The 54,937-nt window shown below is 57.5% G+C and carries 61 protein-coding genes and 1 pseudogene (2 of these 62 running past the window's edge); 24 read left to right on the forward strand and 38 right to left on the reverse strand.

Annotation, left to right across the window (positions count from 1 at the left end):
* The 3 genes in view from C8N45_RS10990 to C8N45_RS11000 are tightly spaced (each overlapping or abutting the next) and all read left to right on the forward strand, a layout consistent with a single transcriptional unit that may run on beyond the window.
* Positions 1 to 238 carry the final stretch of a carbohydrate ABC transporter permease gene (locus C8N45_RS10990; RefSeq protein ID WP_108386287.1) on the forward strand. 602 nt of this gene lie to the left of the window's left edge, so the window shows 238 of its 840 coding nt (coding positions 603-840); its start codon lies off the left edge, out of view; the stop codon is at positions 236 to 238.
* Positions 235 to 1,260 carry a Gfo/Idh/MocA family protein gene (locus C8N45_RS10995; protein WP_108386288.1) on the forward strand — a complete coding sequence of 342 codons (1,026 nt, stop codon included), beginning with the start codon at positions 235 to 237 and terminating at the stop codon, positions 1,258 to 1,260. Before C8N45_RS10990 ends, C8N45_RS10995 begins: the two co-directional genes overlap by 4 nt.
* On the forward strand, positions 1,257 to 2,264 hold the full coding sequence (locus tag C8N45_RS11000; RefSeq protein ID WP_108386289.1) for an ABC transporter ATP-binding protein: 1,008 nt from the start codon (positions 1,257 to 1,259) through the stop codon (positions 2,262 to 2,264). The genes C8N45_RS10995 and C8N45_RS11000 overlap by 4 nt, the downstream gene beginning before the upstream one ends.
* A 38-nt stretch (positions 2,265 to 2,302) precedes the next feature.
* Here C8N45_RS11000 and C8N45_RS11005 read toward each other — a convergent pair whose 3' ends face one another.
* Both C8N45_RS11005 and C8N45_RS11010 read right to left on the reverse strand, forming a co-directional pair.
* Complete coding sequence (locus tag C8N45_RS11005; RefSeq protein ID WP_108386290.1) at positions 2,303 to 3,142, reverse strand: universal stress protein; 840 nt, start codon at positions 3,140 to 3,142, stop codon at positions 2,303 to 2,305.
* 56 nt (positions 3,143 to 3,198) lie between these two features.
* Positions 3,199 to 3,684, reverse strand: a complete 486-nt coding sequence (locus C8N45_RS11010; protein ID WP_108386291.1) for an Hsp20/alpha crystallin family protein — start codon at positions 3,682 to 3,684, stop codon at positions 3,199 to 3,201.
* Positions 3,685 to 3,832: 148 nt separating this feature from the next.
* Between C8N45_RS11010 and C8N45_RS11015 the strand changes: the two genes are divergently transcribed.
* Positions 3,833 to 5,020, forward strand: a complete 1,188-nt coding sequence (locus C8N45_RS11015) for a DUF8173 domain-containing protein (RefSeq protein ID WP_133175970.1) — start codon at positions 3,833 to 3,835, stop codon at positions 5,018 to 5,020.
* Between the two features lie 371 nt (positions 5,021 to 5,391).
* On the opposite strand, the gene C8N45_RS11020 is transcribed toward C8N45_RS11015, so the two are convergent.
* Entirely contained in the window at positions 5,392 to 6,066 is a 675-nt protein-coding gene (locus C8N45_RS11020; RefSeq protein ID WP_108386293.1) for a helix-turn-helix domain-containing protein, read from the reverse strand.
* A 164-nt stretch (positions 6,067 to 6,230) separates the two neighbouring features.
* On the opposite strand from C8N45_RS11020, the gene C8N45_RS11025 reads away from it, so the two are divergent.
* Entirely contained in the window at positions 6,231 to 6,968 is a 738-nt protein-coding gene (locus tag C8N45_RS11025) for a response regulator (protein ID WP_181868928.1), read from the forward strand.
* Here C8N45_RS11025 and C8N45_RS11030 read toward each other — a convergent pair.
* Positions 6,956 to 8,485: a PAS domain S-box protein gene (locus C8N45_RS11030; protein WP_108386294.1), complete on the reverse strand. Its 1,530-nt coding sequence runs from the start codon at positions 8,483 to 8,485 to the stop codon at positions 6,956 to 6,958. The genes C8N45_RS11025 and C8N45_RS11030 overlap by 13 nt on opposite strands.
* A gap of 120 nt (positions 8,486 to 8,605) precedes the next feature.
* Here C8N45_RS11030 and C8N45_RS11035 point away from each other — a divergent pair, with 120 nt between their 5' ends.
* Positions 8,606 to 9,043 carry a host attachment protein gene (locus C8N45_RS11035; protein WP_168769455.1) on the forward strand — a complete coding sequence of 146 codons (438 nt, stop codon included), beginning with the start codon at positions 8,606 to 8,608 and terminating at the stop codon, positions 9,041 to 9,043.
* A 10-nt stretch (positions 9,044 to 9,053) separates the two neighbouring features.
* On the opposite strand, the gene C8N45_RS11040 is transcribed toward C8N45_RS11035, so the two are convergent.
* Positions 9,054 to 9,770 (reverse strand): VIT1/CCC1 transporter family protein, encoded by a 717-nt coding sequence (locus C8N45_RS11040; RefSeq protein ID WP_108386296.1) that lies wholly within the window; start codon positions 9,768 to 9,770, stop codon positions 9,054 to 9,056.
* Positions 9,760 to 12,333, reverse strand: a complete 2,574-nt coding sequence (locus C8N45_RS11045) for a cation-translocating P-type ATPase (protein WP_245882638.1) — start codon at positions 12,331 to 12,333, stop codon at positions 9,760 to 9,762. Before C8N45_RS11045 ends, C8N45_RS11040 begins: the two co-directional genes overlap by 11 nt.
* Before the next feature lie 107 nt (positions 12,334 to 12,440).
* On the opposite strand from C8N45_RS11045, the gene C8N45_RS11050 reads away from it, so the two are divergent.
* On the forward strand, positions 12,441 to 12,788 hold the full coding sequence (locus C8N45_RS11050) for a phasin family protein (protein ID WP_108386298.1): 348 nt from the start codon (positions 12,441 to 12,443) through the stop codon (positions 12,786 to 12,788).
* A gap of 21 nt (positions 12,789 to 12,809) precedes the next feature.
* Here C8N45_RS11050 and C8N45_RS11055 read toward each other — a convergent pair whose 3' ends face one another.
* The 7 genes from C8N45_RS11055 to C8N45_RS11085 all read right to left on the reverse strand — a co-directional run bounded on the left by C8N45_RS11055 (position 12,810) and on the right by C8N45_RS11085 (position 18,783).
* Positions 12,810 to 13,691, reverse strand: a complete 882-nt coding sequence (locus tag C8N45_RS11055; RefSeq protein ID WP_108386299.1) for an MBL fold metallo-hydrolase — start codon at positions 13,689 to 13,691, stop codon at positions 12,810 to 12,812.
* A 75-nt stretch (positions 13,692 to 13,766) separates the two neighbouring features.
* Positions 13,767 to 14,099: a TraR/DksA family transcriptional regulator gene (locus C8N45_RS11060; protein WP_211095465.1), complete on the reverse strand. Its 333-nt coding sequence runs from the start codon at positions 14,097 to 14,099 to the stop codon at positions 13,767 to 13,769.
* 91 nt (positions 14,100 to 14,190) lie between these two features.
* Positions 14,191 to 14,799 (reverse strand): ABC-type transport auxiliary lipoprotein family protein, encoded by a 609-nt coding sequence (locus tag C8N45_RS11065; RefSeq protein ID WP_108386301.1) that lies wholly within the window; start codon positions 14,797 to 14,799, stop codon positions 14,191 to 14,193.
* Between the two features lie 6 nt (positions 14,800 to 14,805).
* A complete protein-coding gene (locus C8N45_RS11070; RefSeq protein ID WP_108386302.1) occupies positions 14,806 to 16,005 on the reverse strand; it encodes an MlaD family protein in 1,200 nt (399 codons plus the stop codon).
* Positions 16,005 to 16,784: an ABC transporter ATP-binding protein gene (locus C8N45_RS11075; protein WP_108386303.1), complete on the reverse strand. Its 780-nt coding sequence runs from the start codon at positions 16,782 to 16,784 to the stop codon at positions 16,005 to 16,007. Before C8N45_RS11075 ends, C8N45_RS11070 begins: the two co-directional genes overlap by 1 nt.
* On the reverse strand, positions 16,781 to 17,899 hold the full coding sequence (locus C8N45_RS11080) for an ABC transporter permease (RefSeq protein ID WP_108386304.1): 1,119 nt from the start codon (positions 17,897 to 17,899) through the stop codon (positions 16,781 to 16,783). Before C8N45_RS11080 ends, C8N45_RS11075 begins: the two co-directional genes overlap by 4 nt.
* Before the next feature lie 194 nt (positions 17,900 to 18,093).
* The gene (locus tag C8N45_RS11085; protein ID WP_108386305.1) at positions 18,094 to 18,783 is read right to left on the reverse strand and encodes a GntR family transcriptional regulator; all 690 of its coding nucleotides are present in this window, start codon (positions 18,781 to 18,783) and stop codon (positions 18,094 to 18,096) included.
* Positions 18,784 to 18,893: 110 nt separating this feature from the next.
* Here C8N45_RS11085 and uxaC point away from each other — a divergent pair, with 110 nt between their 5' ends.
* Genes uxaC through C8N45_RS11105 form a run of 4 tightly spaced genes read left to right on the forward strand, consistent with a single transcriptional unit; the run spans position 18,894 to position 23,297 of the window.
* Positions 18,894 to 20,300 (forward strand): glucuronate isomerase, encoded by a 1,407-nt coding sequence (uxaC, locus tag C8N45_RS11090; RefSeq protein WP_108386306.1) that lies wholly within the window; start codon positions 18,894 to 18,896, stop codon positions 20,298 to 20,300.
* A 15-nt stretch (positions 20,301 to 20,315) separates the two neighbouring features.
* Positions 20,316 to 21,137: a 5-dehydro-4-deoxy-D-glucuronate isomerase gene (gene kduI, locus C8N45_RS11095; protein ID WP_108386307.1), complete on the forward strand. Its 822-nt coding sequence runs from the start codon at positions 20,316 to 20,318 to the stop codon at positions 21,135 to 21,137.
* On the forward strand, positions 21,134 to 21,868 hold the full coding sequence (gene kduD, locus C8N45_RS11100) for a 2-dehydro-3-deoxy-D-gluconate 5-dehydrogenase KduD (protein WP_108386308.1): 735 nt from the start codon (positions 21,134 to 21,136) through the stop codon (positions 21,866 to 21,868). Before kduI ends, kduD begins: the two co-directional genes overlap by 4 nt.
* Positions 21,858 to 23,297 (forward strand): mannitol dehydrogenase family protein, encoded by a 1,440-nt coding sequence (locus C8N45_RS11105; protein ID WP_108386309.1) that lies wholly within the window; start codon positions 21,858 to 21,860, stop codon positions 23,295 to 23,297. Before kduD ends, C8N45_RS11105 begins: the two co-directional genes overlap by 11 nt.
* An 18-nt stretch (positions 23,298 to 23,315) precedes the next feature.
* Here the strand turns inward: C8N45_RS11105 and C8N45_RS11110 are convergent, their stop codons facing one another.
* From C8N45_RS11110 to otnK, 7 genes and pseudogenes are all read right to left on the reverse strand, one after another.
* A complete protein-coding gene (locus C8N45_RS11110; protein WP_108386310.1) occupies positions 23,316 to 23,720 on the reverse strand; it encodes a c-type cytochrome in 405 nt (134 codons plus the stop codon).
* Between the two features lie 102 nt (positions 23,721 to 23,822).
* On the reverse strand, positions 23,823 to 25,037 hold the full coding sequence (locus C8N45_RS11115; protein WP_108386311.1) for an efflux RND transporter periplasmic adaptor subunit: 1,215 nt from the start codon (positions 25,035 to 25,037) through the stop codon (positions 23,823 to 23,825).
* Between the two features lie 3 nt (positions 25,038 to 25,040).
* A complete protein-coding gene (locus tag C8N45_RS11120; protein ID WP_108386312.1) occupies positions 25,041 to 27,404 on the reverse strand; it encodes an ABC transporter permease in 2,364 nt (787 codons plus the stop codon).
* Positions 27,404 to 28,111, reverse strand: a complete 708-nt coding sequence (locus C8N45_RS11125) for an ABC transporter ATP-binding protein (protein ID WP_108386313.1) — start codon at positions 28,109 to 28,111, stop codon at positions 27,404 to 27,406. The genes C8N45_RS11120 and C8N45_RS11125 overlap by 1 nt, the downstream gene beginning before the upstream one ends.
* Positions 28,112 to 28,274: 163 nt before the next feature.
* Positions 28,275 to 30,344 (reverse strand): alpha-galactosidase, encoded by a 2,070-nt coding sequence (locus C8N45_RS11130; RefSeq protein ID WP_181868929.1) that lies wholly within the window; start codon positions 30,342 to 30,344, stop codon positions 28,275 to 28,277.
* A gap of 125 nt (positions 30,345 to 30,469) precedes the next feature.
* A pseudogene (gene otnC, locus C8N45_RS11135) lies at positions 30,470 to 31,120 on the reverse strand (3-oxo-tetronate 4-phosphate decarboxylase).
* On the reverse strand, positions 31,117 to 32,346 hold the full coding sequence (gene otnK, locus C8N45_RS11140; protein ID WP_108386314.1) for a 3-oxo-tetronate kinase: 1,230 nt from the start codon (positions 32,344 to 32,346) through the stop codon (positions 31,117 to 31,119). Before otnK ends, otnC begins: the two are co-directional and overlap by 4 nt.
* A gap of 68 nt (positions 32,347 to 32,414) precedes the next feature.
* Between otnK and C8N45_RS23225 the strand changes: the two genes are divergently transcribed.
* Positions 32,415 to 32,591, forward strand: coding sequence for a hypothetical protein (locus C8N45_RS23225; RefSeq protein WP_168769456.1), 177 nt, complete (start codon positions 32,415 to 32,417; stop codon positions 32,589 to 32,591).
* An 89-nt stretch (positions 32,592 to 32,680) separates the two neighbouring features.
* On the opposite strand, the gene C8N45_RS11150 is transcribed toward C8N45_RS23225, so the two are convergent.
* Positions 32,681 to 33,424 (reverse strand): endonuclease/exonuclease/phosphatase family protein, encoded by a 744-nt coding sequence (locus tag C8N45_RS11150; RefSeq protein WP_245882639.1) that lies wholly within the window; start codon positions 33,422 to 33,424, stop codon positions 32,681 to 32,683.
* Between C8N45_RS11150 and C8N45_RS11155 the strand changes: the two genes are divergently transcribed.
* On the forward strand, positions 33,423 to 34,067 hold the full coding sequence (locus C8N45_RS11155; protein WP_108386316.1) for a DUF2238 domain-containing protein: 645 nt from the start codon (positions 33,423 to 33,425) through the stop codon (positions 34,065 to 34,067). The genes C8N45_RS11150 and C8N45_RS11155 overlap by 2 nt on opposite strands.
* A gap of 192 nt (positions 34,068 to 34,259) precedes the next feature.
* On the opposite strand, the gene C8N45_RS11160 is transcribed toward C8N45_RS11155, so the two are convergent.
* On the reverse strand, positions 34,260 to 34,673 hold the full coding sequence (locus C8N45_RS11160) for an MATE family efflux transporter (protein WP_258793187.1): 414 nt from the start codon (positions 34,671 to 34,673) through the stop codon (positions 34,260 to 34,262).
* Positions 34,674 to 34,941: 268 nt separating this feature from the next.
* Here C8N45_RS11160 and C8N45_RS11170 point away from each other — a divergent pair, with 268 nt between their 5' ends.
* Positions 34,942 to 35,883, forward strand: a complete 942-nt coding sequence (locus C8N45_RS11170; protein WP_108386319.1) for a hypothetical protein — start codon at positions 34,942 to 34,944, stop codon at positions 35,881 to 35,883.
* Here the strand turns inward: C8N45_RS11170 and C8N45_RS11175 are convergent.
* A complete protein-coding gene (locus C8N45_RS11175; protein WP_108386320.1) occupies positions 35,865 to 36,767 on the reverse strand; it encodes a LysR substrate-binding domain-containing protein in 903 nt (300 codons plus the stop codon). The genes C8N45_RS11170 and C8N45_RS11175 overlap by 19 nt on opposite strands.
* Before the next feature lie 116 nt (positions 36,768 to 36,883).
* Here C8N45_RS11175 and C8N45_RS11180 point away from each other — a divergent pair, with 116 nt between their 5' ends.
* Positions 36,884 to 37,906, forward strand: a complete 1,023-nt coding sequence (locus C8N45_RS11180) for an aromatic ring-hydroxylating dioxygenase subunit alpha (protein ID WP_108386376.1) — start codon at positions 36,884 to 36,886, stop codon at positions 37,904 to 37,906.
* Here C8N45_RS11180 and C8N45_RS11185 read toward each other — a convergent pair.
* Positions 37,903 to 38,916: an amidohydrolase family protein gene (locus tag C8N45_RS11185; RefSeq protein WP_108386321.1), complete on the reverse strand. Its 1,014-nt coding sequence runs from the start codon at positions 38,914 to 38,916 to the stop codon at positions 37,903 to 37,905. The two genes, C8N45_RS11180 and C8N45_RS11185, sit on opposite strands and share 4 nt — an antisense overlap.
* A 195-nt stretch (positions 38,917 to 39,111) precedes the next feature.
* On the opposite strand from C8N45_RS11185, the gene C8N45_RS11190 reads away from it, so the two are divergent.
* Positions 39,112 to 39,447: a hypothetical protein gene (locus C8N45_RS11190; protein ID WP_133175971.1), complete on the forward strand. Its 336-nt coding sequence runs from the start codon at positions 39,112 to 39,114 to the stop codon at positions 39,445 to 39,447.
* Between the two features lie 124 nt (positions 39,448 to 39,571).
* On the opposite strand, the gene C8N45_RS11195 is transcribed toward C8N45_RS11190, so the two are convergent.
* On the reverse strand, positions 39,572 to 40,348 hold the full coding sequence (locus C8N45_RS11195) for a transporter substrate-binding domain-containing protein (protein ID WP_181868930.1): 777 nt from the start codon (positions 40,346 to 40,348) through the stop codon (positions 39,572 to 39,574).
* A gap of 124 nt (positions 40,349 to 40,472) precedes the next feature.
* Between C8N45_RS11195 and C8N45_RS11200 the strand changes: the two genes are divergently transcribed.
* Both C8N45_RS11200 and C8N45_RS11205 read left to right on the forward strand, forming a co-directional pair.
* A complete protein-coding gene (locus tag C8N45_RS11200; protein ID WP_108386323.1) occupies positions 40,473 to 41,216 on the forward strand; it encodes an amino acid ABC transporter ATP-binding protein in 744 nt (247 codons plus the stop codon).
* A 10-nt stretch (positions 41,217 to 41,226) separates the two neighbouring features.
* Positions 41,227 to 41,982 (forward strand): amino acid ABC transporter permease, encoded by a 756-nt coding sequence (locus C8N45_RS11205; protein ID WP_108386324.1) that lies wholly within the window; start codon positions 41,227 to 41,229, stop codon positions 41,980 to 41,982.
* 74 nt (positions 41,983 to 42,056) lie between these two features.
* Here C8N45_RS11205 and C8N45_RS11210 read toward each other — a convergent pair whose 3' ends face one another.
* A complete protein-coding gene (locus C8N45_RS11210) occupies positions 42,057 to 42,782 on the reverse strand; it encodes a creatininase family protein (protein ID WP_108386325.1) in 726 nt (241 codons plus the stop codon).
* 43 nt (positions 42,783 to 42,825) lie between these two features.
* On the opposite strand from C8N45_RS11210, the gene C8N45_RS11215 reads away from it, so the two are divergent.
* From C8N45_RS11215 to pncA, 4 genes are all read left to right on the forward strand, one after another.
* Positions 42,826 to 43,164, forward strand: coding sequence for a carboxymuconolactone decarboxylase family protein (locus tag C8N45_RS11215; RefSeq protein ID WP_108386326.1), 339 nt, complete (start codon positions 42,826 to 42,828; stop codon positions 43,162 to 43,164).
* 551 nt (positions 43,165 to 43,715) lie between these two features.
* Entirely contained in the window at positions 43,716 to 44,183 is a 468-nt protein-coding gene (locus C8N45_RS11220) for a zinc metalloprotease (RefSeq protein WP_108386327.1), read from the forward strand.
* A gap of 173 nt (positions 44,184 to 44,356) precedes the next feature.
* A complete protein-coding gene (locus tag C8N45_RS23230) occupies positions 44,357 to 44,500 on the forward strand; it encodes a M10 family metallopeptidase C-terminal domain-containing protein (protein WP_168769457.1) in 144 nt (47 codons plus the stop codon).
* Between the two features lie 164 nt (positions 44,501 to 44,664).
* Positions 44,665 to 45,255 (forward strand): bifunctional nicotinamidase/pyrazinamidase, encoded by a 591-nt coding sequence (gene pncA / locus C8N45_RS11225; RefSeq protein WP_108386328.1) that lies wholly within the window; start codon positions 44,665 to 44,667, stop codon positions 45,253 to 45,255.
* Between the two features lie 10 nt (positions 45,256 to 45,265).
* On the opposite strand, the gene C8N45_RS11230 is transcribed toward pncA, so the two are convergent.
* The 4 genes from C8N45_RS11230 to C8N45_RS11245 form a co-directional block, all read right to left on the reverse strand.
* Positions 45,266 to 46,087, reverse strand: a complete 822-nt coding sequence (locus C8N45_RS11230; RefSeq protein ID WP_108386378.1) for a DMT family transporter — start codon at positions 46,085 to 46,087, stop codon at positions 45,266 to 45,268.
* A gap of 372 nt (positions 46,088 to 46,459) precedes the next feature.
* On the reverse strand, positions 46,460 to 47,569 hold the full coding sequence (locus C8N45_RS11235) for a site-specific DNA-methyltransferase (protein ID WP_108386329.1): 1,110 nt from the start codon (positions 47,567 to 47,569) through the stop codon (positions 46,460 to 46,462).
* Positions 47,570 to 47,660: 91 nt separating this feature from the next.
* On the reverse strand, positions 47,661 to 48,299 hold the full coding sequence (gene rnhB / locus C8N45_RS11240) for a ribonuclease HII (protein WP_108386330.1): 639 nt from the start codon (positions 48,297 to 48,299) through the stop codon (positions 47,661 to 47,663).
* A 181-nt stretch (positions 48,300 to 48,480) separates the two neighbouring features.
* Complete coding sequence (locus tag C8N45_RS11245; RefSeq protein WP_108386331.1) at positions 48,481 to 48,972, reverse strand: hypothetical protein; 492 nt, start codon at positions 48,970 to 48,972, stop codon at positions 48,481 to 48,483.
* A 149-nt stretch (positions 48,973 to 49,121) separates the two neighbouring features.
* Between C8N45_RS11245 and C8N45_RS11250 the strand changes: the two genes are divergently transcribed.
* Both C8N45_RS11250 and C8N45_RS11255 read left to right on the forward strand, forming a co-directional pair.
* Positions 49,122 to 49,403, forward strand: a complete 282-nt coding sequence (locus tag C8N45_RS11250; protein ID WP_108386332.1) for a hypothetical protein — start codon at positions 49,122 to 49,124, stop codon at positions 49,401 to 49,403.
* Positions 49,372 to 50,079: a winged helix-turn-helix domain-containing protein gene (locus C8N45_RS11255; RefSeq protein ID WP_108386333.1), complete on the forward strand. Its 708-nt coding sequence runs from the start codon at positions 49,372 to 49,374 to the stop codon at positions 50,077 to 50,079. The genes C8N45_RS11250 and C8N45_RS11255 overlap by 32 nt, the downstream gene beginning before the upstream one ends.
* A gap of 4 nt (positions 50,080 to 50,083) precedes the next feature.
* Here C8N45_RS11255 and C8N45_RS11260 read toward each other — a convergent pair whose 3' ends face one another.
* From C8N45_RS11260 to rplB, 8 genes are all read right to left on the reverse strand, one after another.
* Positions 50,084 to 50,434 (reverse strand): hypothetical protein, encoded by a 351-nt coding sequence (locus C8N45_RS11260; protein WP_108386334.1) that lies wholly within the window; start codon positions 50,432 to 50,434, stop codon positions 50,084 to 50,086.
* A gap of 126 nt (positions 50,435 to 50,560) precedes the next feature.
* Complete coding sequence (locus C8N45_RS11265) at positions 50,561 to 51,583, reverse strand: LacI family DNA-binding transcriptional regulator (protein WP_108386335.1); 1,023 nt, start codon at positions 51,581 to 51,583, stop codon at positions 50,561 to 50,563.
* A 92-nt stretch (positions 51,584 to 51,675) separates the two neighbouring features.
* Entirely contained in the window at positions 51,676 to 52,110 is a 435-nt protein-coding gene (locus tag C8N45_RS11270) for a universal stress protein (RefSeq protein ID WP_168769458.1), read from the reverse strand.
* A gap of 345 nt (positions 52,111 to 52,455) precedes the next feature.
* Positions 52,456 to 52,869, reverse strand: a complete 414-nt coding sequence (rplP, locus tag C8N45_RS11275; protein ID WP_108386337.1) for a 50S ribosomal protein L16 — start codon at positions 52,867 to 52,869, stop codon at positions 52,456 to 52,458.
* A gap of 11 nt (positions 52,870 to 52,880) precedes the next feature.
* Positions 52,881 to 53,585, reverse strand: coding sequence for a 30S ribosomal protein S3 (gene rpsC / locus C8N45_RS11280; RefSeq protein WP_108386338.1), 705 nt, complete (start codon positions 53,583 to 53,585; stop codon positions 52,881 to 52,883).
* Positions 53,585 to 53,965: a 50S ribosomal protein L22 gene (gene rplV, locus C8N45_RS11285; RefSeq protein WP_108386339.1), complete on the reverse strand. Its 381-nt coding sequence runs from the start codon at positions 53,963 to 53,965 to the stop codon at positions 53,585 to 53,587. Before rplV ends, rpsC begins: the two co-directional genes overlap by 1 nt.
* Before the next feature lie 3 nt (positions 53,966 to 53,968).
* On the reverse strand, positions 53,969 to 54,247 hold the full coding sequence (gene rpsS, locus C8N45_RS11290; protein WP_055295568.1) for a 30S ribosomal protein S19: 279 nt from the start codon (positions 54,245 to 54,247) through the stop codon (positions 53,969 to 53,971).
* Between the two features lie 2 nt (positions 54,248 to 54,249).
* Positions 54,250 to 54,937, reverse strand: partial view of a 50S ribosomal protein L2 gene (gene rplB / locus C8N45_RS11295; protein ID WP_108386340.1) — the 3' portion only. The gene runs 155 nt beyond the window's last position; only the last 688 of its 843 coding nucleotides appear in the window; its start codon lies off the right edge, out of view; the stop codon is at positions 54,250 to 54,252.

A 54,937-nucleotide genomic window follows, 5' to 3' on the forward strand; every position in this document is an offset into this window, starting at 1 on the left:
GGTTGCGGTCTTTAACATGATTCCCATCTGGAACGACCTGTGGTTTCCGCTGATCCTGGCGCCCGCAGAAGAGGTCAAGACGCTGACGCTGGGCAGTCAGGTTTTCATTGGCCAGTTTGTGACCGACTGGAACGCTGTTCTATCCGCCCTTTCCCTTGCCATTCTGCCAGTCATGGTACTTTACGTGATCTTTTCGCGCCAACTGATCAGGGGTATCACTTCGGGGGCAGTGAAATGAGGGTACTTGTCGCAGGCCTTGGCAATATGGGGCGCAGCCATGCGCTTGCCTATCACGCGCATCCAAACGCCGAAATTGTGGGTTTGGTGAACCGTTCTGATGTGGATTTGCCCGCGGAACTTGCGGGCTATCGGCGCTTTCGAACTTTCGAACAGGGTCTTGCGTTGAAACCTGATCTGGTTTGCATCGCGACCTATTCCGACAGTCACGCGGACTATGCCATTGCGGCGATGGAGGCAGGGGCTGACGTTTTTGTCGAAAAGCCGCTGGCTTCGGCGGTTGCAGACGCACAGCGTGTTGTCGCCACTGCCAAACGGCTGAACCGCAAGCTGGTTGTTGGCTATATCCTGCGTCATCACCCCAGTTGGCAAAGGTTGATTGCCGAGGCGCGTGGTTTGGGTGGCCCTTTCGTTTTTCGTATGAACCTGAACCAGCAGTCGACCGGACCCACTTGGGAAACACACAAGGCATTGATGCAAAGCACCAGCCCGCTTGTTGATTGCGGCGTGCATTACGTGGATGTGATGTGCCAGATCACCGACGCCCCACCCGTCAGGGTGAGCGGCATGGGACTGCGCCTTTCGGATGAACTTGCGCCGGATATGTATAACTATGGCCAGTTGCAGGTTTGGTTTTCTGACGGCTCTGTCGGCTGGTACGAGGCAGGTTGGGGCCCGATGATGTCTGAAACAGCCTTTTTCGTGAAAGATGTGGTATCGCCCAACGGGGCGGTTTCCATCACGGATGGCAACAAGGGCGCATCGGACGATGTTGACGGCCATACCAAGGTCGGTGGCATTCTGGTGCATCGCCCAAGCTGCGACCAACTGATCGAGATGCCCGATGAACCCGGCCATCAGGCACTTTGTGATGCTGAGCAGGCGTTCATGATCAATGCAATCTTGCAGGACATAGATCTGACACGACACATGAATGATGCGGTGCAATCCTTGGCCATTTGTCTGGCGGCGGATGAAAGCATCCGCACGGGTCACCCCATAGAACTAGGAGCCGCGCAATGACCGCCCTGACCCTGACCAATGTCTGCAAGTCTTTCGGGGATGTTGAAGTCCTGTCGGATATCAACCTGACCGTTGAAGACGGTGAATTTGTGGTTTTTGTCGGTCCGTCCGGCTGCGGCAAATCTACTTTGCTGCGGGTGATCGCAGGGCTTGAGGATGCCTCGGCGGGAACCGTTGAAATCGGCGGTCAGGTGGTAAACCACATCCCGCCCGCCAAGCGTGGGATCGCAATGGTGTTTCAGTCCTATGCGCTCTACCCTCATCTGAGCGTGCGCGACAATATGGCGTTGGGATTAAAGCAGGAAAAGCAGCCAAAATCGGTGATTGAGGCACGGGTCGACAAGGCGGTGCAGATGCTTGATCTGGGCGCCTATGTTGACCGCCGCCCGTCCGATCTGTCGGGGGGACAGCGCCAGCGGGTTGCCATCGGGCGCGCGATTGTCCGCGAACCAAAGCTGTTCTTGTTCGATGAACCGCTGTCAAATCTGGACGCGGCTTTGCGCATGAATACCCGCATTGAAATTGCGGAACTGCATCGCACGCTGAGTGCGTCCATGATTTATGTGACCCACGACCAGACCGAGGCCATGACGCTTGCGGACAAGATCGTCGTTCTGCGGGATGGCCGCGTTGAACAGGTGGGCACTCCGATGGAATTATACAATAATCCCACCAACAGGTTTGTAGCCGGTTTTCTGGGTTCACCTGCGATGAATTTCCTCACAAAAGCGCCAGTGGATATACCGCCCGGCGGCACCCTCGGGGTCCGTCCAGAGCATCTGCGGCTGGTACAGACCGGGCGCGTCAATGGACGGGTCACGCATGTTGAACGGCTGGGCGGTGACACCAACCTGTTGGTCGTCACGGACCAGGACGAAACCGTCACGGTGCGCCTGTTCGGGCAGGACCCGACTGCCGTGGGCGACATTGTCGGACTGGATTTTGATGACGCCAATGCCTTTGTCTTTGACGTGGATGGTCAACGCGTCCCTTTTGGGCGGTGAATTGCGCAACAGGCACGTTACACCGCCCCCCACCCCTTCTATTTTGAGTAAAGGACCGGGATTTTTGCATCGCTCAACAATGCACGCGACACCGCACCGATGACGAAATCATAGGTACGCGAATGGCCAAAGGCGCCTGTGACAAGAAGGTCTGCGCCGATTTCGAATGCCTCATGGCTTAGAACGTCAGCGACCTTTTCGCCGGCCTGTTCACGGTGGATAACCGACACATCGTGTCCGTAACGCGCCAATGCAGCAGCAAGGTCATTTGTGTCAAAGTCCGACAATTCGTCGCCAGTCGCCTTGTCGATCCGCAATATGCTGACTTTTGCGTCCGGGCTGATCACCTGTTCCATGTCATGCGCGGCGCGGGTTGCTTCGCGTGTGGGGCTCCACCCCAGAACGACGGTGTCGCCCAATGTGTCAGCCTGATAACCGCGCGGGATGACCAGTACCGGGCGGCCGGATTCGCGGATGACGCGCTCTTGCAGGTTGTTCATCATCGTGCGGTCGTGACTGTCGTCTTCCTGCGCCATCACCACCAGATCAACGCTGCGGGCGCTTTCGACGATGCGGTCGGCCACGGTCGCCGTGTCACTGGCCAGATGACGCCATTCGCTGGGAAAACCCTCTGCCCGGGTCTGTGCATCGAATATGTCCTTTAGATCCTGCGTGTGGCCTTTTTGGCTGGTCGCAAAGGTCTGGTAGGTTATGTCGGGGATATGCATTGCAATACTGGGATAAACGATCAGTGACTCCGTGACATGCAACCCGATGACATGCGCATTGTCGCGCCGCGCGAGGATTGCAGCACATTTCATCACGTCGGCGGCAGAAGAAGTGTTGGTCAGGCAAACGAGGATGGTACGCAAGGTCATGATGGATACTCCCTATATTGAAGACACCCGGCCAATGGGCCGGGTGCTGGCTTTTGTCAGGCTGACTTGACCGGAATCTTGCGATGGGTTGTCTTGGCTTCTGCGGGCTTTGCGATGGTCAGCTTGAGAACCCCGTCAGCGAAAGTGACATCGATGGCATCATCGGCAGGCGTGAAGCCCAAAGGCATCTGGCGGCGGAAACTGCCAAAGCTGCGTTCATGCAGGTGGTAGTCCTTTTCGTCTTCGGTGCGTTCTTGCGATTTCTCGCCTTTGATGACGAGGACATCACCGTTCAGGCTGACGTCCAGATCGTCTGACGAAACACCGGGTATTTCGGCGGTAATTTCAAGTGTATCATCAGTTTCGGCCATATCGATGGCGGGCGATAGGGCCGCTCCCATGCCAAGCTGCGACAGTCCTTCATTGATGCGTGGATAGCCGCGAATCCGGTCCAGCATGCGTTCCATTTCCTGCTGAAGCTGTTCAAAGAACGGTTGCGGCGGCGTTGTTTTCGGTTGGACAGAAGGGGTTTTGGTGTCCATATCGCGTCTCCATTTTCTGATCCGACACCCAGTCGTGTCCTACTGTTTCTATGCCAGCAAGCGTGGCACCGGTTTGATATTGCTCAATCACCGGGCATGGCAGGGCGGCTAGATATGGGGCAACCGTCTATTTTCAGGAGAATGCGCCATGCGACAGCTATTAATGTGCGTCATCGTTGGTCTGGCCACCGCACTTGGCCCGGCCTCCGCCCAAGAGATGAGCCGCACCCATGGCGGTGATACATTTATCGCAGCCGAGTCTGTCACCAAGAACCTGTCTGCCCCCGGCGACGTGTTTGCGGCGGGCAGCGCCATTACGACCTCAGGCAGTGCCAGTGGCGATATTCATATTGCTGGATTTGATCTGGATATTTCAACGCAGGTGGGTGGAAATCTGTATGCGGCTGGCAGCAGCATCACGATTGGCGCGCCCGTCGCACAGGATGTGACGGCAGCGGGTTTTAGCCTGCGCAGCACGGCTGATGCAATCACAGACGGCAACTTGCGTTTCTTTGGGCGAAACCTGACGATTGAAGGGCCTGTTGCGGGCGCACTGACGGCCATGGGGGGTAACATCCACCTGAACGCGCCAGTGCAGGGCGAAGCGTGGATCGTGGCTGAAAGCGTGACCTACGGGCCGCAAGCGCGCATTGATGGCAATCTCATCCTGTCGGTTGAGGACGGCAAGCCGGTCCCGGTACGTGTACTGCCGGCAGAACGGATCACTCTTGAGGACTGGGACCGCGATGAGGTCTTTGCAGAGTTGGAACGCAATTGGGACAGGGTCGAGATGCCTGGCTTGCCGATCTGGATGTCGCTGTTTTCGGCATTCCTGATCACGACCATCTTCCTGCTGCTCGTCGCGGCGGTATTCCTGACATTTGCTCCCAAGAGAGTGGAGCGATTGCGTGTACGGGTCACGGCCCAGCCGTTGCAGACTTTTTTGCTGGGGGTCATCGGCCTGTCGGCCTTGTTTGGCGTGGTGCCTGTGGCTGCACTGACGCTGATCGGGATACCTTTCATTCCGTTCGCGTTGCTGCTGATCGTTGTTGCTTGGACGCTGGGCTATCTGCTGGCTGCCTATGCTGTGGCGCGGCGCATTCTGGTGGCGTTCGGTGGTGCGCCTGATCCGTCTGTCGGGGTCAGGCTACTGGCTGTCGCTGGCGCGCTTGTCGCTGTGGCGATTTTGAACTTCATTCCATTCGTGGGCTGGGTCATCAACTATACGCTGGTACTGCTTGGAGTGGGTGCAATCACCGCTTGGCTCTTGTCCTCTTTCATCCCTGACCCTGACCCGGCTTTGGAATTGAACATGCGCGACAAGGCACCGGACTAGGGTCAGGCCCCATTCATCCTGCATCGTCAGTTTGTCAGATTTTTTCTCTGACAAGGCACATCTGCGCAGGAATGGTCATTTACCTTCAAGCAGATGTAACGCCCCCTCTCGGGCATTGCTGCGCAATACCCTGCCTTGCAGCGCAAGCCGGGGATCCGCCTGTTCAGGGCTGAAACGATTCTCTGGATCGTTTCCAAGACGCCCTTTACCCACTGATATTTCGTGAAATCCACGCTGACGGCGCAGGATGAATGGGTTTCGACCCTAAGAGCAAAAAGTGTCAAAGCATGCAAAAACCCTGTTTTTGCGCGATTTGCAGAAACAGGGTTGTTAGGGTCAGGACCCTATGTCGCTTTCGTTTTGTGTCCGCTTCAGTCGTCTTGACCCTCTGCAATGCTGCGCAAGGCCTTCGGCTTGAGGATGATCACCGTATTGATATGGTCAATCGCAACGATCTTGGATTTGCGCAGTTGCGTAAAGGTCCGACTGACTGTTTCAGTGGTCAGCCCCAGAAAATCCGCGATATCGGACCGGGTCATTGGCAGGCTGACCTGCGTGAAGTCGCCCAGTGGGGTGCCCACGCGGTCTGTCAGGACCATCAGGAAAGACGCCAGTTTCTCAACCGAGGATTTGCGCCCCAACATCATGAAGTGATCCTGCATCGCGCTGATTTCGCGCAGCGCAGCCCTAAGCAGCCGTTGGTGCAGCGCCGCATCCCCTTTGGACGTTTCAAGATCGGACCGGCGGTGCACCACAAGTGTTGTGGGCACAATCGCGTCGCAATCGGTATGATAATAGCCGTCGCTTGGAAATCCGACAGTGTCGCCGGGATAACCAAAAGCGATCACCTGCCTGCGCCCGTCTTCCAACATACGAGTCAGACGCAAAACACCGGAAGTCACTTCATAGATACGGTTGGCCGGATCACCTTCGAGAAACAGATGTTTCCCGGGTTTCAACGTCATCGTCCGGCGGTGCGTAATTTCCGGCACAATTTTGTCATCATCATAAGTCTCAACGAATTGGGTAGGGTCAGTCACATACATGGCAGCTTCCTTTCCTGACGATGGAAAGAAACTGCGCGGTGCTTGTATCCGGCGGTAGTTGGGCCGCGTATCCGATTGTATCAATTTGTAACCGCAACCTAAATATGCTAGAAATGGAATGTGAATTCCCCAACTATTGTTTCAGACAAGCGGAGTGGGTGAGCATGGTGAACAATGCAACAATCTTGGTCGTTGACGACGACCCGAAGATTAGGACGCTGCTGCGTCGCTGCCTTGAAGGCGATGGAAACAGCGTCGTCGAAGCTTTTGACAGGCACAGTACGCTGAATGCTGTGGCCCATGCCCCCATTGATCTGATTACCCTCGATCTTAACCTTGGTCCGGACGACGGGGTCGAGATTGCGCGCCAGATAAGAACTAAATCAGATGTGCCGATCATCATGGTCACGGCCAAGCAAGACGTGATCGACCGGGTCGTGGGGCTGGAGATTGGTGCAGATGACTATATCACCAAACCGTTTCACCCCCGCGAGGTCGTCGCACGAATCAGGTCAGTCTTGCGGCGTGCGCGCGGGATCGCGCCGCCTGCTGCTACTGGTGTGCCAAGCGACTGTTTGTGCTTTGACGGGATGAATGTTGTCCTTGACCAGATGTCATTGTGGGATCGCGATGGCAAATCGGTCGATTTGACCAGCGGCGAATTCAAACTGCTTGAGGTCTTTCTGACGCGCCCTAAACGCGTCCTGTCGCGCGAACAGTTGATGGATCTGGTTGGCGGACACAGCTATGCCCCGCTGGACCGTACCATCGACAACCAGATTGCAAGGCTACGTAAGAAAATCGAACGGGACCCTGCACGTCCAAAGCTGATTTCGACCATCCGGGGGATCGGCTATTCCTTCACCTGCGAAGTCGAAAAGAAAGAGGATCAGCGGGCCTGAAACAGCGCCGCAAGTGCCTTGGCCAAATCAGATTGCCGATAAGGTTTGCACAGAATTTCGTGGTTCAGTGTTTCGCCTTGTCGGCTCAGGATATCTTCGGCGTAGCCGGAGGTGAGCAAGACGCGGATATGCGGGTAGGTGGCTACGACGTGTCGCGCCAGCGCCAACCCGTCCAGGTCCCCGGGCATGACAAGGTCGGTAAAGACGGCGTCAATGTCAGGGTCATCGCGCAGGATACCGGCAGCCGTGTCCCCGCTATCAGCCTCGCGGACGTTGTAGCCCAAGTCATTCACCCGCGCGACGCTTAGCTTGCGAACCTGCGCATTGTCTTCGACGATCAGCACCGTCTGGTCCTTGCCGCGCGGCGGATGAATATCGTTGTTTTGTTGTGATGTATTTGCATTCAGCGGATCAATAATTGGAAAATACAGCCCAATCGTCGTGCCGTGCCCGATCTCACTATAGACTGTGACATGCCCGCCCGATTGCCGCACGAACCCATAGACCATCGCCAGCCCCAATCCGCTGCCTTTGCCGACAGGCTTGGTCGTAAAAAACGGTTCAAACACCCGCTGTTGCGTATCAGGCCCCATGCCGCGCCCGGTGTCGGCAACGCTGATGCGCACATAGGCGCCTTGGGCCACATCAAGTTCCTGGGCAATATAGGTGTCGTCGATATCTACCAGTTCGGTCTTGACGATCAGCGTCCCCCCATCGCCCATAGCTTCGCGGGCGTTCAGTGCGATATTGATCAGGGCAGATTGCAGTTGCGTGCTGTCGGTAATAACCGGCGGTAGATCCTCACTCAAATGCGCCGTGATGACATAACGGGGATCAAAGGTGCGCCGCAACAGCGAAAGGGCGGCATTACACGATGTATTTATGTCCGTGGGCTGACTGTGGCTCGGTGCCTTGCGCGCAAAGGCGTTCAGTCCGTCCGTCAGGTCTGCGCCCAGTTCGGCAGCTTCAAGCGCATCGCGCACCATCGCTTGCGCGGTATCATCGGACAGATGGGGTTCCAACAGTTCAAGATTGCCGATCACGACCGTCAGCAGGTTGCTGAAATCATGGCTGATGCCACCGGTCATCTGCCCAATGGCATCAAGCCGGGCAGAGCGGGACAGCGCCTCTTGGGTGGCGTGCCGCTGAGAGAGGTCATGCAGGATGGCGACAAAATGTGGGCCCCCGTCGTGGTCGGCCCGCCCGATCGACAGATGCAATGGAAAGGTGTCACCATTGCGCCGAAGCCCTTCGACCGTGCGACCGCGACCGATAATCCGGGCCTGCCCTGTCTCCAGATGCCCCTGCATGAAATCATCATGCCGTTTCGCCAGCGCGCGGGGCATGATCATATTTACCCGATTGCCCACCATGTCGGCCGGGTCGTGGCCGAACAGTTTGCCCGCCGCACTGTTGGCGCGAGTAATCGTACCCGCCGCGTCACTCATCACAACGGCGTCTGGTATTGCGTCAAGCAACGCGCCCAAGAGATGAGTATCAGAGGTTCGGTCATTCATTACGCGCCTACTGTCTGGTATCGACGCAAGATAAGCTAGTCTTCCGCCCGCACCATGACATAGATCATATCTGTCTTCGATTGCCAGTCTAGTTTGCGCAGGCAAGACAGGAGAATGATGATGAAGAAAACGAAGACTTGGATCGTTTTGGCGGACACTTCCGCCGTCCGTATTGCCGTCAACGACGGGCCGGCCAAAGGCGTCTACGGGATCAGCACGAAAGAACTGCAAGCCCCCACTGTCACAGAGCTATCGGACGAACCGGGGATGACCAAAGCACCCTTTGGCCCTGACCGGGGCAATATCTCTGACCCTGATCTGAAAGGACAGGCCGCAGCAGCTTTCGCAACAGATATCGTCAATTTTCTGGATGCAGAGCAGGCCAAAGACAGCTTTCAGCGGCTTGTTCTGGTGGCTCCTCCGGCGATGCTGGGCCTTCTGCGCGACCGTCTGACCCCGCGCCTGCGTGACATTTTGCGCGCTGACATTCCCAAGGATCTGACGCATCTGCCGCTGGACAAGCTGCCCGCGCATCTGGAGGATGTTCTGCCCGTTTAGGGGCGGGATTCTAGGGGTGAAACATGCGCCCCACTGCAAATGCAAGAACCGCAGCAAGCCCCCCGATCAGCAGGGTTTCAAGGCCTGACTTCCACCAGGGCGCCAGCGACCAGCGTGATTTCGCAGCGCCGATGCCGAAAAAGCAGGCCGCCGAAGTCACAACCGACCATGAAAAAGCATCGGGCAATCCAATCAGATAGGGCAGAAGGGGCAACATACCTGCCGCCACAAAGGCACCGAAAATCACAAACGCGGCCTGAATCGGGCGCGGGTCGGTAATAGGCAACCCGTATTCTTCGGCCAGCATCAGGGAAATCCACTGTTCCTTGTCCTCGCTGATCATGATGCCCGCATCCTGCCGGACCTGACCGCGCAGGCCCTTGCGCGCAAGGATCTGGTCCAGTTCGTCCAACTCGCCCTGCCTGTTCACGGCGATATGGCGCTCTTCGACGGCCCAAAGCCTGCGCCTGTCATCGGCAAGCGCCTTTGTCCCCGAAAAGTTGCCCGCAGCCATCGAAAAACCGTCGGCCAGCACATTCGCCAGACCAAGGGCCACGACAATGCCTGTGGACAGTCCCGCCCCCTGTACACCCGCGACAATCGCAAAGGTGGTCACAGTCCCGTCAATCCCGCCGAAAATCGCATCGCGCAGCCGTCCGCTATCATTATTTTGCTGATCCAGCCGGGCTGCGATCTCTTCCATGGAATGCCCGTGTTCAAGTGCCATTGCTATCTCCTGTGATGCGGATCGTTTTGATCAATTCTGGCAGAAGGATCAGCGGCAGGCAAAACAGGCCGATCATCTGCCATTCTGCCCAGCCCAGCGCGGTCGTGTGCAGCAAGCTCTGCAAGGGTGGCCAATAGACGGCCGCCACCTGCGCGCCCAATGTCACTACCAGCGCCAGCAGCAGAAACGGATTGCTGAGTAACCCGATTTTCCAGCAGGGCGACCGCAACGACCGAAAGGCAAAGACGCTGAATTTCTCGAACGCAACCATGGCCGTGAACGCCGCCGTTCGCGCCAGCGTTTCGTCAACGGGCAGGAGTTGCCAGAAAATCCACAGGCTGCAAAGCCCCGTATAGACCCCAAAGACCGCGATCATCGCAAAGCCGGACCAGCCAAGGACAGGGGCGTTGATCTTGCGGGGCGGGTCTTTCATCTGGCCCGGTTCCGGTTTTTCCAGCCCCAATGCCACGGCGGTCAGCCCGTCGGTGATCAGGTTCATCCAAAGGATCTGTGTCGCCAGAAAGATCAGCGGCCCGCCGATCAGGATGTTGCAAAGGATCGCCACGACCTCGCCCGCGTTTGACGACAGCAGATAGCGCACGAATTTGCGCAGGTTATCGAACTGCCGCCGTCCTTCGCGCATGGCGGCGATTATCGTGGCGAAATTATCGTCGAGCAGCACCAGATCAGCGGCATCCTTGGCAACATCCGTGCCCCTTATCCCCATGGCGATCCCGATGTCGGCCTGTTCGAGCGCTGGTGCGTCATTCACCCCGTCGCCGGTCATGGCCACGATCTGCCCTTGCTTTTGCAGCAGCGACACGATCCGCATCTTGTCGGCAGGTTGGGCACGCGCAATCAGCATATCCTGCGCCAGTCCGTCCGCCAGGTCGGCGTCTGACATGGCAGCCAGCGCGTCGTGGGTGATGACCCAGTCGGGTTGCAGGCCGACGCTTTGCGCGATGGCCTTGGCAGTGACGGGACTATCGCCGGTGATCATGATGATCCTTGCCCCGGCAGAGTGGGCCTGCGCCACGGCATCGGGAATTTCCGGGCGCGGCGGGTCGATGATGCCCACCAATCCCAAAAAAACCAGCCCTTCTTCGCGCAGGATGCCATCGGGGGCAGGTGCGGTCGCAAGAGCGATCACCCGGTGCCCGTTTTCGGCAAGTGCTGTATAGGCGGCGTCGATTTCCGCGCGCCCCGCGTCCGTCAGCGGCACCGGCCCATCCGGCCCTAAAATTTCACTGCAAAGATCGCGCAGTTTTTCCGGCGCGCCCTTGGTGAAGACCTGCGGGCCATCTGCAGTCTGGCGCAGCACGCTCATCCTTTTGCGGTCACTGTTAAAAGGGCGTTCATCAAGAATGTTTTCAGGGTCAGGCAATGGCGCCCAACCTTTGTAGGCAAGGGTGATCAGTGCGCCTTCGGTCGGACTGCCGATCATGGTCCAGCCGGTCCGGTCATGCTGGAGCGTGGCATTGTTGCAACCGGCACAGACCGCCAAAAGCTGCGCTAGCAGCGGATCGTTCGACGCGCGGCGCTTGGCCTGTCCGGCGGCAATATACCCTGCGGGGTCGTAGCCAGTGCCAGTGATCTGGTATTGTTCTTGCGGAGTCCAGATCCGCGTGGCGGTCATCTTGTTTTCGGTCAGGGTGCCGGTTTTGTCCGTGCAGATGACAGAGGCCGCGCCAAGCGCCTCGATTGCTTGCAAGCGCCGCGTTAAAGCGTGTTGCCGGACCAATGCCGCCGCACCAAGTGCGATGGTTATAGTGACAACGGCGGGAAGCCCCTCTGGTACCATGGCGACGGCCAGTGAAATCGCAGTCATGAACATTTCGGTCGCCGGGCGGCCGTAAAGCAGGCCCAGCAGCATCACGCCAGCCCCGATCATCAATGCCGCCGCACCCAATTGCCGGGCGAGCTGGCCCAGTTGCTGTTGCATGTGGGTCTGGCGCGGGATGACCGAGCCGGTCAGTAGCGCGATCTCGCCAAATTGGGTCTGGGTGCCAATATCTGTAACACGCGCCATGCCGCGCCCTTCGACGATGTTTGTTCCCATCAGGATGGTGGCATCATCACTGTCTTTGCTGACCGGTACGGATTCGCCGGTCAGCGCGCTTTCATCAGCTGAAAGCGCGGTCTGTTCGATCAGCGCGGCGTCTGCTGGCACCCTGTCACCAGTGGCAACCAAGATGATATCGCCGGGCACAAGATCACGGGCCGGGATTTGTAACTGGCGGCCATTGCGCAGCACGGTCGCTTGCGGGGACAGCATATTGCGCAAAGCATGCAGGGCATTCTCGGCCCGCCATTCCTGCACAAAACCCAAAGCCCCATTCAGAAAAATGACGACCCCGATTGCAATCGTATCTATACGCTCGCCCGCGACAAAGGCGATGGCGGCTGCAATTACAAGGATCACCACCAGAACATTGGTGAACTGCCGCAAAAGGATACGCAGCGCCGAAGGGCCCGCCGTTTGCGGTAATTCGTTCCACCCGTGGGACTTGTGCAGAGCCGAAACCTGTTGGCTTGTCAGCCCAACTGTCTGATCGTCATTCATCACATGGCAATCCGTCATGTGGGTGCATTGTGCGTTGATCAAGATCAATCAGGGATTAATAACTGCTGCTAAACGTCGCGCCATCTGTTCGTTCACAGGAGGCGACGATGGCAAAAAAGACAACTGAAAGCACCCTGTCGGCGGGTGAATTGGCAATTGAACATCTGCAAGAAGTGGGCATCAGACCAATGACCGCCATGGGTGCGGCGTGGATCGAAAGCATGGCTGATCTGAACAGGGAAATGATCGGCTTTGTTGCGGACAGGATCAAGGAAGATGTGAAGGTGCAGCAGCAATTGCTGCACTGCAAGCGCCCCGCAGATTTTCAAAAGGTGCAGTTGGCCTTTTTTGAAAAAGCCTATCGGCAATATACGGACCAAACCGGCAAATTGCTGAAGATGAGCATGGAACTGCTGCCCCGCGCATCGGGCGGGGCCAAGAGCACACCCCTTTAGGGTGTGCTCTGGCTGCGATGGTCAGAGCTTGTTCACCGGGACTTTCAGCATCTCGTTGCCGTCTGCATCTGTGGGAATTTCACCCGCCCGCATGTTGACCTGCAACGACGGGATGATCAGCCGTGGCATACCAAGTGTTGCATCCCGTTCGGTCCGGAATTTGATGAAATCCTCACGGGTCTTGCCGCCACCGACATGGATGTTGTCGGCCTTTTCTTCGGCGACTGTCGTTTCCCATTTGAAATCTCGTCCGTTTGGCCCGTAATCGTGGCACATATAAAGTCGCATCTCGTCAGGCAGCGCCAGTACCTTTTGAATGCTGTCGTAAAGTGTTCCTGCGTCGCCGCCGGGGAAGTCGGCGCGCGCTGACCCGCCATCAGGCATGAAAAGCGTATCACCGACAAAGCAGGCGTCGCCAATCACGTGAACCATGCAGGCGGGCGTGTGGCCGGGGGTTGATATCGCGAACCCTTGCATGGTGCCTATCCTGTAGGTGTCGCCATCTTTGAAAAGCGCGTCAAACTGCGACCCGTCGCGCTGGAATTCGGTGCCTTCGTTAAAGACCTTGCCGAATGTGTCCTGCACCACGGTAATCTTATCACCGACGCCGATTTTACCGCCCAGCTTTTGCTGGATATAGGGGGCGGCACTCAGATGGTCTGCATGAACGTGGGTTTCGATGATCCAGTCCAGTTTCAGATCGCGGCGCTTGATTTCGGCGATGATCGCATCGGCGCTGTCAAAGGTAATGCGGCCCGCCGCATAGTCGATATCCATCACGCTGTCGATAACAGCGCAATGGTCGCTGGCAGGGTCATGTACGATGTAGCTGATCGTGTTGGTGGCCTCATCAAAAAACGCCGACACATCGGGTTTGACGGACATATTCACGGGGTAGGACATGTTGTTTCCTCACGCTGCCTTGGGTCAATTATTGGGCCAAGATAGCCGCCCGGACCAAGGCAACATTGATCCGGATCAACGTGACGCTTCGGCCTGCGCTGCACAGACCCGGCAAACCTGCGCATAGAGCACTGCATTCAGCCGTTCGGGCGAAATATCATCGCCACATTTCTGGCAGATGCCGTAAGTGCCGTCTTTGATCCGGTCCAGAGCCTGACCCAATAAACGTACTTCTTGCTGGTTGGCCTGCGCGATCCCTTCCAGCACCTCGTCATCTTCAAGGTCAATGGCCTGATCTTCCAGATCTGAGTCCAGCGGTTGCTCAAGATCCTTTTCGATCCGTCGTATGTTCTTCGTCAGTTCGGCAATCCGGTCACTGATCAGTGTTTCATACTGTTTGATGTCCAATGGAGGTCTCCTTGCGATGAATGGCTTGGCTATTCTGGATGGATCGGCGCGGGCCCAATTGACGAAGATCAATGCATCGTTCGCAAATCCGTCAGGTGGACCGTGTTGTGACCCATGCCACCACATCGGGCAGCAGGCTATCCAGCAGTTGTTGAAAACCGCGTGTGATCGGTTCGGGCTGGTCGCTGCCAATCAGCAGATCGCCTGCGAATTGCCGCGTCCCAAGGACGCGCTGGTCGCGGTCGCGCAGCATTGTCAGTTCAACAGCGACCTGCACGCGGAATTGGCCGTCGCCCGTCACATCGACACCAAACTGGTCGATGCGCGAGAGAAGTACCGTATCGGGGACAGGCCCTGCCCCTTGCGCCCCTACAAACCCGATGCGCCCCGACGCGGCAAGCGACTGGATCAGAACAGATTGCAGCATATCGGGCACGGCAGCAGACCAGCGCACATCGGGCAGATAGGTCACAGACAGGGGCGATTTCCGGATCAGGATACGATCAGATGCAATTGCCGCCGGTGCCGTAGGGTCCAGCACCAGCAGTGTGCCTGCCGACCGCCTGCCGGCCATCGCGCGGCGCACAGGCTGCAATTCATAGGTGTCACGCGGCGTTGCGGCCTCATTCAGCGATTGGATTGCGGCACAACCCGGCAACGAAGCCAGACCAAGTATCACAAGACGGCGGGGTATCATCATCTGGGTCTACCTTCTGTATTCAGGGACGCGATTATCAAGCAGGAAACCTGTGGGGTTCTGATTGATGTTACGGGCGAGATCATTCAGCGTGCGGACCAATGTGCGCGCCTCGCTGGCCAAACGGCTGAAATCGCGAATGCCCGGTCCTGCCGCTCCAATGGCGCCGCGACCCTCGGCGGTTGCCGCGCGCAGATCGGTCAGAATGCCCGGAATATCAGCGTTCAGCGTTGTCATGGTTTCGCGGAATGCTGCCATGGCCTGCTGCGTGTCCGACAGAACCGGCCCAAGGTCAGAAGCCATGATCCCGTCTGCCCGCGCAAACGCATCATTGGCGCTGCCAAGTGCGGTGTCGGCGTTCTGCAATGTTGTTTGCAGCCCATCAGCAAGTGGCGGCAGGTCGTTTTCCATCAGGCTTTGCACCTCGGCCAGAACCTCGTTTGCCCGTGTGATGGTGGGTTGCAGCGCATCCAATGTCTGATTTGCGGTCTCGAAGGTGTCGGTGATGGTCGCTAGGGACGTATCAGCATTGCCAAGGGTCGTCTGGGCGCTGTCGCGCAAAATATCCAACCCGTCTGTGAATTGCGTGATCTCGTCAGCCGCTCTGCGCAGACTGGTCGAGATGTCGGAAAAATCTTGCAGTGCCGTGTCAAGTCCGGCGGTCGCCGCATCGATGTTTTGCAGGATACGGCGCACATATTCCTGATTTTCGGGGCCAGTCAGCTTTTCCAGTTGTTTCAGCAACGCAGTGGCATCCCCCAAAAGATCGGGCGCACTACTGACCAGCGACTGAAAAGAAGATTGCCGCGAGGGGATGATCGGCGGACCTTCCAGTTCAGGCGTCAACCGTTCTGCGTTTGGCGACCCACCCGATAGGGCGATATAGGCAACGCCTGTAACCCCTTGGGATTCAAGCTGTGCGACCGTATCCACAGCGATGGGCGTGTTGGAGTCGATCTCGATGGCCACATAGACTTTGCTGGGGTCTTTTTCCCAGATCCGAATACCGACCACACGCCCGACACCAACCCCGTTGAAAAGTACATCAGCCGACTGGTCCAGACCGGACACATTGTCGAACAGGATGCCATACTGCGCCCACTGCCGGTCAATCTGCACGCTGGACAGCCAGACAAAAAAGCCGAGCCCGCCCAGAACGCCAAAAATCGCGAACAAGCCGATAATGATAAAATTAGCGCGTGTTTCCATTAACTTGCAGCTTTCTGGACCAGTGCCGCACGGGCGCGCGGCCCCTTAAAGTAGGCCTGAACCCAAGGGTGATCAATCTCTTGCATTTCGGCCATGGTGCCGGTGGCCAGCACCCGCCCTTCGGCCAGCACGGCAACCCGGTCACAAATGGCGTGCAGGCTGTCCAGATCATGCGTGACAAGAAACACCGTCAGCCCCAGCGCACGGCGCAACTGCCCGATCAGCGTATCAAAGGCCGCAGCCCCGATCGGGTCAAGCCCGGCGGTCGGTTCATCCAGAAACACGATTTCGGGGTCCAGCGCGATGGCGCGTGCAAATCCGGCCCGTTTGCGCATACCGCCAGACAATTCGGCCGGAAACTTGTGCAAAGCGTCTTCGGGCAGACCCACCATACGGACCTTGATCGCGGCCAGTGCCGCGCGGGTTTGCGGCGACAGGTCCAATTGTTCGCGCATGGGCGCTTCGACGTTTTGCTGTACATCAAGCGATGAAAACAGCGCGCCCCCTTGAAACATGACGCCCCAGCGGCGGCGCAGGCGGCGGTATTCCTCGGGTGCTGTATCACGCACGTTTTCGCCGAAGACCGTGATTTGCCCGCCAGCAGGTTTCAGCAACCCCACGACAGCCCGCAGCAGCACCGATTTACCGGTGCCCGACCCGCCCACAACGCCGATGACCTCTCCGCGTTGCACGTCAAGATCAAGCCCGTCATGTACGGTATGTTTGCCGAAACGGGTCACAAGCCCCCGCACGCTGATGATCGGGTCATCCGGGATCATACGCCCACCAATTCAAAAAATATGGAAAACAGCGCATCTGCCGCAATCACTAGGAAAATGCTTAACACAACAGAGGTCGAGGTCAGCCGCCCCAGCGATTCAACGTCGCCTTTGACCTGCATGCCTTCGAAACAGCCGACAATTCCGATAATAAGCGCAAAAAACGGTGCCTTGATCAAGCCAACGCCCAGATGCCAAACGCTGGTATTGCTGGCCAGACGTGACTGAAAAACGCCCGGCGATACACCCAGTTCGATCCACGACATCAGGGCGCCGCCGAGCAGCCCGGAAAAGTTGGCGATCACGCCCAGAACCGGCAACATCAGGATCAGGGCCATGACACGCGGCAGGACCAGCACCTCGATCGGGTTCAGGCCAAGCGTGCGCATTGCGTCGATTTCTTCGCGCATCTTCATGGACCCGATGGCAGCAGTAAAGGCCGACCCCGACCGCCCGGCGACGATGATGGCGGTCAGCAAGATGCCCAATTCGCGCAGCACCGAAATCGCGATCAGATCGACGACAAACACCTCTGCCCCGAACTGGCGCAACTGGGCCGCCCCCTGAAAGGCCAGTACGACCCCAATCAGGAACGACATTAACGCCACGATGGGCACGGCGCTGAGCCCGACCTGCTGCATATGGTGCACGAGTGCAGTCCACCTGATCCGCGAGGGATGCGCGAAAAGGGATAAAAACGTCGCAACGGTCTGACCCAGAAAGCCGATGATAGCCATCATTTTTTGAAAGGATGCAACGGTTGTGCGCCCAACCATTTCCAGCCTGTCATTCAGCGTGATGGACTTTTCGGTTTGGTCGTCTTTTGCAGGCATGTTCTGACGAACCGTGCCAATGAGATCGCTTTGCAGTTGGCTTGCACCGGTGATTTCCGGCGCAGTCCCGGCCTGTTGCAGACGCCGCTCCAGTGTCACGATGGCCCATGCGCCCGCCGTGTCGATGCGGCCGACCTGCCCAAGGTCAATCACCTGTGCCCCCTTTTGTCCCAGATCGAGTTGTTCAACCGTCCCGATCAACAAATCACCAGAAAGCACGATCCTTTGGTCAACGACTGTCAGCCGCGCAGGCTGCAACCTATCTGGTGAATGGGCATTCATCCGTTTGTCCCTTGCACAGACAACACTATCCGTTCACGCATCCGGGCGCACGGGTCTTGCCAACAGTAGCAAGGTTAATTCTCGCCGACGATGGAAATTTTGACAAACATCAATTGCGTCAGGTGAAGGGAAATTTTTGCAATGCAGTCCAGATGGTTAGCATTGGGACCCGGTGCGTGATGCCCGCACCCCCATCAGGCGTTTTCGAAGTAAGATGGAAAATCAGCACGCACACGCTCTACGATGGCCTGCACGCCTTGGATATGGTCGCGCAGTGCCGCTTCAGCGGCTCCGGCATCGTCCCGTTTGATTGCGCAGACGATGGACTGGTGTTCGTCACATACGATCTGGCGGCGCTCTTTGGACAGGCTGAGAAAACGGATGCGGTCCAGATGGGCCTTTTGTTCCTTGATCAGCGTCCAGATGTGCGCATGGCCAGCCACGTCGCAAATGATTTCATGAAACCTTTCGTCCAATGTATGAAATCTGGCGGTCTCTGCGCCAATGGCGTCTTGCTGCTGTTGCAGCGTGCTTTGCAACGCAGCGAGAAGTGCCTTGCCAGAATTTGACATCGCGGTGCGCAGACATTCGGTTTCCAGCGCCGTGCGTGTAAAGACAGCGTCGTTCACCTTGCCAAGCGATATCCGGGTGATCAGCGTGGCGCGCTGCGGCCGTATCGCGATAAAACCCAGATTAGCCAACCGAAAGAAGGCGTCACGCACCGGTTGCCGTGACACCCCGAGTTGTTTGGCGATTTCCCCTTCGGACACTTTGGTACCGGGCGGGAGCGCGACCGAGACGACTGCATCATAAAGCGTATCAAAGACTCTGTCTGTTGCAGAAACCTGGGGCGTTTCAATCGGAGCAATGTCCAAAGCTGCCATCGGTGTGTCCCTTGAAATTACGGGATCTCCTTTAGCGCAGAAATGATTTTGACACAACTGACCATCTAGCATATTAGCAGTACAGTTTTCCTGAGTTTGGATATCAAACCATGCCGCTCACCGCGCCAGATCGGCTTTTTCCGCCGGAACAGAAACAAAAAGACCTCGCGCGTGCGCTGTACCGGTCGGTTGCCGATCTTCCGATCATCAGTCCGCACGGGCATTGTGACCCACGCTGGTTTGCCGAAGATCGCAGGTTTCCGAACCCCTCTGACTTGTTCGTCGTGCCCGATCATTATGTGTTTCGGATGCTGGTCAGTCAGGGCGTGCGCATGGCTGATCTTGGCATTCCGCGTCTGGACGAGGGGCCGTCGGAAACCGACCCGCGCAAGGTTTGGGCCCGCTTTGCGCAGAATTACCACCTGTTTCGCGGCACCCCGTCCGCATTGTGGCTGGACCATTCCTTTGAACATGTTTTCGGGATTGATCAGGTCCTGTCGGCGGACACGGCCACAGCAATCTATGACCAGATAGAGGCAAAACTGGCCGATGATGCCTTTCGCCCCCGCGCCTTGTTTGAACGGTTTGGCATTGAATTGCTGGCCACAACCGAAGGGGCGTTGGATGATCTGGCGTGGCACCGGCAAATCCGTGAAAGTGGATGGTCTGGCCGTGTTGTCACGACCTACCGGCCCGATGCCGTTGTTGACCCCGACTTTGAAGGGTTTGCCGCGAACGTCGCGGCCCTTGGTGCCCTGACGGACGAAGATACCCAAAGTTGGACCGGCTATCTTGCCGCCCATCGCAAGCGCCGCGCGTTCTTCAAATCCTTCGGTGCAACGGCAAGCGATCACGGCCACCCCAGCGCGCATACTGAAAACCTGTCGCACGCCGATGCAGCAGCACTGTTTGCCAAGGTTTTGTCAGGCGATTTCACAACAATCGAGGCAGAGGCATTTCGCGGCCAGATGCTATTGGAAATGGCAAGAATGAGCCTTGATGACGGGTTGACCATGCAAATACATGCAGGGTCACGGCGCAACCACGCGGCACCCGTCTTTGCAAAGTTCGGGCGGGACATGGGCTTTGATATCCCCGGCCCCACCGATTACGTTGTTGCGCTCAAACCGCTGCTGGATGCCGTGGGGATGGAGCCCGATCTGAAGATCATCCTGTTTACGCTGGATGAAACGGCCTATAGCCGCGAGCTGGCACCACTGGCCGGGGCCTATCCAGCGCTAAGGCTTGGCCCGCCCTGGTGGTTTTTCGACAGTTACGAGGGGATCAAGCGGTTCCGCGAAACGACGACCGAAACCTGCGGCTTCTATAACACCGCCGGGTTCAACGATGACACGCGGGCGTTCTGCTCAATCCCGGCGCGCCATGACGTGTCCCGCCGCGCGGACAGCGCCTATCTTGCTACGCTGGTGACCACAGGCCGCCTCCGCGAGGCCGAGGCCTTTGAGATAGCCCCCGACCTTGCCTACGGGCTTGCCAAAACAGCCTATAACCTTTGAAACGAGAGAGCCTTGATGACAAACACCCAAACCCGATATGCGATTGATCCCGAGGCAGCAAAGAGCTTTGATACCGACAAGCTGCGCGAACATTTTCATGTAGGTGATCTATTCAAGCCGGATGAAATCCGGCTGGTCTATTCGCATTATGACCGCTTGATCCTTGGCTCTGCTGTGCCCCAAAGCAGGCCTCTCACGCTGGACCATGTGCCTGAAACTGGAACGGCAACCTTTTTGGAGCGCCGCGAGATGGCGATCCTGAACCTGGGTGAGACAGGCAAAGTGTCGGTGGGTGGCGAGGATTACGGCATTGCACGGGGCGAGGTTTTGTACATCGGCATGGGGGCGGGTCCGGTGACGATGGAAGGCGGGCGGTTCTATCTGCTCTCCGCCCCGGCCCATCGCACCTGCCCCACAACGCTGATCAGACTGTCTGATGCACGCCGCGTCGAAATGGGCGCGCGTGAAACTGCGAACGAACGCGTCATTATCCAGTTTCTGCACCCCGAAGTCTGCGAAAGCTGCCAGCTTTTGATGGGCTATACCCAGTTTGCCCCCGGCTCCATCTGGAACACCATGCCCGCGCACACGCACGACCGCCGGATGGAGGCTTATCTCTACTTTGATGTGCCACAGGATCAGCGTGTCTTTCACTTCATGGGCCAACCCGATGAAACCCGTCATATCGTCATGGCGAATGAAGAGGCGGTGATTTCCCCGCCATGGTCTATCCACTGCGGGGCGGGCACCGCGTCCTATACGTTCTGCTGGGCAATGGCAGGCGACAATATTGATTTCACGGATATGGACATGGTGTCGATGGAGACCCTGCGATGAGAGATCCGTTTCGGCTGGACGGCAAACGCGCTCTTGTAACGGGGGCCAATACGGGCATTGGGCAGGCGATTGCTATCGGTCTTGCCCAAGCGGGCGCCCATGTGATCGCTGCCGGTCGGTCGTCGTGTGATGAAACCGTCGCAATGATGGGCGGGGGTGAGGCGCTGATGCTGGAGCTTGCCGACCCTGCTGCGGCAGCGGCGGTTGTTGCAGAACATAAGACGCTCGATATCCTTGTGAACAACGCTGGGATCATTCGCCGTGAAGACAGCGTAGATTATAGCGAGGCTGACTGGGATGACGTGATGGATGTAAACCTCAAGGCGGTTTTTATGCTGTCCCAGAGTTTCGCCAAATCCGCGATGGCACGCGGGGCGGGCGGGCGGATTGTGAACATCGCCTCGCTGCTCAGCTTTCAAGGGGGCATCCGCGTGCCTGCCTATACCGCGACCAAACATGGGGTGGCGGGGCTGACCAAGGCGCTGGCCAACGAATGGGCGCGTAACGGGATCAACGTGAATGCGGTAGCCCCCGGCTATATCGCTACCAACAACACCACGGCCCTGCGCGAGGACCCAAAGCGCAGCGCGGAAATCCTGTCGCGGATTCCTGCGGGCCGCTGGGGTGATCCGGCCGATATCGCGGGTGCCGTGACGTTTCTATGCGGCGCTGCGTCAGGATATGTGACGGGGGCTGTTCTGAACGTCGACGGGGGCTGGCTTGCCCGATAGTCCAAGGCTGCAACGCAAGGGCCCAAAGCCCCGGGCAGGGATCGTTCATCTGGGACCAGGTGCCTTTTTTCGGGCGTTCAATGCGGTTTACACCGATCAGGCGATGGCGGCGGCGGGTGGCGATTGGGGGATTATCGCGGTCAGCCTGCGCAGCCCGACCGCGCGGGCCCAACTGCTGCCGCAGGACGGCGTCTATACCACTGTCACCGCGTCAGAGACCGCACCCGATAGCGCGATCATCGGGTCGATCGTGGACGTCATGGCAGCACAAACCGACACCGATCGCACGGCGATTATCGACGCCATGGCTGATCCTGCGATCAAGATCATTTCGCTGACCATTACCGAAAAAGGCTATGGGCATGATCCTGCGACTGGCGGAATCGACCGGCAGCATCCTGACATTGCGGCAGATCTGGAAAACCCGAACCGGCCTGCGTCAGCGGTTGGCTTAATCGTTGCTGCCCTGCAAGTGCGGCAGAAGACCGGTGCCGGGCCTGTCACCTTGCTCAGCTGTGATAACCTGCCTGCGAACGGGGCTGTGCTTCGGTCCGTCGTACTGGACTATGCGCGCGCAGTGAACAGCCCAGATCTGGCAGACTGGATCGCGGCGCATGTCACTTTTCCCGCCACGATGGTCGACCGCATTACCCCTGCCACAACGGCCGCTGACATTGCGCAACTGGCCGAAACCGCTGGTTATTACGACCCGGGCTGCGTGATGCATGAAGCGTTTCGGCAGTGGGTGATCGAAGATGATTTTGCATGCGGCCGCCCGGCATGGGATCAGGTGGGCGCACAATTGGTGGCGTCAGTGGAACCTTTCGAGATGATGAAGCTGCGCTGCCTGAACGGGACCCATTCAACGCTCGCTTATCTTGGGTATCTTGCCGGGTTTGAAACGATTGCGGATTGTGTTGCCGATGCGGATTTTGCGGCACTTTGCGAACGGCTATGGGCGGATGAAATCACGCCCGTTGTTCCGCAGCCCGACGGGGAGGACCTGAATAGCTATTGCGCGGCACTGATGAACCGCTACCGCGATCCGGCGATCCGTCATCGGACATGGCAAATTGCGATGGATGGCAGCCAAAAGCTGCCGCAGCGCATACTGGGGACAATCGCAGACAACCTAGCCGCAGGGCGGGTGCCTGCTGGTCTGTGCATGGCCGTGGCGGGATGGATGAAATATGTCGGCGGCGTCGATGAGAATGGTGCCGCGATTGACGTGCGCGACCCGATGGCGGGCGTGCTGAAACAAACCAGCGACGCGGCGTCCGACAAGGTTGCGGCGCTTTTGGGGATTGAAGAGGTCTTTGGCAAGGCGCTTCCCAAACACGTGGGTTTCTGCGCGGCGGTGGCCCAAGCCTATGACAAGCTTGACAGCTTGGGCGCTCATGGCGCTGTGCGGGATTATCTGCGGTCGTGACCCTTTGGGATGGCGATGCTATTGCGGCTGTGCCTGAATGGACTCAAGGAAGGTGACAAGATCAATGATCGGCTGACTGGTCATGATCAGAATCCCTTCTTCGCCACGCATGGCCACCCCTTTTCCTTCGAAAAAGCCGCCGAACACGGGCATCGGGCTCCCGTGCGACAACAGCGTGTCGCGCCCATCCACCTTGGCGATGATCCCTGATATGGGGAAGGTTCCGCCCGCCTTGGTTGTCAGTTGGGTCAGGTCCGTGGGCTGGATCAGCAGCACCGATGCCATCGGACCCTGCCCACGCGCGTCAAGCCCGTGGCAAGTCGCGCAATGGGTTTCATAAAGTACGCGCCCGACTGCGGCATCCTGTGCAAAGGCTGTCGTCGCAGAGACCAGAAGGCTCAGTGTAATTGCCAGACGTTTCATGGCTGTCCTTTCCTGTGTTGATCAGCGGGGCGCGTGCCCTGAGTGATATCAGCCTAGTTTGGCTGACGAGGCCCCGCCATGATCTAGATCAGACAATGCGCGTTAGTTCAGAGCCGTCCTTTCGATGATCGTTGCACCTGATTGAAGTTGGTCATTGGGGTGGGTGACCACCCTGTCCCCTGCTGACAGGCCATCAATGACTTCTGCAAACTGTCTGTTCTGGCGCCCGATGCTGATTGTCTGCTCACGCGCAGTTCCCGCTTCGGCCACAAAGACCGTCCAGGCGTCGTTACGTTTGAAAATGGCGCTCAGCGGAACTTGCAACACATCTTCCTTTCGCCATTCCGTGATCCGGAGGAAAACCGCAAAACCGTCACCCAGACTGGCGCGATCCTGCGGCGGGCTGGTGATGTCAAAGATGGCATCAAGGCGCTGTTCCTCGATCCCCAGCGCCGAGATTTTCGTCTGTGCGGCGGGCGCGATGCTGGTCAGAACTGCCGACAGAGGCGCAGGACCGCCCCAGCGATCCACGACCGCAGTGGCCCCCTTTTGCAAACGGACCGCATCGGTTGAAAGCAGGTCAGCGACAATTTCCAGATTTGCAGGATCGCCGATTTTCAGCAGCGGGGCACCCGTGACCACGGGCCGTTCGCTGGTGTCTGCCACTGACAGAACAACACCGTCGGCAGGGGCCTTGATCTCAAGACAGCAGACTGCGGTACTCTCTTCGGTATCTGCCGGGGTTTGCAGCATGGTTCTGGTCCGTGCCAGCGTGCTTTCGGCCATATCGACACGGGCATTGGCGGCCTCAACAGTAGCGTTGGCCACGGCAAGTCGCTGTGCGGCGTCTTCCAGACGGGTCAGCGAAGCAACCTCGCGGCGCACAAGGGTTTGGGTGCGTTCAAACTGTGATTTGGCCAGATCCTGATCGTCAATCGCGCGGGCAAGGTCGGCTTGGGCGACATGCAATGCCGCTTCGGCCTCTTGTACCGATGCTTGCGCTTGCAACAGGCTGCGACTGTCCAGCAATCCCGGCGTGACCGGACGGACGGCAGCAACCAGCGTTTCGCCCGCCGCAACCGGATCACCCACCTTCACAGGCGACCGCAGAGCGGTGCCCGTGATTGGGCTGGCCACATCGTAAATGTCCTTGATCCGGGTAACGCCGTCTGCATTGATCGTCACCACAAGCGGGCTGCGGGTGACGGTATGCAGGTCCACCGGGACAGGATCGGTCCGGAATGTGACATAGGCCAGCCCGACCACAAGGGCCGCACCCATAGCTGTCAGCCCAATTGTGCGCGGTTTCCACGTCATCGCCTACTCCCTTACCTTCATTACTGAAACGAGATCTTGCCTATCCAGCCTGCGCCGCACCAGCATGACAGAACCGAAGCTAGCCAGCAGCACCACCAGACTTGCCTTGGCAAAAATCGCCGGGCGCAGGACCACGGGCATATTGTACAGGTCGCTGGAAAAGCCCGTCGCCATCGCGGTGGCAATCTGCGCCCCGATCAGCCAGCCAAGCGGTTGTGCCAACAGGGCCAGCAACATGGTTTCACCGATCAAAATATACGATACTTCGGCACGGGTGAACCCAAGGATGCGCAGGCTTGCCAGTTCCCGCGCGCGTTCCGACAACAGGATGCGCGCCCCGTTATAGGTCACACCAATGGTGATCAGTAGCGCAATGACGAGATAGACGGTGTTCATCAAGCCAATGGTTTGCTCGATTGTTTCAGAAAACGACCTGCGCGAATCCGTCATCATCACAACACCGACCAGATTGGGAATATCTTTCAGCGCCGCGTGCATTTGGGGCACCTGGCTGTCGTCCAGCGATACATTCACCACCGACACGCGCGTCGACTGGCGCAGCAGCACGTTCACATCATCCAGATCCATAAAGGCACCAAGCCCGAAATACTGCTCGATAATGCCTGTGACGCGCAATTCGTGGCTTTCCTGCCGCCCACCAAGGAACTTGGCCGTCACACTGTCACCGACCCCCACGTGCAGGTCCGCGGCCAGCCTGCGCGACAGGACAACCCCGCCGGGGGGTGCGTTGATCTGTTGGCCATCCATGCCGATGACACGGCTGAGGTCTGTATCAGGCTGGCGCGCCTCGATCATTGTGCGCTTTTCATGAAAACCGTTGCGTAGGATAACGGAATGAAACTGCTGCCCTTCTGCTTGCAGGACAGCCGGTAGATCGGCGGCCGTATCAACCACGCCAAGCGGCATATCGTGGGAAAGCACCAGCATCGCGTCCTGACGGTTGGTATCGTAAAAGGCGCTATCGACGATCTTGTCCAATGCGTCATTGAAAAACGAGGGCGCGACCACGGTCGAAACGGCAAGTGCCAACCCCAGTATGGTCAGCGCACTGCGCACTGGCCAGCGCAACAGGCTGCGAAGGATCATGATGGTTGGTTGGCTTAACCGCATCGCCACCATTGCCCGGTCAATCACGGACCGTTTGAATTGGGCAGGTGCAGGGGGCTGCATCGCGATAGCGGGGGCCAGACGGGCCGATTTGATCACCGCCTGTGTTGCACCCAGCGACGTGGTCACAAGTGCCGCCAGCCCCGATGCAGCATAGACCCATGGCGACATCGTGAAAATCAGGAAAGGAAAGTCGAAATAGAGTGCATATTCCAGTGCCAATTCACGGGCCAGCCAGCTGCCAACCAGCCATCCGATTGCGACCCCAAGCACTGCAATCATCGCCGCCAGCATCAGATAATGTAAACAGATCTCAAGGTTGGAGTATCCCACGGCCTTGAGCAGACCAATCTGGCTGCGTTGCAACGCAATGATCCGTCCCATGACCATGCTGACCAGAAAGGCCGATATACCAAAGAAAATTGGCGGCAGGATCGACGCCATGATGCGCAATTGGTTTATTTCGGCATCAATGAAACCGTCAGAAGGATGCAGCGCCCGACCGTAAGCGCCCAGACCACCGTAGGGGTCCAGCAGACGGTCAACCGCATCAATGACATTTGCGGTCTGCGCACCTGCGGTGACCTGCAAGGTGACATCGTTGAAGGCTCCGGCCATATCAAAGGCTGCGTCCACCGCGCGTTCTGGCATCCAGATGATGCCAAAGGTGGCATTGTTTGGCATGATCGCGCCGGGGCCGATGGTATAGATGAATTCAGGAGACTGGACGGTGCCTGTGATGGTCAGTTCCCGCTTTTGACCGTTTAAATTGGCATAGAAGCTATCGCCGGGGCGAAACCCATTGGCGATTGCGAAATTGGCATTCACCAGCACTTCGCTGGTGGATTCAGGGTCGGGATAGCGCCCGCTCTTCAGGATCGGCACATTCAAGAGCGGCGGACCGTCACTGGGCAAAGACAGAATGCGCCCGGTCACGCTGACGGCGACGCCGGGCAAATCAAGCACGGTTTCACCCACAGTGCGGGTTTCCACGGCCCAAACGCCCTCAATCGCGGCCAGTTCGGCGATCAGCCGGTCAGGGGCGCGACGCACGGCGCTGAACACATCGGCAAAGCGGTTGCGTTCATAATATGTGCTGCGGGTGTCGCTGAGCGCCTTATACATGCCCATCCCGGTAAGAAGGATTGCGACGCCACATGCCAAGACGAGCGCAATCGCCAAGGCTTGCTTCCACAAGTGGATGAAATCGCGCAGAAATTTTCGATCAAGTGCAGGCATCACCAGACAATCTCTGATGGGGCAAGCTGCGTTTCATTGATCTTCACGTCGCTGATCTTGCCATCCTGGAACTGGATCACCCGATGCGCCATGCGCTGGATATCGGCGTTATGGGTGATGATGACGGTGGTGGTGCCAAACCTTTCGTTGATATCCTTGAGAACCTCAAGAACCTGCACGCCTGTTGTGCTGTCCAATGCTCCAGTGGGTTCGTCGCATAGCAGAATCTCGGGCCGTTTTGCGATGGCACGGGCGATAGCCACGCGCTGTTGTTCGCCGCCTGACATCTCGGACGGGAAGTGGTCCATACGCTCGCCAAGACCGACCAGCGATAAAGCTTGCTCTGCGGGCATCGGATCAGGGGACACGTCAGTGACAAGCTGCACATTTTCGCGGGCAGTCAGGCTGGGCACCAGATTATAGAACTGGAAAACGAAACCCACGTGGTCGCGGCGATATTGGGTCAGGCCACGGTCGGACATATGGGTCAGTTCGGTGTCGCGAAACCAGACACGGCCTTCAGTCGCATGGTCAAGACCGCCAAGAATATTCAGCAGGGTTGACTTGCCGCTACCAGAGGGGCCCAGCAAGACCGTCAGTTCGCCCGCAAAAAGTTCCAGATCGACGCCGTCCAGCGCAAAGACCTTCACCACCCCGGTTTGATAGACCTTGGTAACGCCTTCAGTGCGAAAAACGGTCTCTGGCACGCATGAAACCTTTCTGTCTGATCCGGCACTGCCGCACACAGCACCGCTTCCGGTTGATCCTAGCGGAGCCGATACGCAAAGCAAGACAGACAAATGTGAGCTGCGATAAGGGACTATCTTGCTGGCCGAAAAAGCATCTGCGCGCCCTTTGCGCAGATGCAGATCAACTGATGCGCTGGCCTTCGATCACGAACATCGTGGCTGGCCATGCGATCGGCAGGTTCAGGCCGGTTGTCATCAGAACGCGGCCCGACAGGCTGAGTGGTCCGGCCATCAGGCCGGGCGCACCGCGCGAATGGGCGGCCCGGTCTTGGGGATTGACCAGCGTCACGCGGTAGATTGCATCTGGGTCAAGGCCCGTCAGTCGGACCGGTCGCGGCAGGATTTGTTGTGTATAGGCGGCTTGCCCGACAAAGGTTACGAACCGCGCGCCGTCCGCCGCAATCTGAATTTCAGCGGTCACGGTGGGGTCGTCGCAATCCAGTTGGTGGATTGCACCGGCCATCATCCAGTCGCGGTTGGCCTTGTACCATGCCGTGACGCGGCTCAGCAACGCCTCGTCCTCGGGCGAAAAGTCCCGCAGGTCACTTTCAAAGCCCATATGCCGCATCGCAGCCACCCATGACCGAAACGCCATCGGAATGTGCCTGCCGGTCGTATGGGATTTGAATGCGCCGACATGGCTGCCCGTTATGGCCGAGGGGATCACAAGCGCCGCTGCCTGCTGCATCCGCAACCGTTCCAGCGCGTCGATGCAATCGGACAACCAGACGCGAGTGGTTTGCTGCAATATGCCATAGTCGATGCGCCCCCCGCCCGAGGCGCAGCTTTCAATCTCGACGGTTGGATGGGCCGCGCGCAGCCGGGCCAAAAGGTCAAGGATGCCGTCCCCTTGCGCCGCGTCCACCACCGGCAACAGCCGATTGTGATCCCATTTGAGATAATCAATCGCGTTTTCGGACAGGATCGCGTCAAGCTTGCCGAAAAGATAATCGCGGACCTCTGCCCGCCCCAGATCAAGCACCAACTGATAGCGCCCTGTCACCTGATCGGGCGCGCCAAGAATCCAGTCGGGATGTGCGCGGTAGAGGTCAGATTCCGCGTTCACCATTTCAGGTTCGACCCACAGCCCAAAACTCATGCCCTCGGCATGGACTTTGTCGATCAGCGGGGTCAGCCCGTCGGGCCATTTGCGCCGGTCGATATCCCAATCGCCCAGAGATGTTGTGTCGTCATCGCGTTTGCCAAACCAGCCATCGTCCAGCACAAAACGTTCAGCTCCGATGCGGGCGGCACGTTCGGCCATATCGGACAGAACGGCAAGATCGTGATCAAAGTAAACGGCTTCCCAGCAGTTGTAATGGACCGGACGCGGGCGGTCGGGGTCTGGCCACGGCACCAGCCTGTCGCGCACATGCGCCTGCAACTGCACTGCACAGCCGTTCAGGCCGGTATCTGACCGGGCGATGGTCAGAGTCGCAGTTTCAAACTGTGTGGCCAGCCCCTGCTCTGCTCCCATTGCATTGCCAAATTGCATCAGGCGGCGGCCGCATGGCAATTCTTCGGCGATCATTCGATGGCCACCGGGCCAGCCATAGGCAAAAGCCAGCGCGCTGCCATCGGTAAAGCGGGCACCGTGCGTGCAGGTATAGGCAAAGGGCGGCACCTCATGCCCCGAGCGGCCAGCGCGCCCTTCGCGCAGGCGGGCGCCGGGGCTGAAAGGTTGGCGGTGCAGATGGAATTCGCTGGTCCATTTCCCTGCAAACTCCATGACGTCACTATGATCCCCCGGGACCGGCAGCACCGGGGCAGAGAGCCAGTTCAGCCGGACAGGGTCGTCTGATGTCAGCATGGCTTGCAACGTCAGAACACCATCAAGCGTGATTTGCGCCCTATAAGTCAGACCCAAAGTTGCATCTCGCGCGATCACGGTCGCAGTCTTGTCTGCAATTTCGATGCGGGCGCTTGCGAAGGCGGGGATAATCTCTGCACCAGCAATATCAGCCAGAAGCAGCGCGGGCTGGCCCTGATAGACGCCATCGCCCAGCGGGCAGATCGTCAGCGGTGCCAGAGCATCCAGCATACCCCCCGTCAGGTCCATGACATGCGCAGCGGCCACCTGATCCAGATCTTCGGCCGCTGGCAGTCGCGGCCCAAAATAGACCACAGCAGGCAAGCCATCGGTGGGCGCCAACAGCAGCGTTTGTGTCTTGTCATCAAGTCGGTAAATCATGGGCAAGGCCAGTAATTTGAATGCCGCACCCACACTGCGGTGGATGCATCCGGATGAAAGACTCTCTACAGCGACCGGAATGTGAGTGCCACACCGAAGTGCGCATCCGTTACGGGATCACAAACCTAAACATCCCACGCAATATCAAACCGGGCGACAACTGCCTGCACCTGATCGTCGGTCAGCCCGCGCGCGTTCATCCCGCGCGTTATCATCGCCAGTCTGGCAGCGTCTTCAAGCTCCTTAATGGCATTGCAGACGGCTTCGACATCCTTGCCCGCGACGACGGGGCCGTGATTCGCCAGCATCACCGCTGAGCGTTTGCCCGCCAGACCACGGACCGCTTCACCCATCGCCGGATCACCGGGCAAAAAGAAGGGCAACAGCTTGACCTTGCCCAGCTTCATAATCCCGTAAGGGGGTCAGTTGGGGCAAAAATTATCGGTATCTGCATCGGGCATCATCGACCATGCGACCGAGTGGCAGGAATGCAGATGCACGACCGCCCCGGTGACGGCGCGCGTGTCGTAAATGGCCGTGTGCAAGGGCATTTCCTTGGTTGGCTTGTCGCCACCCATCAGCTTGCCCTGATCGTCAAACCGGCTGAGCCGAGCCGGATCAAGCCGCCCGAAACTTGTGCCCGTTGGCGACACCAACAGCCCCCCATCCAGGGTCCGGGCCGAGATATTGCCAGTGCTGCCGTGGGTCAATCCACGGTCAAACAGGGACTTGGCCAGCAGGCAATTCTGTTCGCGCAGTGCGTTGTCCTGTGTCATGCGCCGGACAATAGGCGATCAGCCTTGGTAAAGAAGTCGGGGGCGCCGAAGTTTCCTGATTTAAGTGCGACCACCAGATTGGGCCGCGCGCGCAAGGCGGGCACGCCGGGATCAATCTCTGGCCCGATTTGCAGTTCTGTCAAACCAAGCCCTTCCACGATCGCGCCGGATGTTTCGCCACCGGCGGTGATGACACGGGTTGCGCCACCGACCACGGCAAGCCGTGCGACTTCGGCAAAGAATGCTTCCAACATGTCCGCAGACCGGGTGCGACCGTATTTCGCCTGCACCTCTTTCACCACTTCGGGGTCGGCAGAGCTATAGGCCAGCGGCAGCCCGTCTTGCTCAAGCAGCCACGCGGCCATGTCCTGTGCCGTCAGGCGCCCTTCGATCACATCGTCGGCAATGATCTCTTGCGCCGGATTGTCTGCCCTGTGGGCAGCAACCTGCGCGCGCGTGGCAACAGAACAGGACCCCGACAGCGCAATCGCCTTGCCATCCTGCCCCGTCCATGGGGCGGCAGCGGCGGTACAGCCAAAGTTCGCAGGCAACCCAAGTGCCACCCCTGATCCACCCGTAATCAAGGGCAAGCCAGCGGCAGCCTTTCCGATGGCCAGCAAATCGGCATCGCGGATTGCATCGACAACGATATGCCGGTGGCCTTTCTGATGCTGCGCCTCAAGTGCCGCCGCCACATTATCGGCAAAGACATGCTGCACGCTGACGTGACCTACAGTGTATTTCGTCTGCGGGGCCAGCCATCGCCGGATGTCAGAGTCAGTCATCGGTGTCAGCGGGTGGTTCTGCATCCCGCTTTCCGACAGAAGCATATCATTCACGAACAGATGGCCCTGATAGATTGACCGACCGGTACCGGGAAACGCGGGGCAGATGATCACCTTATGCGCGCCCAGCGCATCCGCCAAAGCATCTGCGACAGGGCCGATATTGCCTTGCGGCGTGCTGTCAAATGTCGAACAATATTTGAAAAATATCTGCGTGCAGCCTTGCGCCTGCAACCACTCCAGCGCCGCAAGTGATTTGGCAACCGCTTCGGCCGGTTCAATCGAACGTGACTTCAGCGCGACCACACCCGCCTGCACAGACCGGTCGGCCGGGCGGTCTGGCACGCCGGTATATTGCGTGACCCGCATGCCGCCTTTGGCCAATGTGTTAGCCAGATCGCTGGACCCGGTAAAATCATCGCCGATACAGCCAAGATGCATTGTTCGTCCTTTCAAACCCACCCTATGCTTTGTTGCGCGGATTGCGCGCATAGTCTATGCTTGTCTCCATGAAGCATGTTCCAAAGGAAACCACTGACGATGCGCTTATTCAGGAATTCCTGAACAAGGGCGGCAAGGTCAGCATTGGCAAGACCAAACCCGCCCCGGCTGAATTGGGGCTTAGCAATAACGTCTGGAACAACAAGCTGACCAAGGAAGAGAAGTCCGCGCGCGACAAAAAGTGACCGTGCAATTCTCTCAGGCCAATGGGTAGCTGTCGATTACTCAAAACATCCCGTCCGCCCCTGCAACGCAAACAGGATTATCTGAGGTCCTAGGCAGATAAGACATCCGCCCAGATCGGCAGATGGTCTGATGCTTGTCTGGCCTGGGCCCCTTGCGCCACACCTGCGTCGGAAAGGACCAAATCACGGGACAATGCAACCCGGTCAAGGGCTGCGACAGGGCGGGCTGCGTGGAAACTGCGACCGGGGGAATGCAATGTGAACGCCCCCGCCAAAGGCTCGAAACCGCGCGCATTTGCCCATTCGTTCATATCGCCAATCACCACCACGTTGTCAGCCTTGCCCAGATGCCCGACGATCCGGTGTAACTGCTTGCGCCGCGACTGGCGCAGCAGCCCCAGATGGACACCCACGACGGTCAGACCGGTTGTCAATTTCACGGCAACAGCGCCGCGCGGCTCTACCCCTGGCAGGCCGATCCGGCTGGTGCTGGCCACTTGGCAACCACGGCGGACCAGAATTGCATTGCCATGCCAGCCAAGGCTGACGTCATTCTGGGCCAACGGGACCAGATCAAAATCGGTCGCGCGCGTGATCATCTCCTTGGGGATGGCCGCGGGTCTGTCGCCCAGTCGCCTGTCTGCTTCCTGCAAGGCGATGATATCCGCATCGAGGGCATTGATCACATCAACGATCCGGCCGGGGTCTCGCCGCCCGTCAAGGCCGCGCGCCTTGCGGATATTGTAGCTTGCGATGCGGAGGGGCCTGCTATGGATGTTGTGGGTCATGTTCATTATGTAGGATAAAGCAACCGAAGTAACAGGGCTGTTCATGCTGTTCTCCCAAATCAGACAACAGGGGCGTGTGGTTCTGGGCCTTTGGGCGCTTCTTGTTCTGACAGGGCTAGGCGCGGCTTACGAAGGGCGCTGGTCGCTCAGCTTTGTGGCAGTCGCGACGCTGGGTCTGGCGATGGCACCCGTCATACTTGCCAAGCGGTATGATATCACGCTGCCCTTGCCTTTTGTCGCCGCGATCACGTTGTTTCTGATCGCATCCATTTTTATGGGCGAGGCGTTTGATTTCTACGAACGGGTCTGGTGGTGGGACATCGCACTGCATGGATCGTCTGCCATCGGGTTCGGACTGATCGGATTTGTCTTTGTGCTGATGATGTTTGAAGGCGACAGGTTCGCCGCACCCCAATGGGCAATGTGCCTGTTGGCGTTTGGCATTGCGGTCACGGTCGGTACAACGTGGGAAATCTTCGAGTTTGCGATGGATAACTGGTTTGGCCTGAACATGCAGAAATCCGGGCTTGATGACACGATGGGCGATCTGATTGTCGATGTGCTGGGTGCGGCTTTTGCCGTCTGGCTTGGCTATGTCTATCTGCGCGCCAAGGACCGGTCATTCTGGACATGGCCGATTGACCGTTTTGTGGCGCTCAACAAACGCCTTTTCCGCAAACATCGCTAGGGTCGGGACCCATTATCGGCCTTCATAAAGTGCCAGCAGACATATCACCGCAAGGCTGCAGCAGCCCGCAGTCTTTAGCGGCGACAGGCTGTGGCATATGACGACTGCGATTTTGGCCGAAACCTCTGCACCGTTGCCCGTTTTCATATTTTGCGCGATCCGCTTGACTCTGAGCAGAAGGCGGGACGTTTTTCAAACAAGGCCCAATCCGCCGATGCGTGCATGGGCAACGCGGGTGACACCTGCGAGCGAAAGGATCAACCCGGTAATGACCGCCAGTGCGATTCCGTCACGCACACCGGTCAGGCCAAAATCAAACACAACTCCAAAAAGCCAGTTGAACAAGGCCACACCTATCCCTTGGCGGTAGATCCCGATCCACATCGTCCAAACTGCCTTTTTCAGGGCCTGCAATAGCGAATTGACGGAAAACAGCATGACATAGATTGGCAATACGACAGCTTCTACCTTCAGGAATAGCGCGCCAATTCTGATCACTTCGGGGTCGGACGAAAACAGGCTGCTGGCAAGGCCGCCTCCGAACCAAAGGAAGGGAAATGCGCAGCCAGTTGCGATCACACCCAGCATCCAGCAACGCCAAACTATTAGCCGTACAAATGTCCGGCGTAATGACTGGGATGTATGTTCGCAGTTTTTGGTTTGTTAACCTTTGTTTCACGACCCTTCTCGGCTTGTGACCAAGGAAATGCGACGTGCAGAAATACGCGCTGGAAAAAGGCATCCATAATCTGTTGATAAACTGCGCAGCATATCAGCGCGGCCAGAACCTGTTGCTGGTCCATGAAATTGCAGACGACGGGTATCAGACCCGACACTCATCCATGATGTGCGCCGCGTCGCGGAAGGGCTAGGATTGGGTGTTCATTGCTATGCAGCCCCGTTTGACCGCGATGTGAATGACCCGCAGCCAGAACTTGCAGCACTGATGCGCGATGCGGATTGGACGATTTTTCTGGCCCGTCTGGGGGATCAGATCAGATTTCGCACCAGAGATGCCAAACGGAACCAAATCATCAATTACGCGCTGGATCGGGACATGCTGGCGTCGCCATATGGTACAATTAAGTATTGGGCCTTTGTGGAGCTCAGCGGCCTGATCAATGACGCATTGCAACGGGCCCGCGAAATTCAGGTTACATGCCCTGCCGGGACAGATTTCACAGGCAGGGCAGCCGATAGGTCGACACGCCTTACCAACACCATGCGCAGGCGTTTTCCAATGTCGGTCTTTGCGCCGGTGCCGACCGTCAACTTTTCCGGTCGCATCGCCCAAAAAGGATTTCTGGCCGGCACAGGGTCACACTATTGCACCCCATCCTCGTGCGAGATCAAAAAGACGCTGTTTGTGGATTTTGAGGGGACACAGATCACCGGGTTCGACGGCTCAATAAAGGACGTGATCACAGCCACAGAACATTTTGAACGGGTCGCCAAGCGATACGGGCTGGACCCTTACTATGTCCATTCATGGCACGCGGGTATTCATCCCGGATGCGCCTACAAAGCGACAGCCGGCCAAAATCTGGAGCGTTGGAGCGGGTCTGCATTCGGCAACCCGCGCCTGCTGCATTTTCATACCTGCGGCGAAAATCCGCCCGGTGAAATATCGCTCAATGTGCTTGTTCCGACAATCCGGGTCGATGGCATTGCGCTTTGGGAAAATGGTGTTCTGATGCCAGAGCGTCTTGTGGGTGGTCGCCTGCTCTTGGCATCATACCCCGAAATGGAAGCGGCTTTTCTCAATCCGGCCCGGCAGGTGGGCCAGGCGGCGTGCGGTCAACTATCCTTTGTCTGAACCGTTTCATGCAGCCACGACCGGAATACATCGACCTTTTGTGATTTCAGCGCAGCGTGGTCGCAGACGAACCAATAGGAGAACTGCGATTGGACGAACTCGGGAAACGGATGGACCAATTTGCCCTTCGCAATGGCGTCAGCAACCAGTGGGCCACGGCCCATGGCGATCCCCAGCCCCTGGATCGCCGCCTGCACCACAAGGTTTGCCTGCCCATATTGCCGCGTGCGGGAAAAATGTGGCAGAGCAAGCCCGCTTTCGTTCGCCCAGTATGCCCAGTTCGAAACAAAATCAGGCGAGTCCAACTGGTCTTGCAGGATAACCTGATTGGCCAAATCGTCCAGAGATGTCAGCGACTGGGCGACCTGCGGCGCGCAAACCGGCGACATGGTTTCCGTCATCAGCAATTCGGCGTGTAGCCCCGGAAATCCGCCTGCGCTGTAGGAAATGAACAGGTCAGCATCACCCGAATAGGGGTCGCGCGCCTGCGGGTCGGTTGACAGTGAAACAAGCGTTTGTGGGTTCTGGTCATCAAAATGCAGCAGACGCGGCAGCAACCACAAAAAGGCAAAGCCGGGCGGCGAACCGACCAGAATGCGCTTGCTGTCCTCTTGCGCTGCACCGCGCAGATCGTCGCAAACCGCTGTGATCAACCCAACGCCTTCGCGGGTGGCCTGCGCGAGCCTCTCTCCGGCCTCCGTGGGGAGTGTCTGCCTGCTGCGCCGGATCAAAAGCCGGGTGCCGATCCAACTTTCCAACTGTTTGATTTGCTGGCTGACGGCGCTTTGCGTCACGTTCAATTCATCTGCCGCGCGGCCGAAACCGCGCAGGCGCACAACCGCTTCCAGCGTACGCAAGGCGCTAAAAGGCAATGTCTTGAGCATATTGCAGCGTCCCCGTATCAGCGCGCACCCTAATACTGCGGCAAACACGGCTTCTGGGCAACCGCTGCGCCTTGCGTTACCCTTTCCCCTGTAGGTCAGGTCGGAAAGGAATGGTCATGTTCTTACGCAATTGCTGGTACGTCGCAGGCTGGAGCCGTGACTATACACAAGCCCTGAAACCGCAAAAACTGCTTGGCGATGATATCGTTCTTTATCGCAAATCCGATGGCAGCCCCGTTGCACTCGAGGACGCGTGCCCGCACCGCAAACTGCCCCTGTCTATGGGCGCGATAGAGAATGACCATGTGGTTTGCGGCTATCACGGGCTGACCTTCGACTGCACCGGCACCTGCATCGACAGCCCGACCCAGCGTGGCATGACGCCGCGCCGCGCTGTTGTCCGGTCCTACCCCGTGGTAGACCGTTACCGCCTGTTGTGGATCTGGATGGGTGATCCGGCCCTCGCCGACCCTGACAAGATTTTCGAGATCGAAAATTTCGATGACCCGACATGGGGTGCGACTGACGGGGGGATCTTGCCGATTGCCTGCAACTATCTTTGGGTCGTGGATAATCTGCTGGACCCCAGCCACGTTGCATGGGTGCATGTCACATCATTTGGCGGCGCTGGAACGCAAAGCCAGCCGCTTGATATGGAAAAGATAGATCGCGGTGTTATCGTGTCGCGCTGGATCTACGACCAACTGCCGTCGCCCTACTACAAGAATCTCGTGCGCTTTGAGGGCACCTGCGACCGCAAACAGCATTACGAGATGTGCTTCCCCGCCATCGCGCTGAACAAATCGGTCTATACCCCCGCAGGCACCGGTGGGCCGGGCAAGCCTGCGGTGGACCAGACCTACATCAATATTTCCTATAACTTCCTCACCCCGGTTGATGAGGAAAACACCCAATATATCTGGTTCCAGCACCGCAATACCGACCCCGATAATGCCGCGATTTCCAACAAAATGAACGACTGGGCGATCATGGCATTCAACGAAGACAAGGTCATTCTGGAGGCGGTGCAAAAGGGCATGGCCGATATGAAAACCCCCAATATTGATCTGGGGCTGGACCTTGGTGCCAAGACATTCCGCAAGCAATTGCAGCGCCTGATTGACGCTGAGCAAGTCTAGCGCTGCCGCAATTTCTCCAGCCGCGCAAACAAATCATGCGCGGTTCTCCACGTGACCTGCGCCTTTTCATCCGGGGTCAGGTCAGCAGGTTCAACGGCATGGGCATAGGGATCATCCTTGAAAATCGGATAATCCGACCCCAGCATGATACGATCCGCGCCCAGCAGCTTGACCGCCGCTTCCAGCGCGCGTGGGCCCAGCGATGCACAGTCGTACCAGAGCCTGCGCAATCGATCGGTGGGAAATGGCGCATCGGGGTTGCGGTGTCGGGCGATGCTTTCGATCCGCTCGAAGATAAACGGCAATGTGCCGCCCAGATTGACGATCTGAAAGCTGATGTTGGGGTAATCGTCCAACATTTCCGACAGAATGACGGTGAGCGCCACCTGTGATGCACTCGATTGCAGATCGACAGCCGACAATCGGTATTGCACAAAATCAGCGGGTAACGGCGGCGGTTCCTGCCCCACTTTCAGACCCGGATGCAACATGATGTGGCAGCCAAATTCATTGGCGGCCCGCAACAAGGGGGCCATTGCCGCCGCCTCGGCCAGCGAGTTGAAGTAGTTGGATGGCAGAATAATCCCCGGCAGGCCAAGGTCCCGGCGAATGCGCGTGACCTCTGCGCAGGCCAGATCCATATCATCCAGCGGCACCCCCGCCAGCCCGATCAATGCGCCATCCGTATCGGCACCAAGTTGCGCAAGGTAATCATTGTAGCGGCCAATCGCCGGGGCAATTTCAACCGCTGGCAGCAAATCAACGCCCAGCGCGCCGGGGAAGGTCAGCAACCGATGGGTCAACCCGGCGGCACGCATCGCAGCCAACCCGACGCGGTGGTCTTGGTAATGGTCGGTAAAGGGGAATTCACCGTTCATCGCCACCATTACCGTCACGCCATCATCGCGGGTGCGCAGGTAGGGGCGCACGGTCCGCGCGCGCAACGTATCGACCAAACCACCACCATAAAAATGGGCATGCATATCGACACGGCTATGTTGGTCAATCATGCCATGCTTCCTTACTTTCCGCTGCTCGGGACGCCTGCCTTCATTTGCGCGGCCCGCCCGCGGCGGACAACCTGAAAGCACAAATGACGAATATCAATTCGGCGGCTGTGCGTAAACGCTAATGTACTGATGCGGCAGATGCTGTCGCGCATTTACGGATACATGAACGACGACATAACCAAGGAAGGATTGGACATGTTCAAACACACATTCGCAATCGGTCTACTGGCCGCAATGAGCTTTGGTTCGGCGGCAGCAGCGGAAAGTTATTTCACCTGCATGAACCCACTGCCGAAAGAAGCCCTTCTTGAACTCGGCACAATCACCTCTGAAGGTGATGGCGTGGTCGAAATCTATGATTACCACTTGGGCGCAAAGGGCAAGCTGCTGGGCACTGTCGATGTCTCACAGGGCGCGAATTCCGACGTTCGGATGAACATCGGCATGCCGCCACTTGGCGACGTGCTTGCAGAGTTGAAAGTTGGCGACGAGGTCGTCGCAAGCAACGTTTATGACGTTTGCAGCGACTAACGATAAGTGATGTTCGGGTCGGCCCGATTGCTGACTCTAACATCGCCGTAGCCCATGTGTAGGCGTTAAAAAAAACGGCGGCCATAAGGCCGCCGTTCTAGAAAGTACCATAAATTTGGATCCCTTACAGGCCCCATTTCGCCGCTGTGGCGTCAAAAAAGCCTTGTGCCTTCTTCAACTCAATCCAGCTATTGACGTAGTTGATCCAGACCTGATCGGTCTGCGGCAGCAGCATCGCAATCGGGGTCGGTGCCCGCGCGGCTTCAACGTCGATCTGGCGTAGATTGGGGAACTTCTCCAACAGGGTCGCCCCTTCGATGTTCGAGGTCACAAAGACATCGGCACGACCGGACAGAACCTCTTGAAAACCGCGTGCCGGGGCTTCGACGACGACAATCTCGGCCTCCGGGAACCATTCCTTGACGTTTTTCTCAAATGTGGTGCCAAGCGTTGTTGCGACCTTCACATCGCCGTTGTTGATCGACTCCCAGCCGCTGAAACGGGATGCGTTTTCTTCCAGCGTGAACGGAAAAATCTCGACAGAGATATAGCTGTCGGAATAGCCCGCCGCCTTCAGGCGCGCGGGGCTGATCGAGGCAGAGCCAGTCATATGATAATTGCCTGCCACAACGCCGTTCACCAGCGTTTTCCAGTCGGTTGGCACCATTTCGAGCGTGACCCCCAAATCGGCGGCCAGTTGGGTCATGACATCAATGTCATAGCCCACATAAGAATTCGTGGCCGGATCGCGGACCGACATCGGATTCCAGTCACCGGTTGTTCCAACCTTCAAGGTGCCGTTGCCCAGAATATCGTTCAAGGCGGATTGTGCGACAGCAGGCGCTGCCATAATCGAGGTGGTAAAGGCCAAGGCAAGGCCCAGTTTTTTCATGAAATGCATCGTGATCCTCTGATCGTTGGGTTGAGACCGCCGATAAAGAATTTGACCGGCCGTGCGGGTACGCAGTGTCACTTGGTTTCAAAACCAAGTATCAGGATTTAACCACGCGCAAAGGAAGAGGTCCATGTCCGACACAAATGCGGCGATTGAAATTCGTCAACTGAACAAGTGGTATGATGATTTCCATGCGCTCAAAGACATCGACCTGACCGTTGCCCACGGCGAACGGATCGTGGTCTGTGGTCCGTCTGGCTCTGGAAAATCGACCCTGATCCGCTGTGTCAATTCGCTCGAGACGCACGATTCGGGGCAGATTGTCGTAGACGGTATCGTGATGAAGGATCGGGCCTCGGTCGATAGCATCCGGTCGGAAGTGGGCATGGTGTTTCAGCAGTTCAACCTGTTTCCGCATCTGACGATCATGCAGAATCTGACGCTGGGGCCGATGAAGGCGCGCGGCATGTCGCGGGCAGATGCAGAAGCCCGGGCAATGAAGTACCTTGAACGGGTGCGTATTCCCGACCAGGCGCATAAAAAGCCGCGTGCCCTATCCGGCGGCCAACAGCAGCGGGTGGCCATTGCCCGGTCGCTTTGCATGGAACCCAAGATCATGCTGTTTGATGAACCGACCTCGGCGCTTGACCCCGAAATGATTTCAGAAGTTCTCGACGTGATTGTCGATCTGGCCGAGGACGGGATGACCATGATCGTTGTCACCCACGAAATGGGCTTTGCCCGTCGTGCCGCCGACCGCATGGTGTTCATGGATCAAGGCGCAGTGGTTGAAACCGGCACCCCCGAGGATTTCTTCGAGCGGCCCCGGACCAAGCGCTGCCAGACCTTCCTGAACCAGATTTTAAGCCATTGAGGGTCACACGATGAAACGCTTTGCACTGCTCGGTGCCTTCCTTTTCCTGACGGGTTGCGCCTCTGGCAACTGGGGTTGGTATGTGATCGACCCGACCACGCCCAACGGACTGTCCAATATCAAGTTCCTGCTGAACGGGTTTGGCGCGACGATCCTGCTGTCTGTCATTGCCGCCGTCCTGTCGATGATCATCGGCCTGCTGGTGGCCCTGCCCGGCATGTCGTCCAACCGCTGGATCAGGTTGCCGTCGCGTATCTACATCGAATTCGTGCGCGCCATTCCGCTCTTGCCGATGCTGTTCTGGGTGTTTTACGGGCTGCCCGTGGTGCTGAAATCCATGGGATTTTCTGTCAGCATTGATGCCTTTTGGGGTGCCATCATCACCTTGGCTATCTCCGACAGTGCCTTTACGGCTGAAATCTATCGCTCTGGCATCCAGTCGATCAACAAGGGCCAGACCGAGGCCGCCAAAACCGTCGGCCTGAATTACAGCCAGACCATGCGCTATGTGATCCTGCCGCAGGCAATCAAGCGGATCCTGCCACCGCTGGCCAACCAGTTCATTTATATCGTGAAAATGTCTGCCTTTGCCTCTGTCATCGGGATGCAGGAACTGACCCGCCGCGCCAACGAACTGGTCGTCACAGAATATCGCCCGCTCGAGATTTATTCGCTGCTGATCCTCGAATATCTGGTGCTGGTGTTGATCATCAGCTTTTTCGTGCGCTGGCTGGAACGCAAGATGGGGTCTGACGAAAGCCGGTAGAATTGACGTCCAACCCCGGCTTGCCGGGCATCCCCCACCCTGAGTCGGGGGATGCCCTTTGTCTGGAGGCAGATTTAACCCACGAACGCCAGATAATCCGCAGCCACTTCTTTGGCGGCTGTTTCAAGTAACCGCGTCCCATGCTCTGGGCGTGCCAGCCCCGAATGGGACCCCACCCTGCCATCGGGAAAGTCGCGCCTGTGGGCATCAGGGGCCCCATGTTTGTCGCCTGCGTGTGCCTTGATGTAGTCCGCAGTCAGCTTGCGAGGCGGGCCAAGGTCCGCGTTCTTGATGACACGGTGCGTGTGTTGGGTGATCGCCACCTCTGACGGGGTGGCGTGCATGCCTTCCCAATCGCCATAGAACGCACCGCGCAAGGCGTTGACCCCTTCAAAATCCCACCAACTCCGCACCCGCACGTCGGCATCAATGCCTTTAAGGGCAGTGCGCAGACAGTCCAGATTCGCCCCATGTCCATTGAGCACATAAATCTTGGCGAAACCATGCTGCGCCAAACTCGCCATCACCTGTCCAGCCAATGCGGTAAAAAGTTCAGAGGTCAGCGACACCGTACCCGGAAACCCCATGTTAAAAGGCGCAGGGGCGTAAGCCAGTTCGGGGGCCACAACCGCACCGCACCGATCCGCCGCAGCCCACGCGATTTCGCGTGCGCAAATCGCATCGGTTCCGATCAGCCCCAAAGGGCCATGTTGTTCAGTTGATCCTGTCGGCAGGATGATGCCCCGGTTGCCGTTCAGGTATGTTTCGACCTCAACCCATGTCATGCTTTCAAGTTTCATGCCTTGTGCTAGCCTGCACGGATACCAAAAGGAACGAAAATTCATGAGCTGGACGAAATTTCTGAATGACACGATGGGGCGGATCGGCGCATTGCAAAAAGAAGCGCCCGATATGATGGCGGGTTTCAACGCCATGGGCACCGCTGCCAAGAAATCCGGCGCACTGGATGAAAAGACCAAAGAGCTGATTGCGCTTGGCATTGCCATCTCGACCCGCTGTGACAGTTGTATCGGGTTTCATGTCAAATCGCTTGTTCGGCTCAAGACCACGCGGGCCGAACTGTGCGAAGCGCTGGAGATGATCGGCTATATGGGCGGTGGGCCATCCATCGCGTTCGGGGCCAAGGCGCTGGAAGCTTACGACGAATTCACTGCAGGATGAACGGGTCCTGACCGTGGGATCGTTGATCTATCACCCCAATTTTAGCAAAAATTTCAGCCATTTCTCCATTAAAACATTGTTAGTATTTACATTTTTTAGACCATAATTGGTCTCACATTCATCTGGTTCGGGGGCTACGAATCGGCCTGTCGCCAGAATGGCACACGTAAATGCAACCCGATGCTTCGTGCTTTTCTGGATTCTCTGATGCCCTCTCTCACAAAGACGGCGGCTGCACTGTCCCTTTCATTGCAAACGGCCGGGATGGCCGAGACAGTGCCTGCAGACATTCATGTAGCCTGCACAGGCTAAGCACTTGCTCCGTTTTGTGCGGCACTGGCGACGGCTGTCCAGACGGCCGCACCTGACCGGACCGTTTTGGTGGTTGATCCCGCTAACCTGTCCACGGCCAGTCCGCCGAGGGGCCTGTCATCGACCTGAGCGCCATGGATGGCCCGATGCGTCCCGCACTTCTGCACGGATTTGCCGAGCAGCTTGTCGGCTTGTCCGACCTTCCCTTGTAACGATTTCCCCTTTCAGGAGCCTGACCGATGTGCACAAATTGCCAAACACTCGACCCAAGCATTGACCATTACGATACGCATGGTGTTTCAAGTTTTTCCAGCGGTGATATTTCGGTATCGAACAACAAGCCCGTCTATGCTTACGACCAGATCGCCAACTATCTGACCGAAGGGTTCTGGAGCGATTTCAACACCACCGCCCGCCACTATGACGCGCAGTCGGGCGATACGATCACCCATAATCTGGACGGTCTGAACAGCACAGGGACAGCCGCTGCCGGAAAGGTGTTTGAAGCATGGACTGCGGTCAGCAGCCTGCAGTTTACCGAAGTATCCAAGGCACAGACGCAGATGATGTTTGGCGACAACAACTCCGGGGCTTCCGCCAGTTCATCAGTGTCAGGCGGCCACATTATCCAGTCGACGATCAACATTCATAACTCATGGGCCGATAATCCCGATTATTATCACCAAAATGACAGCAGGCAGACCTAGGTTATGTCCTACTTTTCGCCGGATCAGAACATCTATACGGAGGCCACGCAGACCTACCTTGCCACGCTCCAGCTGGGTCATATCGCGGCCATCCACAAGCTCTACGGATCCCCCGTAAATGTCGAAACCGGCGACAGCGTCATGGCGATGGTGCGACCTCAGCGCGGTTTGGAATGGACCTGCCCTCAGCCTATGCCGTCGCCCTTGTCGATAGCGGCGGGATTGACCTGATCAATCTGGGCTCGCACAGCCACAACCAGACCATCGACCTCAATCAGGAAACCTTTTCAAACATCAATGGCCGCACTTGGCTATAGTGGCGATTACCCTGTCGCTGACGGGATGCTTGGTCTGCAAACCGGGTCTGGCGGGTCTTGGCTGGTGGTTCATGTTGGCGGGGCTAGGACGCAACAGCTCTGAAATCGCAGTCGCAGCCCGGCGCAATCATTGTTAAAGTCCCCCTAAACGCAGGAGCAACGCCATGACCCACGCCCTTATTGTCATCGATGTCCAGAATGATTTCTGCCCCGGCGGCGCGCTGGCCGTTGCAGGTGGGAATGAAATTGTTGACGGAATAAACGCAGCCATGTCGGACTATGAGGCGGTGATCCTGACTCAGGACTGGCACCCGGCCGGTCATTCGTCGTTTGCATCAACCCACGGGGCTGCCCCGATGTCGATGATGGACATGCCATATGGACCACAGGTGCTTTGGCCCGATCATTGCATACAGGGCAGCATCGGGGCGCAGTTTCACCCCGACCTTCAGACCGACAAGGCCGATCTGATCATCCGCAAAGGCTACAACCCGGCGATCGACAGCTATTCCGCGTTCTTTGAAAATGACCACAGCACGCCTACCGGCCTGGAAGGGTATCTGCGCACACGCAAAATCGACCGGCTCACGCTCGTGGGCCTCGCCACTGATTTTTGCGTGAACTATTCCGCCGTTGATGCAGCCAAACTCGGGTTTGCCGTGCAGGTCAACATGGACCTGTGCCGCGCGATTGATTTTGACGGATCGCTGGCTGCGGCAACCGCAGGCATGAAGGCTGCAGGCGTGACGCTCTAGGTTCAGGAGCCTAACGTCCCCGACCTGCCAGCATCACTGACGACACGCCTGCCACCATGATGATGCACAAACTGAACAAGGCCAAACTGTCGGGCCACTGACCAAACACGAAAAAGCCAATGATCGTGGCGGCAAAAAGCTGGCTATAGATCAAGGGGGCGACCACCCCTGCCGGCGTCGTACGGTTGACCAGCACCAGCAAAAGATTGCCAACGGCAGAGCCAAGCGCGGACAGCACGATCATTAGCAAAAAGAATCCGTCGATCTGCGGCAAAGGGGCAATCGCAAAGGGCGCAAGGATGACGGCCCCGATAACAAGCTGCGAAAGGAGCAGAAAGCGCGGACGGTAAGACCCCGCCAACCAGCGTGTCGCGACAAGATAGCTGCCATGAAAACAGCCCGCCAGCACCGCAAACCCCATGCCGGCCGTCATGCCAAACCCCGGACGGACAACCAGCAGGACACCGATAAAACTGACCAGCAACAGCCCTGTACGCAACAATGTGATACGCTCGCCCAACAAAAGAGCCGATAGAAAGTAGGACACAACCGGCCCGATAAAGAAGCCCGCAAAGACATTTGCCATCGGCTCTGTCTTGAGAGCGGTCAGAATGGCCGTGATCCCGCAAACAATCAGCAGGGCGCGCAGCGCCAGCCGCCAGTCGATGAGTTGGCGGACCTCGCCTTTTTGCAGCCCGGCAAAGCCAACCAACAACAGGGCCCCCATCGCAAACCGCGACCATGCGACAGTCACAGTAGGAAAACCCGCGCTTGTCAGGATGGTGCCCGCAGCATCCCCGCCGACAATGCAGAACATCGCAAGCACAACCATCGCGACAATGCGTACAGAATATTTTTCGATCAAAGGTTATTATCCGATTGGCTGGCCATGAGACGGCCTGCCACATGCACAGGCGCATTATTGGCGCAGTACAAGACGATCGGCAAGGCCGTCGGCGCAATCCCCTCAGACGGAATTGCCGCCGCCAGAATTGCCCACTCCTGACGGCAAATCCAGACGCCACGCAATCGAAATGGCCTCTGATATAGAGACCACGGCGTCAGAGCTGACAGCCAAAACAAAAAAACCCCGCCGTACAAAGACGGCGGGGGAAAGTTAGTGCTCACGGACCTCTCCACCATGGAAAGGCTTGCCGCAGGCACCGGCGGTATCAACTTTGGTGAAGTGCGATCTGACCTGTTGTCAGTGCTTCGCCATCTCTGAGCGGATCTGCTGACGCAGCAGATCAATGGGCACCTTTTGCCCGTCGCGTTTAAATTGCCAATAGGTCCAGCCGTTACAGCTTGGTGCGCCCTCCAGATGGGCGCCGACCTGATGGATTGATCCTTTGATGTCGTCCCCGATCAAGGTGCCGTCTGCGCGGACCTTGGCCTTGTGACGACCGTTCATACTCCACAACTCCTCACCGGGGCGCAGCAGACCACGTTCGACCAGCACGCCGAAGGCCACGCGGGGTTCGGCCCGCTTGGAGGTTGAGACCTCAAGCGCCTCATTATCGAATTTGCGGGTGTTCTTGATCCGCTTTTCGGCCACCTTGCGATAGGCTTCTTCGCGTTCGATCCCGATAAATTCGCGGCCCAGCATCTTGGCCACGGCCCCAGTGGTGCCGGTCCCGAAAAATGGATCGAGCACGACATCACCGGGGTTGGTGGTGGCAACAAGAACCCTGTGCAACAGGGATTGGGGTTTTTGGGTTGGATGGGCTTTTTCGCCCTCATCATTCTTGAGCCGCTCATGGCCCGTGCAAATCGGCAGCACCCAGTCAGAGCGCATCTGCACCCCTTCGTTCAGCGCCTTGAGCGCTTCGTAGTTGAAGGTGTATTTGCTGGCTTCTTCCTTGGAGGCCCAGATCAGCGTCTCGTGCGCATTGGTCAGGCGTTTGCCGCGGAAATTTGGCATCGGGTTGGACTTGCGCCACACCACATCGTTCAAGATCCAGAAACCTTGGTTCTGGAGTTCAGCGCCCATGCGGAACACATTGTGATAGCTGCCGATCACCCAGATCGCCCCGTTGGGTTTCAGCAGACGGCGGGCCGCAGCCAGCCATTCGCGGGTAAATTTGTCATAGACCTTGAAGCTGTCGAACTGGTCCCATGCATCATCCACTGCATCAACCTTGGAATTGTCCGGGCGATGCAAATCGCCTTTCAATTGCAGGTTATAGGGTGGGTCTGCAAAAATCAGATCAATCGACCCTGCGGGCAGGCTGTTCATCATGGCGATACAATCGCCATCAAGGATGGTGTTCAAAGGGAGCGTGGAAGCCCCTTTTGCCTTTGTCTTAATCGTCATTACTTGCCTCATAGCCCCGGCGGGTTATCCCGCTCATTTGGTTGGTCCCAATGTGATTCAATGACGATTCGCTGTCAAAAACTTTATTGAATCAATTGCTTACGTTTTTATCTTGATACAAGATATTGTGTACCGGCTTAAAGGAACGTCTATGGTGCGGGGTCACACCAAGGGCACCAAGTCCCTTTTTATGTTGGGCTGTGGGGTATCCTGCGTTTGTTTCCCAACCATAGCCCGGAAACTGTTGCGCCAAATCCACCATGTGGCGATCGCGCCACACCTTCGCCACGATGGAGGCGGCAGAAATCGACAGGCTACGGGCGTCTCCTTTGACCAATGTCTCACACGACAGGTTCAGGCCGCGCGGCACCATATTGCCGTCAATGAGCACATGATCAGGCTTGACCGACAATCCCGCGATTGCCCGGACCATCGCGATGTGACTGGCGCGCAGGATGTTGTGCTGGTCGATTTCTTCTACTGTCGCCTCTGCCAATGACACATCGGCCTGTTCCATCAGCAAATCGAACAAGGCCTCGCGCCGTTTGGCACTCAGCTGTTTGCTGTCATTCAACCCGTCAGGGATGTTGTCAGGGTCCAGCACGACGGCGGCGGCACAGACAGGGCCAGCAAGTGGGCCGCGCCCAACCTCATCGACACCGGCAACCACCGTCAGACCGCGTTTGCGCGCGGCGATCTCGAAACTGAAATTGGGGGATGATCGTACCATGTCCCCAGTCAGCAAAGATTTACGAGGGCTGCAAGAAAAAACGGGGCAAAGGGCCAATCATCTTGTCCAATCCCTTTGCCCCGAGGTGCGCGCGGTAACCGGGGCATGGACCGCGCAACTGCTCGACGTTTCTTTTTGGCCCGGCCACGGGCGCGTTTGCACCGCAGCCGGACCGCCGTGGTTAGTTGCGACGTCGATCAGATCTATAGCCCTGTTCGCGCAGGCAAAGCGGGTCAAAGCCACGCCGCGGGCCATTGTTGCTATAAACACGCACGGCGCAGCGTTGAGGCAGGCTTTGGACATGGCGATAGTTGCGTTCCAGACAGCGGCGGCCAAACATGCGATGGATGCCAAAACGCGTCTCGACCGCGCGCATGCAGCGATAGGGAACAACGCGCCCATTCTCGTGCGCACTGTGGCGTCGGTGTTGGTTTGACCAACGGTTCTGGCGGTTGGCGCGGCTGCTGTGGTTCAAGCGGGACCAGTCATTGATCTGCTGGGCCGGTTCGGCCTCTCGCTGGTTCAGTTGAAGCTGGCCACCCTTCAGGGCAGCAATCGCGGCAACACCCAAAAGAAGTGCAGCCGCATCGTTGCGCTCGATGGCAACGGCTTGGCCGGGGGCAGCGAAGGTCAGCGAAATGGCAGCAATGCCAGCGATTAAAGGTTTTAACATCAGGCGTTCCTTTCGTCGTATGCGGCGGATAAGACGAAACTGGCCCAGACGATTTGCGCCAAACAATAACGGGGGATGGTTATGCGATTGCCATCGCGATAACATCCCGCGTTATTGAATATCATCACGCTAAAGTGTCAGTTGGGCCCATGAAAAATCTATCTTTCTCATTCATGTTCTTGTTGCTGTTCACTGGGGCGGGCCAAGCGGCCTGCTACGCGGACTACAAAGCAAAGCAAGATGACCCACTGCGTTTGCACTACGGTGTGGCAGAGGTGCGCGGCGATTGTTCTGCGGCCAATGCACAAGACCAGTTGCGCAACAGGCTTGCGCGTGATGGTTGGCAATTATTGAATGTGCTGGGTGTCTTTGAAGATGCCGGGCTGAATGAAAGAAAGGATGCTGCGGGTGAATACTTCCTCCGCTACTGAGGCACGCGAAATCGGCAGCAAGATCGTTGTCGCCGGGATTGCGGCCATCGTATCGATTTTGGCCATAGCCGCCATTCTGCTGTTCATCAACCTGCCCGATGCCAACGCATTCAACATGCGGGTGGAACAGTTGTTCATCGAGAATGACAATCTGACCAGCAATGCGGAAATCAAGTTGCTGGAAATTCTCGCCCAGTCAGGCACCGCATTTTCGGATACGCTGACATCCTATCGCTTTGTAATTTTTGTGTTGTTGGTCTTTGCCACGGCGCTCCTGATTGCAGCGGTCGCCTTTCTGGTCATGCTGATCGGAATGAACCGCCGGATGGGCCGGATTGAACGACAGGGAATCGAGGTAAACTCGCTCACCATCAGTCGCGACGAAAAGGCCGTCTATTTGAACGATTTTGCCTTCAAACTGACCGACGCCGCCATTGAAACGCTATCGGTTCTGGCCGAAGCACGCATGGATGATGAAGTATTGACAGGGGCCGAGATCGAAGGCGTGATCTCCGGTCGCGATGCCGCCGATTGTGACGAAGCCGCAGGCGCCACACGAATCAAACGCCTGCGTGACACGCTGGGCAACCAGATGATGAGCGAGCTGCTGGTCAAGAACATCGCCCGCAAAGGCTATGTACTTGCCATCGACAAAGACGTCATCCGGATGCTTTAGCCCGTCATTGCAACCGCAAGAACTTTGGGTCCACACGTCGCCAGAAGTGCAAAAGATCCCCAGCCAGCGACGGGGGTTGACCCATCGACTGTACCGTATGGATATCAGCCGAGATCAGCGCCGACAGCCGATACCCTAGAGGAATAACCGGGTCTTCCTTGACTGCATCAGGAAAGCTGTCCTCAATCATCGCCGTCGCAGTTGTCACCGCATAGACAAGCGAAAGTGCAGGCTGGGCTGACCATTTGAGCGCCAGAGTACGCACCATCGCCTGCTTGCGCTGCGGGCTTCCCGATAACAACTCTTCCATGACAAACTCGATCATCAGATCAATCGGGGAGTCACGTTCACTCATTTTGCTACTCACCACTACCGTACATGTACGCCATACAGCGTTGCTCATAAGCAGCATCACGCGTGATGTCTCGTGATTTATTAAGAGTTGATTAACAACGTGCAGGGCTGGTTAACGCCACCGCCCCTACCGCCGCAGGGTGTCGCCCAGGGTAAGTTTTGGCGCCAGATTGATTAAGTCGCCCTCGGGCGGATGGTTGCCTGCATGCCGGGCGGCAATGATTTGGGCAGCCTTGGTTCCAATTTCTTTGCGACATGCGTCCATTGTGGCCAACTGGCGGGGCAGCCCGTCCAGAAGTTCAACGCCATTGAAACCAGCCAGCCCGATTTGCCCCGGCACATCAACGCCGTTTTCCAGCAAGTAGAGCAAGCCACCGGCCCCGATCATGTCATTTGAGTAATACAAGAAATCCAGATCAGGGGTGCGTTCGATCATCTTGGCGGTCATTTCGCGGCCTTTGGCCAGAGCTGACCCTCCTGAGTAAAACTCCCGATCTGCGATTTCGATGCCAGCAGCGGCCAGAGTGCGTGTGAAACCCTCAAACCGTTTGCGGGCCCGGTGATCCAGCGGCATCTTGGTCCCCATGAAGCCAATTTTCTTATAGCCAGCAGCGATGATTTCTTCGGCCATCTTGCGCCCGGCGCGGCGGTGCGAAATGCCCACGCAGGCATCAATCGGGTCGCCATCTACATCCATAATCTCGACCACGGGGATGCCAGCCTGCGCCAGCATGGCACGCGATGCTTCTGAATGTTCCAGCCCTGCAATAATGACACCGGACGGGCGCCATGACAGCATTTCAAACAGAACCTTTTCTTCCTTTTCGGGCATGTAATCTGTCACGCCGATCACGGGCTGCAATTCGGTATCTTCCAACACTTCCGAGATGCCGGACAAAACTTCGGGAAACACCATGTTACCAAGCGACGGGATGATGACCGCCACAAGGTTGACCCGTTGGGACGCCAGCGCACCCGCGATCTTGTTGGGGACATAGCCAAGACGCTTTGCAGCCTCCTGTACACGTTTCCGGGTCGCTTCGCTGACGTCGCCCTTGTTGCGTAGCACGCGGCTGACGGTCATTTCGCTGACACCCGATGCTTCAGACACATCCCGCAGGGTCAGCGGGCGTTGGTTGTTACGATCCACGAAGATATCCTGTTCTGCCGACTACGTCATTGTTAACGGCGGTTACGTCAGTTGGCCAGCGACACGACACCCTCGTTCATGAGTAATCGCCCCTATTTGACCGTCAGACAGGGGCAGTCAGCCGACTGCGCCAGTTTCTGCGATGTGCTCCCCAGAAAGAGGCCACCAACGCTACTTAGTCCGCGCCGCCCGGTAACAATCAGATCGGCACCATAAAGCTGGACAATCGTCAGGATATCATCAACAGGGCCGTCTTCGCCGATTGTTGTGGTTGCTGGGGTGATCCCCTTTGCGCTGGCGGCTGCGGTGGCTTGCTCCATAACCTTTTTGCCCGCAGTCAGTTTCTGGTCGTCCGAAGGCACATCGACAACCCCTTCACCGGCGAAAGCCATGCGCACCGTGACCAGTTCCGGTGAATGGACAAGGTGAATCTCGCCGCCATGCAGCTTGGCCAATTCACAGGCCAGGTCGAGCGATCTTGCTGAGCATTCCGAGCCATCGACGCCCACTACAATTGTGCGGAACATTGTCCCCTCCTTCTGGATAGTTGATAGCAAGACCATATTTCATGGCACGAACTTACGCCTTGCGATGCATCAAGGTTAGCAACCTCTGTGTGGATTGTCACACCACACAATACGTCAAGCGCACCATAGAAAAAATCACAGTTTACCCAACTTTCATTGGATTGCTCTTAGAAAAGCCTATTCGCTGACCGGCTTTACGGCAACATGGCTGAAAGCATCGGAATGGTGCCGCTTTGACCCCGACAAGACATTCCCCACGTCCTTAACGGAAAAGCCCCCGCTGAACTCTCAGCGGGGGCTCTCTATTCACGTCGGTCAGGCTGAACAGCAGGACCAAACGCTGACTTACCAGTCTTCGCGAACCACTGTCCGTGTCTTGATCGGCAGCTTCATCGCAGCAAGGCGAAGGGCCTCGCGGGCGATGGTTTCGTTGACGCCATCAATTTCGAACATCACGCGGCCCGGCTTTACCTTGCAGGCCCAGAAGTCGATAGAACCTTTACCCTTACCCATACGAACTTCGACGGGCTTGGAGGTCACTGGCGTGTCCGGGAAAATGCGGATCCAGACACGGCCCTGACGCTTCATGTGGCGCGTCATGGCACGACGTGCAGCTTCGATCTGACGGGCTGTGATCCGCTCAGGCTCAATGGCTTTCAGGCCATATGAACCAAAGTTCAGATCAGAGCCGCCTTTGGCTTCACCACGGATACGGCCTTTGTGCAGTTTCCGGTGTTTTGTGCGCTTTGGTTGTAGCATTTACCTATTCCTTAGCGACGGCCAGCGCCGCGAGGGATGGAACCCTCTTGCAGCTCGGCATGTTTACGGTCGTGCGCGGATGGGTCGTGCTCCATGATCTCACCTTTGTAGATGAAGACCTTGATGCCGATGATCCCATAAGGCGTCATCGCCTCATACAGCGCATAGTCAATGTCAGCACGCAGTGTGTGCAGCGGCACGCGGCCTTCGCGGTACCATTCGGTACGTGCGATTTCCGCACCGCCGAGACGACCAGCAAGGTTGACCCGGATACCCAGAGCGCCCATGCGCATTGCGTTCTGAACAGACCGCTTCATGGCACGACGGAAAGACACCCGGCGTTCCAACTGCTGACCGATGCTTTCTGCAACCAAGGCTGCGTCCAGTTCCGGCTTGCGGACTTCAACAATGTTCAGGTGCAATTCTGACGATGTCAGGTTGGCCAGCTTGCGGCGCAGACCTTCGATGTCAGCGCCCTTTTTACCGATGATGACACCGGGGCGGGCAGCGTGGATCGTGACGCGGCACTTCTTGTGCGGACGTTCGATGATTACGCGGCTGATGCCGGACTGCTTGCACTCTTCGCGGATGAAGTCCTTGATCTTGAGGTCTTCGAGCAGAAGGTCGCCATAGTCCTTGGTATCTGCATACCAGCGGCTGTCCCAAGTGCGGTTAACCTGCAAACGCATGCCGATTGGGTTGACTTTATTACCCATTATGATTGCTCCTCAACCTGACGCACCTTGATGGTGATTTCCGCAAACGGCTTGATGATCTTGCCGAACCGGCCACGGGCACGTGGACGTCCACGCTTCATGGTCAGGTTTTTACCCACATAAGCCTCGGCTACGACAAGTTCGTCGACGTCAAGGTTGTGGTTGTTTTCTGCATTGGCGATGGCGGACTGAAGACATTTTTTCACGTCAATCGCGATCCGCTTCTTTGAGAAGGTCAGATCGTTCAACGCAGCTTCGACCTTTTTGCCACGGATCAGGCCCGCAACAAGGTTCAGCTTCTGGGGCGAGGTGCGCAGCATGCGCAGTTTCGCCATGGCTTCATTGTCGGCCACGCGGCGGGGATTTTTATCCTGGCTCATGGCTTATTTCCGCTTCGCTTTTTTGTCAGCAGCGTGACCATAATAGGTGCGGGTTGGCGAATACTCACCGAACTTCTGACCAATCATGTCTTCTGTGACGTTCACAGGGATGTGCTTCTTGCCGTTGTAGACCCCAAAGGTCAGGCCAACGAACTGAGGCAGGATGGTTGAACGGCGTGACCAGATCTTGATCACTTCGTTGCGGCCGCTTTCGCGTGATGCTTCTGCCTTTTTCAAGACGTAGGCATCTACAAAGGGGCCTTTCCAGACGGAACGAGCCATAATTAACGACCCTTCTTCTTGGCATGACGCGAACGCACGATAAGGCGCTGCGATGCTTTGTTTTTGTTACGGGTACGCTTGCCCTTGGTGTCTTTACCCCAAGGTGTGACAGGCGTCCGACCACCAGATGTCCGGCCTTCACCACCACCGTGCGGGTGGTCGATCGGGTTCATGGCGACACCACGGACAGAGGGGCGAATGCCCTTGTGACGGGTCCGGCCAGCTTTACCGAAGTTCTGGTTTGAGTTGTCAGGGTTGGACACAGCACCGACTGTCGCCATGCATTCCTGACGGATCAGGCGCAATTCGCCCGATGACAGACGCACCTGCGCGTAGCCACCGTCACGACCAACGAATTGGGCGTAAGTCCCGGCTGCACGGGCGATCTGGCCGCCTTTGCCTGGCTTGAGTTCGATGTTGTGAACGATTGTCCCGATTGGCATGCCGCTGAACGGCATGGCGTTGCCCGGCTTGATGTCAGCCTTGGCAGAGGCGACGATCTTGTCACCGATGGCCAGACGCTGCGGGGCGAGGATGTAATTCTGTGTGCCGTCTTCGTACTGGATCAGCGCGATAAAGGCGGTGCGGTTCGGGTCATATTCGATGCGGGCGACAACGGCGGACATGTCCAGTTTGCTGCGCTTGAAATCGACGATGCGGTAAAGACGCTTTGCGCCCCCACCAATGCGA

Source organism: Yoonia sediminilitoris (assembly GCF_003058085.1).
Lineage (GTDB): Bacteria > Pseudomonadota > Alphaproteobacteria > Rhodobacterales > Rhodobacteraceae > Yoonia > Yoonia sediminilitoris.

Excerpts from the sequence above, each read along its gene's own strand:
- C8N45_RS10995 (WP_108386288.1), top strand. The coding sequence starts at position 235 with ATGAGGGTACTTGTCGCAGGCCTTGGCAATATGGGGCGCAGCCATGCG.
- C8N45_RS11000 (WP_108386289.1), top strand. The coding sequence starts at position 1,257 with ATGACCGCCCTGACCCTGACCAATGTCTGCAAGTCTTTCGGGGATGTT.
- C8N45_RS11005 (WP_108386290.1), bottom strand. The coding sequence starts at position 3,142 with ATGACCTTGCGTACCATCCTCGTTTGCCTGACCAACACTTCTTCTGCC.
- C8N45_RS11010 (WP_108386291.1), bottom strand. The coding sequence starts at position 3,684 with ATGGACACCAAAACCCCTTCTGTCCAACCGAAAACAACGCCGCCGCAA.
- C8N45_RS11015 (WP_133175970.1), top strand. The coding sequence starts at position 3,833 with ATGCGACAGCTATTAATGTGCGTCATCGTTGGTCTGGCCACCGCACTT.
- C8N45_RS11020 (WP_108386293.1), bottom strand. The coding sequence starts at position 6,066 with ATGTATGTGACTGACCCTACCCAATTCGTTGAGACTTATGATGATGAC.
- C8N45_RS11025 (WP_181868928.1), top strand. The coding sequence starts at position 6,231 with ATGGTGAACAATGCAACAATCTTGGTCGTTGACGACGACCCGAAGATT.
- C8N45_RS11030 (WP_108386294.1), bottom strand. The coding sequence starts at position 8,485 with ATGAATGACCGAACCTCTGATACTCATCTCTTGGGCGCGTTGCTTGAC.
- C8N45_RS11035 (WP_168769455.1), top strand. The coding sequence starts at position 8,606 with ATGAAGAAAACGAAGACTTGGATCGTTTTGGCGGACACTTCCGCCGTC.
- C8N45_RS11040 (WP_108386296.1), bottom strand. The coding sequence starts at position 9,770 with ATGGCACTTGAACACGGGCATTCCATGGAAGAGATCGCAGCCCGGCTG.
- C8N45_RS11045 (WP_245882638.1), bottom strand. The coding sequence starts at position 12,333 with ATGAATGACGATCAGACAGTTGGGCTGACAAGCCAACAGGTTTCGGCT.
- C8N45_RS11050 (WP_108386298.1), top strand. The coding sequence starts at position 12,441 with ATGGCAAAAAAGACAACTGAAAGCACCCTGTCGGCGGGTGAATTGGCA.
- C8N45_RS11055 (WP_108386299.1), bottom strand. The coding sequence starts at position 13,691 with ATGTCCTACCCCGTGAATATGTCCGTCAAACCCGATGTGTCGGCGTTT.
- C8N45_RS11065 (WP_108386301.1), bottom strand. The coding sequence starts at position 14,799 with ATGATGATACCCCGCCGTCTTGTGATACTTGGTCTGGCTTCGTTGCCG.
- C8N45_RS11070 (WP_108386302.1), bottom strand. The coding sequence starts at position 16,005 with ATGGAAACACGCGCTAATTTTATCATTATCGGCTTGTTCGCGATTTTT.
- C8N45_RS11075 (WP_108386303.1), bottom strand. The coding sequence starts at position 16,784 with ATGATCCCGGATGACCCGATCATCAGCGTGCGGGGGCTTGTGACCCGT.
- C8N45_RS11080 (WP_108386304.1), bottom strand. The coding sequence starts at position 17,899 with ATGAATGCCCATTCACCAGATAGGTTGCAGCCTGCGCGGCTGACAGTC.
- C8N45_RS11085 (WP_108386305.1), bottom strand. The coding sequence starts at position 18,783 with ATGGCAGCTTTGGACATTGCTCCGATTGAAACGCCCCAGGTTTCTGCA.
- uxaC (WP_108386306.1), top strand. The coding sequence starts at position 18,894 with ATGCCGCTCACCGCGCCAGATCGGCTTTTTCCGCCGGAACAGAAACAA.
- kduI (WP_108386307.1), top strand. The coding sequence starts at position 20,316 with ATGACAAACACCCAAACCCGATATGCGATTGATCCCGAGGCAGCAAAG.
- kduD (WP_108386308.1), top strand. The coding sequence starts at position 21,134 with ATGAGAGATCCGTTTCGGCTGGACGGCAAACGCGCTCTTGTAACGGGG.
- C8N45_RS11110 (WP_108386310.1), bottom strand. The coding sequence starts at position 23,720 with ATGAAACGTCTGGCAATTACACTGAGCCTTCTGGTCTCTGCGACGACA.
- C8N45_RS11115 (WP_108386311.1), bottom strand. The coding sequence starts at position 25,037 with ATGACGTGGAAACCGCGCACAATTGGGCTGACAGCTATGGGTGCGGCC.
- C8N45_RS11120 (WP_108386312.1), bottom strand. The coding sequence starts at position 27,404 with ATGCCTGCACTTGATCGAAAATTTCTGCGCGATTTCATCCACTTGTGG.
- C8N45_RS11130 (WP_181868929.1), bottom strand. The coding sequence starts at position 30,344 with ATGATTTACCGACTTGATGACAAGACACAAACGCTGCTGTTGGCGCCC.
- otnK (WP_108386314.1), bottom strand. The coding sequence starts at position 32,346 with ATGCATCTTGGCTGTATCGGCGATGATTTTACCGGGTCCAGCGATCTG.
- C8N45_RS23225 (WP_168769456.1), top strand. The coding sequence starts at position 32,415 with ATGAAGCATGTTCCAAAGGAAACCACTGACGATGCGCTTATTCAGGAA.
- C8N45_RS11155 (WP_108386316.1), top strand. The coding sequence starts at position 33,423 with ATGCTGTTCTCCCAAATCAGACAACAGGGGCGTGTGGTTCTGGGCCTT.
- C8N45_RS11150 (WP_245882639.1), bottom strand. The coding sequence starts at position 33,424 with ATGAACAGCCCTGTTACTTCGGTTGCTTTATCCTACATAATGAACATG.
- C8N45_RS11175 (WP_108386320.1), bottom strand. The coding sequence starts at position 36,767 with ATGCTCAAGACATTGCCTTTTAGCGCCTTGCGTACGCTGGAAGCGGTT.
- C8N45_RS11180 (WP_108386376.1), top strand. The coding sequence starts at position 36,884 with ATGTTCTTACGCAATTGCTGGTACGTCGCAGGCTGGAGCCGTGACTAT.
- C8N45_RS11185 (WP_108386321.1), bottom strand. The coding sequence starts at position 38,916 with ATGATTGACCAACATAGCCGTGTCGATATGCATGCCCATTTTTATGGT.
- C8N45_RS11190 (WP_133175971.1), top strand. The coding sequence starts at position 39,112 with ATGTTCAAACACACATTCGCAATCGGTCTACTGGCCGCAATGAGCTTT.
- C8N45_RS11195 (WP_181868930.1), bottom strand. The coding sequence starts at position 40,348 with ATGCATTTCATGAAAAAACTGGGCCTTGCCTTGGCCTTTACCACCTCG.
- C8N45_RS11200 (WP_108386323.1), top strand. The coding sequence starts at position 40,473 with ATGTCCGACACAAATGCGGCGATTGAAATTCGTCAACTGAACAAGTGG.
- C8N45_RS11205 (WP_108386324.1), top strand. The coding sequence starts at position 41,227 with ATGAAACGCTTTGCACTGCTCGGTGCCTTCCTTTTCCTGACGGGTTGC.
- C8N45_RS11210 (WP_108386325.1), bottom strand. The coding sequence starts at position 42,782 with ATGAAACTTGAAAGCATGACATGGGTTGAGGTCGAAACATACCTGAAC.
- C8N45_RS11215 (WP_108386326.1), top strand. The coding sequence starts at position 42,826 with ATGAGCTGGACGAAATTTCTGAATGACACGATGGGGCGGATCGGCGCA.
- C8N45_RS11220 (WP_108386327.1), top strand. The coding sequence starts at position 43,716 with ATGTGCACAAATTGCCAAACACTCGACCCAAGCATTGACCATTACGAT.
- C8N45_RS23230 (WP_168769457.1), top strand. The coding sequence starts at position 44,357 with ATGGACCTGCCCTCAGCCTATGCCGTCGCCCTTGTCGATAGCGGCGGG.
- pncA (WP_108386328.1), top strand. The coding sequence starts at position 44,665 with ATGACCCACGCCCTTATTGTCATCGATGTCCAGAATGATTTCTGCCCC.
- C8N45_RS11230 (WP_108386378.1), bottom strand. The coding sequence starts at position 46,087 with ATGGTTGTGCTTGCGATGTTCTGCATTGTCGGCGGGGATGCTGCGGGC.
- C8N45_RS11235 (WP_108386329.1), bottom strand. The coding sequence starts at position 47,569 with ATGACGATTAAGACAAAGGCAAAAGGGGCTTCCACGCTCCCTTTGAAC.
- rnhB (WP_108386330.1), bottom strand. The coding sequence starts at position 48,299 with ATGGTACGATCATCCCCCAATTTCAGTTTCGAGATCGCCGCGCGCAAA.
- C8N45_RS11245 (WP_108386331.1), bottom strand. The coding sequence starts at position 48,972 with ATGTTAAAACCTTTAATCGCTGGCATTGCTGCCATTTCGCTGACCTTC.
- C8N45_RS11250 (WP_108386332.1), top strand. The coding sequence starts at position 49,122 with ATGAAAAATCTATCTTTCTCATTCATGTTCTTGTTGCTGTTCACTGGG.
- C8N45_RS11255 (WP_108386333.1), top strand. The coding sequence starts at position 49,372 with ATGCTGCGGGTGAATACTTCCTCCGCTACTGAGGCACGCGAAATCGGC.
- C8N45_RS11260 (WP_108386334.1), bottom strand. The coding sequence starts at position 50,434 with ATGAGTGAACGTGACTCCCCGATTGATCTGATGATCGAGTTTGTCATG.
- C8N45_RS11270 (WP_168769458.1), bottom strand. The coding sequence starts at position 52,110 with ATGTTCCGCACAATTGTAGTGGGCGTCGATGGCTCGGAATGCTCAGCA.
- rplP (WP_108386337.1), bottom strand. The coding sequence starts at position 52,869 with ATGCTACAACCAAAGCGCACAAAACACCGGAAACTGCACAAAGGCCGT.
- rpsC (WP_108386338.1), bottom strand. The coding sequence starts at position 53,585 with ATGGGTAATAAAGTCAACCCAATCGGCATGCGTTTGCAGGTTAACCGC.
- rplV (WP_108386339.1), bottom strand. The coding sequence starts at position 53,965 with ATGAGCCAGGATAAAAATCCCCGCCGCGTGGCCGACAATGAAGCCATG.
- rpsS (WP_055295568.1), bottom strand. The coding sequence starts at position 54,247 with ATGGCTCGTTCCGTCTGGAAAGGCCCCTTTGTAGATGCCTACGTCTTG.